40 protein-coding genes and 1 pseudogene (1 of these 41 only partly in view) are annotated in these 48906 nt (G+C 62.0%); 25 read left to right on the top strand and 16 right to left on the bottom strand.

The annotated features are described in order from the left end of the window. On the top strand, positions 1-411 hold a 411-nt coding region (locus tag ACYVNQ_RS17560; protein WP_460903828.1), incomplete at its 5' end, for a DoxX family protein. Between the two features lie 49 nt (positions 412-460). On the opposite strand, the gene ACYVNQ_RS17555 is transcribed toward ACYVNQ_RS17560, so the two are convergent. Further along, complete coding sequence (locus ACYVNQ_RS17555; protein WP_460903827.1) at positions 461-1369, bottom strand: LysR substrate-binding domain-containing protein; 909 nt, start codon at positions 1367-1369, stop codon at positions 461-463. A gap of 271 nt (positions 1370-1640) precedes the next feature. Here ACYVNQ_RS17555 and ACYVNQ_RS17550 point away from each other — a divergent pair, with 271 nt between their 5' ends. The 10 genes from ACYVNQ_RS17550 to ACYVNQ_RS17505 all read left to right on the top strand — a co-directional run bounded on the left by ACYVNQ_RS17550 (position 1641) and on the right by ACYVNQ_RS17505 (position 11490). Then, positions 1641-2030 (top strand): tautomerase family protein, encoded by a 390-nt coding sequence (locus ACYVNQ_RS17550; RefSeq protein WP_460903826.1) that lies wholly within the window; start codon positions 1641-1643, stop codon positions 2028-2030. Positions 2031-2177: 147 nt separating this feature from the next. Beyond that, the gene (locus ACYVNQ_RS17545; RefSeq protein WP_460903825.1) at positions 2178-2597 is read left to right on the top strand and encodes a tautomerase family protein; all 420 of its coding nucleotides are present in this window, start codon (positions 2178-2180) and stop codon (positions 2595-2597) included. A gap of 2 nt (positions 2598-2599) precedes the next feature. Further along, complete coding sequence (locus ACYVNQ_RS17540) at positions 2600-3184, top strand: DUF4865 family protein (RefSeq protein ID WP_460903824.1); 585 nt, start codon at positions 2600-2602, stop codon at positions 3182-3184. 559 nt (positions 3185-3743) lie between these two features. Then, complete coding sequence (locus ACYVNQ_RS17535) at positions 3744-6104, top strand: sigma 54-interacting transcriptional regulator (RefSeq protein ID WP_460903823.1); 2361 nt, start codon at positions 3744-3746, stop codon at positions 6102-6104. Between the two features lie 4 nt (positions 6105-6108). After that, the gene (locus ACYVNQ_RS17530; RefSeq protein ID WP_460903822.1) at positions 6109-7341 is read left to right on the top strand and encodes an S-methyl thiohydantoin desulfurase domain-containing protein; all 1233 of its coding nucleotides are present in this window, start codon (positions 6109-6111) and stop codon (positions 7339-7341) included. Beyond that, positions 7338-8075, top strand: a complete 738-nt coding sequence (locus ACYVNQ_RS17525) for an aspartate/glutamate racemase family protein (protein ID WP_460903821.1) — start codon at positions 7338-7340, stop codon at positions 8073-8075. The genes ACYVNQ_RS17530 and ACYVNQ_RS17525 overlap by 4 nt, the downstream gene beginning before the upstream one ends. Positions 8076-8324: 249 nt before the next feature. Further along, positions 8325-8513, top strand: coding sequence for a DUF1843 domain-containing protein (locus ACYVNQ_RS17520; protein WP_460903820.1), 189 nt, complete (start codon positions 8325-8327; stop codon positions 8511-8513). A 50-nt stretch (positions 8514-8563) separates the two neighbouring features. After that, positions 8564-9190 (top strand): DUF1842 domain-containing protein, encoded by a 627-nt coding sequence (locus tag ACYVNQ_RS17515; protein ID WP_460903819.1) that lies wholly within the window; start codon positions 8564-8566, stop codon positions 9188-9190. 46 nt (positions 9191-9236) lie between these two features. After that, positions 9237-9824, top strand: a complete 588-nt coding sequence (locus ACYVNQ_RS17510) for a DUF1842 domain-containing protein (RefSeq protein ID WP_460903817.1) — start codon at positions 9237-9239, stop codon at positions 9822-9824. Positions 9825-9987: 163 nt separating this feature from the next. Next, positions 9988-11490, top strand: a complete 1503-nt coding sequence (locus tag ACYVNQ_RS17505; protein WP_460903816.1) for a GDL motif peptide-associated radical SAM/SPASM maturase — start codon at positions 9988-9990, stop codon at positions 11488-11490. Between the two features lie 121 nt (positions 11491-11611). Here the strand turns inward: ACYVNQ_RS17505 and ACYVNQ_RS17500 are convergent, their stop codons facing one another. From ACYVNQ_RS17500 to ACYVNQ_RS17490, 3 genes are all read right to left on the bottom strand, one after another. Then, positions 11612-12817 (bottom strand): radical SAM protein, encoded by a 1206-nt coding sequence (locus tag ACYVNQ_RS17500; protein WP_460903815.1) that lies wholly within the window; start codon positions 12815-12817, stop codon positions 11612-11614. Positions 12818-13050: 233 nt separating this feature from the next. Continuing rightward, positions 13051-14361, bottom strand: coding sequence for an MFS transporter (locus ACYVNQ_RS17495; protein ID WP_460903814.1), 1311 nt, complete (start codon positions 14359-14361; stop codon positions 13051-13053). 56 nt (positions 14362-14417) lie between these two features. Beyond that, a complete protein-coding gene (locus tag ACYVNQ_RS17490; RefSeq protein WP_460903813.1) occupies positions 14418-15368 on the bottom strand; it encodes a LysR family transcriptional regulator in 951 nt (316 codons plus the stop codon). A 349-nt stretch (positions 15369-15717) separates the two neighbouring features. On the opposite strand from ACYVNQ_RS17490, the gene ACYVNQ_RS17485 reads away from it, so the two are divergent. Together ACYVNQ_RS17485 and ACYVNQ_RS17480 are read left to right on the top strand one after the other, a co-directional pair. Continuing rightward, positions 15718-17154, top strand: coding sequence for an NAD-dependent succinate-semialdehyde dehydrogenase (locus ACYVNQ_RS17485; RefSeq protein ID WP_460903812.1), 1437 nt, complete (start codon positions 15718-15720; stop codon positions 17152-17154). A 31-nt stretch (positions 17155-17185) separates the two neighbouring features. Continuing rightward, complete coding sequence (locus ACYVNQ_RS17480) at positions 17186-18178, top strand: NAD(P)H-quinone oxidoreductase (RefSeq protein ID WP_460904948.1); 993 nt, start codon at positions 17186-17188, stop codon at positions 18176-18178. 60 nt (positions 18179-18238) lie between these two features. Here ACYVNQ_RS17480 and ACYVNQ_RS17475 read toward each other — a convergent pair whose 3' ends face one another. Together ACYVNQ_RS17475 and ilvB are read right to left on the bottom strand one after the other, a co-directional pair. Then, complete coding sequence (locus ACYVNQ_RS17475) at positions 18239-18553, bottom strand: ArsR/SmtB family transcription factor (protein WP_460903810.1); 315 nt, start codon at positions 18551-18553, stop codon at positions 18239-18241. A gap of 21 nt (positions 18554-18574) precedes the next feature. Continuing rightward, entirely contained in the window at positions 18575-20377 is a 1803-nt protein-coding gene (gene ilvB, locus ACYVNQ_RS17470) for a biosynthetic-type acetolactate synthase large subunit (RefSeq protein WP_460903809.1), read from the bottom strand. A 526-nt stretch (positions 20378-20903) separates the two neighbouring features. Between ilvB and ACYVNQ_RS17465 the strand changes: the two genes are divergently transcribed. Both ACYVNQ_RS17465 and mug read left to right on the top strand, forming a co-directional pair. Then, positions 20904-21932 carry a GlxA family transcriptional regulator gene (locus tag ACYVNQ_RS17465; protein WP_460903808.1) on the top strand — a complete coding sequence of 343 codons (1029 nt, stop codon included), beginning with the start codon at positions 20904-20906 and terminating at the stop codon, positions 21930-21932. 30 nt (positions 21933-21962) lie between these two features. Further along, a pseudogene (gene mug, locus ACYVNQ_RS17460) lies at positions 21963-22516 on the top strand (G/U mismatch-specific DNA glycosylase). A gap of 8 nt (positions 22517-22524) precedes the next feature. Here the strand turns inward: mug and ACYVNQ_RS17455 are convergent. After that, the gene (locus tag ACYVNQ_RS17455; protein ID WP_460904947.1) at positions 22525-23472 is read right to left on the bottom strand and encodes a LysR family transcriptional regulator; all 948 of its coding nucleotides are present in this window, start codon (positions 23470-23472) and stop codon (positions 22525-22527) included. A gap of 410 nt (positions 23473-23882) precedes the next feature. Here ACYVNQ_RS17455 and ACYVNQ_RS17450 point away from each other — a divergent pair, with 410 nt between their 5' ends. The 5 genes from ACYVNQ_RS17450 to ACYVNQ_RS17430 all read left to right on the top strand — a co-directional run bounded on the left by ACYVNQ_RS17450 (position 23883) and on the right by ACYVNQ_RS17430 (position 29513). Further along, a complete protein-coding gene (locus tag ACYVNQ_RS17450) occupies positions 23883-24557 on the top strand; it encodes an antibiotic biosynthesis monooxygenase family protein (protein WP_460903807.1) in 675 nt (224 codons plus the stop codon). A 295-nt stretch (positions 24558-24852) separates the two neighbouring features. Beyond that, positions 24853-26487 carry an MFS transporter gene (locus ACYVNQ_RS17445; protein WP_460903806.1) on the top strand — a complete coding sequence of 545 codons (1635 nt, stop codon included), beginning with the start codon at positions 24853-24855 and terminating at the stop codon, positions 26485-26487. A 9-nt stretch (positions 26488-26496) separates the two neighbouring features. Then, a complete protein-coding gene (locus ACYVNQ_RS17440; RefSeq protein WP_460903805.1) occupies positions 26497-27576 on the top strand; it encodes an HlyD family secretion protein in 1080 nt (359 codons plus the stop codon). After that, a complete protein-coding gene (locus tag ACYVNQ_RS17435) occupies positions 27573-29114 on the top strand; it encodes an efflux transporter outer membrane subunit (protein ID WP_460903803.1) in 1542 nt (513 codons plus the stop codon). Before ACYVNQ_RS17440 ends, ACYVNQ_RS17435 begins: the two co-directional genes overlap by 4 nt. A 111-nt stretch (positions 29115-29225) precedes the next feature. Further along, positions 29226-29513: a DUF4148 domain-containing protein gene (locus ACYVNQ_RS17430; protein WP_460903802.1), complete on the top strand. Its 288-nt coding sequence runs from the start codon at positions 29226-29228 to the stop codon at positions 29511-29513. 49 nt (positions 29514-29562) lie between these two features. On the opposite strand, the gene ACYVNQ_RS17425 is transcribed toward ACYVNQ_RS17430, so the two are convergent. The 3 genes from ACYVNQ_RS17425 to ACYVNQ_RS17415 are packed head-to-tail and all read right to left on the bottom strand — an operon-like array spanning position 29563 to position 33777. Further along, positions 29563-31017: an efflux transporter outer membrane subunit gene (locus ACYVNQ_RS17425; RefSeq protein WP_460903801.1), complete on the bottom strand. Its 1455-nt coding sequence runs from the start codon at positions 31015-31017 to the stop codon at positions 29563-29565. Positions 31018-31034: 17 nt separating this feature from the next. After that, complete coding sequence (locus tag ACYVNQ_RS17420) at positions 31035-32657, bottom strand: MDR family MFS transporter (protein WP_460903800.1); 1623 nt, start codon at positions 32655-32657, stop codon at positions 31035-31037. Further along, complete coding sequence (locus ACYVNQ_RS17415) at positions 32635-33777, bottom strand: HlyD family secretion protein (protein WP_460903799.1); 1143 nt, start codon at positions 33775-33777, stop codon at positions 32635-32637. Before ACYVNQ_RS17415 ends, ACYVNQ_RS17420 begins: the two co-directional genes overlap by 23 nt. A 95-nt stretch (positions 33778-33872) precedes the next feature. Between ACYVNQ_RS17415 and ACYVNQ_RS17410 the strand changes: the two genes are divergently transcribed. The 3 genes from ACYVNQ_RS17410 (at position 33873) to ACYVNQ_RS17400 (ending at position 37845) form a co-directional block, all read left to right on the top strand. After that, positions 33873-34628 carry a CerR family C-terminal domain-containing protein gene (locus ACYVNQ_RS17410; protein WP_460903798.1) on the top strand — a complete coding sequence of 252 codons (756 nt, stop codon included), beginning with the start codon at positions 33873-33875 and terminating at the stop codon, positions 34626-34628. 247 nt (positions 34629-34875) lie between these two features. Continuing rightward, positions 34876-36873 carry a BTAD domain-containing putative transcriptional regulator gene (locus ACYVNQ_RS17405; protein ID WP_460903797.1) on the top strand — a complete coding sequence of 666 codons (1998 nt, stop codon included), beginning with the start codon at positions 34876-34878 and terminating at the stop codon, positions 36871-36873. Between the two features lie 84 nt (positions 36874-36957). Continuing rightward, positions 36958-37845: a haloalkane dehalogenase gene (locus tag ACYVNQ_RS17400; RefSeq protein WP_460903796.1), complete on the top strand. Its 888-nt coding sequence runs from the start codon at positions 36958-36960 to the stop codon at positions 37843-37845. Positions 37846-38028: 183 nt separating this feature from the next. On the opposite strand, the gene ACYVNQ_RS17395 is transcribed toward ACYVNQ_RS17400, so the two are convergent. From ACYVNQ_RS17395 to ACYVNQ_RS17380, 4 genes are all read right to left on the bottom strand, one after another. After that, complete coding sequence (locus ACYVNQ_RS17395; RefSeq protein WP_460903795.1) at positions 38029-39072, bottom strand: T6SS immunity protein Tli4 family protein; 1044 nt, start codon at positions 39070-39072, stop codon at positions 38029-38031. After that, positions 39066-41000 (bottom strand): esterase/lipase family protein, encoded by a 1935-nt coding sequence (locus ACYVNQ_RS17390; protein WP_460903794.1) that lies wholly within the window; start codon positions 40998-41000, stop codon positions 39066-39068. Before ACYVNQ_RS17390 ends, ACYVNQ_RS17395 begins: the two co-directional genes overlap by 7 nt. A 24-nt stretch (positions 41001-41024) precedes the next feature. Then, positions 41025-43811: a type VI secretion system Vgr family protein gene (locus tag ACYVNQ_RS17385; protein ID WP_460903793.1), complete on the bottom strand. Its 2787-nt coding sequence runs from the start codon at positions 43809-43811 to the stop codon at positions 41025-41027. Between the two features lie 314 nt (positions 43812-44125). Next, positions 44126-45742, bottom strand: coding sequence for a patatin-like phospholipase family protein (locus ACYVNQ_RS17380; protein ID WP_460903792.1), 1617 nt, complete (start codon positions 45740-45742; stop codon positions 44126-44128). A 315-nt stretch (positions 45743-46057) separates the two neighbouring features. Between ACYVNQ_RS17380 and ACYVNQ_RS17375 the strand changes: the two genes are divergently transcribed. Together ACYVNQ_RS17375 and ACYVNQ_RS17370 are read left to right on the top strand one after the other, a co-directional pair. Then, complete coding sequence (locus ACYVNQ_RS17375; RefSeq protein WP_460904946.1) at positions 46058-46195, top strand: hypothetical protein; 138 nt, start codon at positions 46058-46060, stop codon at positions 46193-46195. Between the two features lie 669 nt (positions 46196-46864). Then, a complete protein-coding gene (locus ACYVNQ_RS17370; RefSeq protein WP_460903791.1) occupies positions 46865-47542 on the top strand; it encodes a hypothetical protein in 678 nt (225 codons plus the stop codon). 55 nt (positions 47543-47597) lie between these two features. Here the strand turns inward: ACYVNQ_RS17370 and cynS are convergent, their stop codons facing one another. Together cynS and ACYVNQ_RS17360 are read right to left on the bottom strand one after the other, a co-directional pair. After that, positions 47598-48047, bottom strand: coding sequence for a cyanase (gene cynS / locus ACYVNQ_RS17365; protein ID WP_460903790.1), 450 nt, complete (start codon positions 48045-48047; stop codon positions 47598-47600). A gap of 223 nt (positions 48048-48270) precedes the next feature. Further along, positions 48271-48906, bottom strand: partial view of a M1 family metallopeptidase gene (locus ACYVNQ_RS17360; RefSeq protein ID WP_460903789.1) — the 3' portion only. 1557 nt of this gene lie beyond the right edge of the window; 636 of the gene's 2193 nt are visible here — the last part of the coding sequence; the start codon falls outside the window, past its right edge; the stop codon is at positions 48271-48273.

Here is a 48906-nt window from a genome sequence, read left to right as displayed (position 1 = left end):
TGGCTGACGCAACTGGTGTTACGGCTGGCGCTGGCCGTACCGTTCTACAGGTCGGGCATCCTGAAGTGGCACGGGTTTTTGCAGCTGAACGACACGGCGATCGACCTGTTCACGGACGAGTTCAAGCTGCATCTTCCGGGCGGCCCGTATTCGTTCCCCGAGCCGGCGGTCGTGGCGTTCCTGTCTGCGTGCGGCGAGGTGGGGTTTCCGGTGCTGCTGGTGCTGGGTTTCGGCACGCGCTTCGCAGCCGCAGGCCTGCTCCTGATGACATGCGTGATCGAACTCACCGTGCCGGACGGCTGGCCGATTCACATCACGTGGGCGGCCATGGCGCTGGGTATCGCGGCTTATGGCCCGGGCGCGATCTCGATCGATCATCTGCTGGCGCGCAGCACGTTAAAGCGCGCGTAACCTCACCTGGCCCGGGAGTGCGCGGCCCTGCGCAAATGCCTGCGGCCAGCTATAGGTGAGCGTTTTCGGGAGACGACGCGATCGCCTCGCGCACCGTCTCCAGCACGATGTCCGTCAAGCGCTTGACGGCCGGCCGCGACTCGGCTTCCGCGCGATGCAGCGCAAGCGGCATCGGCGGCAGTGCGGGCAAGCCGGTCGTAAGCGGGTTGAGTGCGGCGAGCGCGCGCGGCATCGAGATGGTGGTGCGCACGGTTACGCCGAGCCCCGCTTCTGCAGCGGCCCACAAGCCCGACAGGCTCGGGCTCGTGAACACCAGCCGCCATGGAATGCCGGCCTCATCGAGCGCCGCAATGCCCGCCGAGCGAAACGAGCAGGGCGGCTCGAATGCCACCAGCGGCAGCGGTTCGCCGCCGGGTTTGCGGACATCGACCCCATCCTGCCGACCGATCCACGCGATCGGAAGCTCCGCGATGCGCTCGCCATATGGCGCCGCGCTGCCATCGCCCCACACCAGCGCGACATCCAGTTCACCCTTGAGCGTTTTGTCGATCAGCGGCGCACTGCGATCTACCTGCACCTCGACGCGCACTTTCGGGTGCGCGCGTGCAAAGCGGCCAAGCACGGCGGGCAGAAAGGTATCGGCGAAATCCTGCGGCAAACCGAGCCGCACCCATCCTTCGAGGTCCGCGCCGCGAATCGTTTCTACCGCTTCGTCGTTCAGTTCGAGCAGACGCTTCGCGTAACTGAGCAGCGCCTCGCCGGCCGTGGTCAGCGCGAGGCCGCGGCCGGCTTTCTGCACGAGCGGCGTGCCGATCTGATCTTCCAGCTTGCGCAATTGGGTGCTGACGGCCGACTGCGAACGGCCTAGCCGGTCCGCCGCGCGCGCGAAGCTGCCGAGCTCGAAACCCATGACGAACGTGCGCAGCACGTCCATGTCGAGATTGGTACGGACCGCCATAATTCGAATATTCCGATGCAAGGGTTGGAAAATTCGCGATATTCAGAAATGCCATTGTCACCTATCTTTTGCAAAGGCAAACCTTTCTATTGATGGAGTGCCTATGACGACACGGCCCACAGTCACGACACAGCGCAGCGGGCCAACGTCGGTTGTCTGGACGCTGTCGATGCATATGCACTCGATTATGATGTGCTGAACGGCGCGCTCACGTCGGCCATCAACGGCGCCTGAGTGCCCGTACCTATTCACCTTTGAAGGAAACGCAGCCATGCCATTCGTTCGCATCGATATTTCCCAAGCCGCTCCTGCCGACACCGTGCACGCCGTGAGCGACGTCGTTTACGACGCGATGATCAGCGTCGCCAACGTGCCGAAGGACGACAGGTATCAGGTCGTCACGCGGCATTCAGCCGAAGAACTCGTCTACCCCGCGGACGGCTATCTCGGCATTACGTACACACCGGGCATCGTGTTCATTCAGGTCACGTGGAACAAGGGGCGAACGATCGAGGTAAAGAAAGCGTTCTACCAGGCGGTGGCCGAGGGCATTCACGCCAAAACGGGGATTCGCAAGCAGGACGTGTTCATCAATCTGGTTGAAGTGGACAAGGAAAACTGGTCGTTCGGCAACGGCGAGATGCAATACGGGCCGAAGTGATGCACGACCGTTGAAGCGCGCAGCGGCGTGCTACGCCGCGCCGTATCGTTGCGCCCGCATCATTCATGCTGATGTTGCGAAGCCGCTGTGCCGCCATGTTCGGGCGGCATGGCAGCAATCACGCTGCTGCCGACCGGAGAGCCCGCCATGCCTTTCGTCAATGTGAAGATTGCAGGACCGACGCTCGCGCCTGAACAGTTCAGCCGTTTGCAGCGTGGCATGACGGACATCATGGCCGACACGCTTGGCAAAGATCCGGCCATCACGTCGGTGCTGATCGAGCAGGTCGCCGTGCGCGGCTGGTCGATTGCCGGCGCCGAGGTGCACGTGTTCGCTCACGTCAACGCGCGTATTACCGGTGGCATCAACACCGCCGGTGAAAAAGCCCGCTTTATCGCCGAGACCGACACGCTGCTCAAGCGGATGCTCGGCGGCGGTTTGCCGGTCGCGACTTACGTGATCGTCGACGAAGTGGCAGCCGATGCATGGGGATATGACGGCGTCACCCTGCAACAGCGCGCTGCCGGTGCATCGCACGTCGCCCACCACGCGATCAAGGAGCCGTGATTATGTTCATCAAGCAATATCGAATCGCGCTGCCCGCCGACTACGACATGGCGGTGATCCGCGAGCGCGTCGCAACCAGGGGTCCGTCGTTCGACAGCTTTCCCGGCCTTGGCCTCAAATGCTTTCTGATTCGCGAGAAGGGCAAACACGGTGCCCACGGCAATCAGTACGCGCCCGTCTATCTATGGCCGCAAGTCGACGCGATGTGGGGATTTCTCGCCGGGCCCGCATTCGCCGGCATCAAGGACGCGTTCGGCGTGCCGCCGGTCGAGACGTGGGCCGGCTTCGCCTATGCGCGCTCGGCCCGGTTGATCGATCCGTCGTCGATTGCCAGCGTCACGCGTGCGGAGCGCCTGCTCGATCCGCACGTCGATCTGGTCAGTTACCGCCAGCAGGAAAGCGACGCGGCGGCCGCCGCGGTCGAGCGCACACCCGGTCTGCTGGCGCGCGCGGTAGGCGTCGATCCGCGCAGCTGGCGCATCGTGACGTTCGACTATTGGGCACAAGCACAAGTCGAGCTGCCGGCGGAATTGCACAGTTACGAGGTGCTGCACGTATCGTCGCCTGCGTTCGCCGACCTGCGCTGAACGCAGGGCAAGCAGCACCGCGCTGCGTTCTCAACCCAGCCGCATTCTTGACAGAGCTGACAGCTAACACACCTTCGAACGCGAGCTTCAACCCCCCTCGAACAGCGTCTTTCGTCACAAAGGTGAGGTTTTTCGGGAGGTGAGAATCCATACCTCGCGCGCATCACCCATCACTGCGCGAGCGTCCCGTTATCGCGTTTTCAGATCGCCCGATACGATTAAAGATTCGCGTCCGCCACGCCGTTAAACAGATGATTTGCGGACGCGCCCGGCGCCATCGACAACGACGCACCAAAAGCAGGCAGCACGCGTAACGCATGACTCTGTCGCGTCATGCGTTGCGCGTAATTCGAGCCATTGAGCGGCCGGCCCGTCCACACGAAGCGAGCAACGCAATGAGCCTCAATGCTCGGTGCATCCATGCTCGCGGCATACGTTGCGGTTCGCCTCAGCATTGATTCGAACTTCGCGTCCCGCCGCACGTTTGCCGCATCCCGCTTGCATCGAAAGCGCTGCGCGCACGCGCCATTACGCTGAAACTGACTGGATGGGAAAGAGCATGCCGGACTCCGGTGCAATCAGCCGAGCAACGACTGCGCTACGCGACCGGCCGTCCGCGAGCCCGGACCTATCCGCGCGTGGCTCGGCCGAACGCGAGAAGGCCGCCTTTATCGGCATTTCACCCGCGTTTCGCCAACTGGTCCGAACCATCGACCGCGTCGCGCCGACCGAACATGCGTTGCTGATCTTCGGCGCTACCGGCTCGGGCAAAGAACTGGTGGCGCGGCGTCTCCATGAGCGCGGCCTGAACCGCGATCAACCTTTCGTCGATCTGAACTGCGGCGCGATTCCCGAAGACCTCGTCGAAGCCGAGCTGTTCGGTCACGTAAGGGGAGCTTTTACGGGAGCGGTCGAAAATCGCCGTGGCCTGTTGCAGCAAGCCGGCAAGGGCACGCTGTTTCTCGACGAAATCGGCGAACTGCCGCTTGGCCTGCAGCCGAAGCTATTGCGTGCGCTGGAGACGCGCACGTATCGTCCGGTCGGTTCGTCGGTGAGCCTGCAGTTCGAAGGCCGCATTATCGCGGCCACCCACCGCAATCTGCGCGAGGCTGTGCGCGAAGGGCGCTTTCGCGAGGATCTGTTCTACCGGCTGGCGGTATTTATCCTGCATGTGCCCAACCTCGAGCAGCGTGGCGAAGACATTCCCGCTCTACTCGCGCATTTCGCCGCACAGCAGACGCGCAATATCGAGTTCACACCGGCCGCGATCAAGCGTCTTTCCGAACAGTCGTGGCCGGGCAATATCCGCCAGCTGCGCAATCTCGTCAGCCAGTTGTGCGTGCTGACCGAGCACGAACGCGTCGACGCCGATATGCTCGAGCCGTTTCTTGCGGTCGAGTCGAGCGATGCCGGCTCGCTGACGAAGCTGGCCGATCAACTGCTCGACCTGGCCGGCGACGACAAGCTGGCCGCCGCCGAAAACCTGCTGATCGATCGCGCGCTGGAACGAACCGCCTACAACAAGAGTGCCGCGGCCACGCTGCTCGGCGTGGGCCGCAAGGTGGTCGAACGCCGGCTCAAGGCGCGCGAGGAGCGCCACCGCGAAGCGCGCCAATGCCTCGAACGTGCCGATGCGTCGATCGGCGCTGCGCAGTTTCAGGAGGCCGTGCCGTTGCTGCGGCGCTGCCTCGATCTGTTGCAGCGAGGCAGCCCGGAAGAAGATAGCCGCCGTTTGCAGTTCGCTGCATACCGGTCGCTGGCGGTTGCGCTGCGCACGATTCACGGCTGGCTCCATGCCGAAGCGATGGCCTGCTATACGGCGGCTTTGACGGTGGGCGCGGGCGTGTGCGATGGCATTGAGCTTGCCACCGTGCAGTTCGGCCTGTGGACCACGCAACTGGTCACGCTGCACCTGACCCAGGCGCGCGCGACTGCGCAGGACCTGCTGCAGCGCGTGCACGGCATCAGCAGCCAGGCGGCGCTCGACGAAGCGCACGTCGCGCTCGCCAACACGCTGTTCTGGCTCGGCGACAGCGAAGAGGCGCTGGCGACGCTGGCGCGCGGCGGGCTGCGTCACATCGGCAGCGCCGACCGGCGCATCGGCGTGCAGGGGCTCGACCTCGCAGGTCTCGCGCTGACTTTCGAAGGTCTCGCGGCATTTCAGATCGGCGCAGTCGACGAAGCGCGCCGCGCGATGGATACGCTGATCACGCGCACCGAAGAAGGCCACTCACATCTGCTCGGCTATGCGATCGACCTGCAGGGGGCCGTGTGGCTCGCGATGCTGTTCAACGACATCGAGCGCCTCGGCGTACTGGCGAGCGAACTCGATTCGGTCTCGGCAGTGGGCGGCTTTGCGTTCTACCGCGGTGTGGGCCAGGTGTTTCGCGCGTGCTATCTGAGCGCCGCCGGTCTGCTCGACGAAGCGGAACAGCTGCTGATCGACGGCTACGAGAACTACATGGTCAAGCAAGGCGGCGCGCTGTTCTTCTCGTTCAAGACCTGGCAACACTGCGAAATCCTGCTGCGTTCGGACCGTGCGCGCGAATGCGAGGCGCTCGTCTCGGCCTCGCTCGACGAATTGATCCAGCGCCAGGAGCGCGTTTATCTGAGCGAACTGCTGATCGTCAAGGCGCGCGCGCAATGGGCGCTCGGCGACATCAACGCCGCCGAACAGGGCCTGCGCAGCGCGATCTCGACGGCACTCGCGCTCGGCTCGGTGCCGGCGCGCCTGTCGGCGGCCACTTATCTCGCCGATCTGCTGCGGCAGAGCGGCCGCAAAGCGCCGGCGGTCGAAGCGCTGGAACGGGCACTACGGATGCCCGCGGCGATCAACCTGAGTCCGGCGGCGCAGCGCGCGACCGGAATGCTGGCCGAGCTGCGGGCAGACGATTTCCTCAACCCGCAGCAAAAAGGATGAGCGCATGGCCTATGAACTGAAGCAGCAGGATCTCGCGGCGCTACTGATCGGCGGCGCATTTTTCGGCAGCGGCGGCGGCGGTACGATCGAATCCGCCCGTCACCTTGCCAGTCATTTTCAGAAGGGAGACTACTACCCGGCCGATACGGTGCGGGTGGTCAGCGTCGACGAGGCGGCCGCCGCGCAGGAAGGCGAGGCGGTGATGGTCGCATATCTCGGCGCGCCGGAAGCGATCAACACCGCGCAGTATCCGCTTGGGCCGGTCACGGCCGCGCAGAAGATTCAGGCGCGGCTCGTTGAGCAAGGGCGCAAGCTTGCGTATGTCGCGCCGCCGGAGAGCGGTGCGCTGGGTTTCGTCGTCGCATGTCTGGTGGCCGCGAAGCTCGGCATTGCGGTGCTCGATGCGGACGGCGCAGGCCGCGCCGTGCCGTCGCTGCCGATGCTCACGTATGCCGCGCAGAAAATCGATCCGCGCCCGGCGTTTCTGGTCAGCCAGAGCGGCTTGTGCGTCGAGCTCGACGTTACGCCGCGCGCGGGTAGCCACGGCGATGCGGGGCATCAACGCGACGTGTCGGCGATCGTCGAGCAGATGATGCGGCCGGTCGTCAGCGACCCGGACTTCGAGCAGTACGGCGGTCTCGCGATGTGGGTGATGCAGCCATCGCAACTGCAGCGCGCGCTGCCGGTGCGCGGTACCTTGACGCGCGCGCTGGAGCTCGGGCGTGCGGTCAATAGCGGCGACATCGCCAGTGCTGCACAGATGAGCCGCTATCTCGCGGATCGCTGCGGCATCACGGCGCACACGCTCGTCGCGCAGGGCGAGTTCAAGTCGGCTTCGGTCAATACGGCGGGTGGCTTCGACGTCGGGCAGATCGTGATTCACGCGGGCTCGGCCGATTTCACCGTGCTCTACCAGAACGAATCGCTGATGGTGTGGGATAGCCGCCGGCCCGCGCCGGTGCTGCTCGCGCCGGATAGCGTCGCGTATTTCGTCGAAGGCAGCGGCGAATCCGTGTTCACCAACGGCGACCTGGTGACGCAGAAGGGTACGCTGAACCCCGCCGTGACCGGCCGCAAAGTGACGCTGCTCGCATGGGAAGCGGAGCCCGCGTTGCGCGTCCCCGGCGGCCTGATCGTCACCAGCTTCCTCGAGGCGCTGGCGTCGCCGCTCGGTTATCTCGGGCCGTACGTGCCGGTCGGCGCACTGCAAAAGCTGACCGAAGGAGGTGTGGCGTGAGCGAATCGATTCGTATCTGTGTGCTGGTGCCGGTGGCGACCAGCCAGTTCAACGAAAGAATCATGCAGGCGGTGGCGCCGGTCGTGCCGCCGGATGTGAAGGTCGAAGTCCGCAACATCACCGAAGGCACGCCGAGTATCGAGAACCGCACGAACTGGCTGCAGAACGGCATGCCGGTGGTCCGGCTTGCGCAGGCGATCGAGAAAGACGGCTTCGACGGCATCTGGCTGACCGACTTCGACATGTGCGGCGTCGAGGCCGCACGCGAGGCGATCGATATTCCGATCATCGGCGGCTTTCCGACTTCGGCGTTCGCCGCGCTGATGCTGAGCCAGCGCTTTTCGATCATCACGATCCTGCCGAGCACGCTAGCGATGCAGCGCGCTCATCCGCAGACTTACGGCATCGAAGACGACTTCGTGTCGATTCGCTCGATCGACTGCCCGGTCGCGGACCTGTCCAAGGTCGACCTGGTGGTCAAAAAGACCTTCGAGCAGGCGATGCTGGCCATCAGGCAGGACGGCGCGCAATCGATCCTGCTCGGCTGTACGGGCTTCGTCGACGTCGCGCATCGGGTCAGCGTATTGCTCGAGGACGCACTCGGCACCTATGTGCCGGTGATCGACCCGAATCATGCGGGCTTCAGCTTCCTTGTTTCGCTGGTGCGCATGAAGCTGCGCCCAAGCCGTCTGACGTACAGCAAGCTTTCCGCCAGCAGCGCGGCATCCTCGTAGCCGCGTTTGCGCTTCCCGCGCCCGGCGAGTGGTTGTGCCGCGGCGTGGGAGGCGGTTTCTTTGCATCGAATGGACGGATTCGTCCATTTCCCGCCGAAATCATGGACGAATCCGTCCATTCCGATCTGCTCCATTTCGTGCGTTACCGCACACACGGGCCTTACAGTCTATGGCACGTGCCTTGCTCCTGACGGGCCTGCCGCAATAACGCACACCGCACCGCGGCCCATTCTTCGAGCGAGAACGAGCATGAGCAACCAGACTCAGCACGTGATGCCGCCTTACGGCGTGGCGATCCATCAAGCCATTGCAGTAGGCGATCTGACGCAGATGAAAGCTTTGCTGGCCCAAGCCCAAACGCTGCTGGCACAACAAGGTGAACTTGCCGCGGCGATCAGCCTGGTCAAACAGGAAATCGCAAAGCTCGAACGCACATGACGCAAGATCGGGCTCAACCCACGAGCCCATCCCGAATCCAGGAGATTCAGATGTCAGAAAATCTACGCACGGGGCTGTTTCCGGTCGGCTATGTCATCGGCAGCGGTATGCCGGGTGCGCCGACGCTTCATCTGGCGCTGCTTGTCGACACGCCCGCAAGCAGCGTGGTTGGCACGGCTTCGATCACGCAGGCGATCAACCCGCCGCTCGACTTCCACGTCGACGCGTGGGGCCGTTTCAGCTACATGGCGCTGATGCCGCCGTCGAAGACGCGCATCCTCGTCACGCTCGAAGGCAATCAAGGCGGCCCGAAGTCGAATTCGCCGGTGAGTTTCAAACTGTATCTGGTGCTGAACAGCGACTGGCAGACCGGCACCGCATCCTATAGCTACTTCAGCAACGGCACGTGGCACGACGTCGCCAGCGTACCGGTCAAGACCGAACGCGAATTCGCGCCGCTCGAAGCGGGCCCGGTGATCGTGAACCCGCGGCAGCCGGAGAGCGGCCCGATGCCGATGTACGCGGTGTCGATCCAGCAGGCGACGGCTTCGGGCGACCTCGCGCACATGAAGACGCTGGCCGCTGCGGCGAAGCATCAACTGGATAGCCAGACCGAGATCGCCGCCGCCCTTGCGACGCTGAAGGCGGAAATCGCGCGTGTCGAAGCCGGGCGCTAAGCCCCTCGCAAGCGTACCGCTACCCCTTGCTACAGGAGTTACCGCCATGACAGTCGGACTGTTTCCCGTCAATTTCCGCGTCGCCACGCCGGCAATCGGTGCGCCGGTGCTGACGTTGACGCTGCTCGTCAACACGCCGGGCAAACGCGTGAGCGGTGTTGCCCGCATCACGCAGACCACCTACCCGCCGCTGCAGTTTCAGGCGGATGTATGGGGCACCTTCAGCCCGGTGATCGTCGAATCCGCATCGGAAGCCGACATCGTGCTGAGCCTGGCCGGCAGCCCGTCGGGCCCGACCAGCGGCCTCGCCGAGACGTTCCAGTTTCACGGCATCGTGAAGAGCGACTGGAAGTCGGGCGCGGCCAGCTACCGCTACTTCGAGGGCGGTAACTGGCATGAAGTCGAGCACGCGATCATCACGCCCGAGGGCCTGCTGCAGCCGCTCAAGCCGCCGTACCAGCCGTACACGCCGCTGTATGGCGTGGGCATTCAACAAGCTGCCGCATCGGGTGATCTGAGCCGGATGAAAGCGCTGGCCCGCGAAGCCGAACAGCAACTGGCCAGCAGCGATCAGCTGAAGAGCGCGCTGGCTGGCCTGAATGCGGAGATCGCGCGCCTCGAAGGCACGCGATAGGTCAACCGCAAAGCGAAGGAAAGCGCCGCGCGCGGCTCTTGGGCATGCGCGCGGCGGGGGAGTGGAGAGGGGCCGTGCAGGAGTAAAAAGCAGCCGCAAAGGCGCATCGCAGCACAAACGGCAGCACACAGCAGTACACAAGCAGCAGCCCATAAGGACGATCATGTCAGAGACCAGTCCGCGCCCCGCCCGTTTTCTGAACGAGCAGGATTACCAGCGTTATGTCCCGGTTCACGTGGTATGGGAGATCACGCTGGCATGCGATCTGAAGTGCCTGCATTGCGGATCGCGCGCCGGCCGCCGGCGCACCAACGAGCTCTCGACGCAAGAGTGCCTGCAAGTGATCGACTCGCTTGCAAGACTCGGTACGCGCGAAGTCTCGCTGATCGGCGGCGAAGCGTATTTGCGCAAGGACTGGACCGAACTGATCAAGGCGATCCGCGCGCATGACATGTATTGCGCGGTGCAGACGGGCGGGCGCAATCTCACGCCCGCCCGGCTTGCACGAGCGGTAGAGGCCGGGCTGAACGGCATTGGCGTGTCGCTCGACGGGCTCGCGCCGCTGCACGACAAGGTACGCAACGTGAAGGGCTCGTTCGAGCGCGCAGTGGATACGCTGCGGCGCGCGCGCGAAGCCGGGCTTGCGACCAGTGTGAACACGCAGATCGGCGCCGCGACGATGCCGGACTTGCCGGCGCTGATGGACACCATCATCGAACTCGGCGCGACGCACTGGCAGATCCAGTTGACCGTCGCGATGGGCAATGCAGTGGATCACGACGAACTGCTGCTGCAGCCGTATCAGTTGAAGGAGCTGATGCCGTTGCTCGCGCAACTGTACCAGCGCGGCGCGAGCCGCGGCTTGCTGATGAACGTCGGCAACAACATCGGCTATTACGGTCCGTACGAGCATCTGTGGCGCGGCTTCGGCGACGAGCGCGTGCACTGGACCGGCTGCGCGGCCGGCCAGACTGTGATCGCGCTCGAAGCGGACGGCACGGTCAAAGGGTGCCCATCGCTTGCCACCGTGGGGTTCGCCGGCGGCAACGTGCGCGATCTGTCGCTGGAAGACATCTGGCACACCAGCGAGGGCATGCATTTCGGGCGGCTGCGCTCGGTGGACGATCTATGGGGCTTCTGCCGCAGCTGCTACTACGCGGACGTGTGCCGCGGCGGCTGCACATGGACCTCGCATTCGCTGCTCGGCAAGCCGGGCAATAACCCGTATTGCCACTATCGGGTGCTGGAACTGGAGAAACAGGGGCTGCGCGAGCGCATCGCGAAGATCGAGGATGCAGGTCCTGCGTCGTTCGCGGTGGGCCGCTTCGATCTGGTCACCGAGCGGATTGCGGACGGCACGCCGGTGTCGAGCATCGAGCGCTCTGGGCAGACCATCGAGCTGGTATGGAAGAACAAAGGCAAGCGCGTGCCCGATGAAGGCAGGGTGCCGCCGCGGCTCGAGCTATGCCGCAGCTGCGATGGTTATGTGCATGCCCACGAGCACACTTGCCCGCATTGCGGCGCAGACATTGCGGCGGCAGCGCAGGCGCATGAGCTTGAGGTGCAGCGCCGCCGGACCGTTATCGAGGAAATCGAGCGCTTGCTGCATTGGCCGAGCGCCGCAAGCGAAGCGGCGCCGCAGCCGGTGCATGGCGATACCGCTTGATAGGCATCGCTGCGGCAGAGGCATCGCTGCGGCAAAGGCATCGCTGCACGGGCGCCGCTTCACAGCGGCGCCGCGATACACCTAAAGGTGAGCGTTTTCGGGATGAGTGGCCGAGTCTCGACTAGTGCGAACTCGCCTCGCTCGCATCCGTGACCTGAGCGATCGGAATGACCGTCTTCGCAGTGGGTCCAGCGGCCGATTGCGCGCGTGCGATCGCGCCGCGCTCGCCGAGCTTCTGCATGAAGCCGTCGATCGTCTGCGTCTCGATGCCTTGCCTGCGATAAGCCTTCGGCTGGTGAAAGACGCTGCGGTAGTAATCGCACTGATCGCACACCGACTGAAACTTCCCTTCCATCTGTTCGCGGACAATGCGCCGGTACTCGGGATTGTCCGGGCTCAGAATATCGGCCAGCGAGTTTTTCGCGATATCGCCGATGCGCAGCACCGCGTTGACGTCGCGGCACGCACACGCGTTGACGAGACCGGTTGCCGTGACCTGCGGCGAATCGAAGATGCGCGAACACGGACCCGAGCGGTGCTTGCTGTCGCCGGAGATGATCTTCACGTCGAGGCCCTTCACGTCCTCTTCGGTGATCATGCCGCCCCAGTTGTTGAACACGCCATGCGACGAATTGATGAACGCGCCTTTCCTTGCGAACTGCTTGAGGAGCTGCATCAGTTCACCGGTTGCCTCGGCCGGGACCGACGCGGTCGAACGGAAGCCGAAAGAGAGCTCGAACGGACGCTTCTCTTCGGCGAGCAGAATGCGCAGATTCGCAAGCAGCCGCTGATACACCTTCGAGGTGGATTTGGTGATTGCGATAAAGCTTTCTTCGTCGTGCCCGTAGATGCTCACCGTGAGATGCGTGAGTTTCTTGAAAGTCAGCAACTGGCGCACCTGATCTTCAGACGGTACGCTCAGATTAGTGAAAAAGTGATAACGGTCGACGTCGGCGTGATTGTCGAGATAATCGAGCTTGTCGTATAGCCGCTTATCCATGAACACGTCGCCGGTGCAAGGCGTCAACTCGAAATCCCGATAGCCGAGCGCGATGGCCTGGTTGACGCTGGTTGCGAACATGTCGTTGGACATGCTGACTTTCGGAATCTCTTTTTTCTCGTATGCGCAGAAGCGGCACTTCAGATTGCACGCGCCCGTTACTTCGATGGCCATGATGCCGGGCCGCGCGTCGACGAACTCGCGCCCGAGCAAACGGTTGACCGTGATCTCGAGCCCGGTGACGACCTTACGTACACGCTGTTCGAGATATTTGAGATTAGAACGGGACCGCGAATAGCCGTTCTTTTCGATATCAAATTGGCTCATATATGGCTTTTGCCGCCCTCGTTTGTCAGGACGCGGCGTGGCCCGGTTGAGCCACGCGCGTTGCCGGCCCGGTGCCACTTGTGAGATGTGGGGTATGTGGCACGTCGAGCCGCGACGGATCAAAAAACGATGTCGGCCATTATGACATTGAAAGGCGCGAATTCATGCGACCGAAAGTCGTGCAATACGGACAGGTTGACGCCTGCGCGATTTTCACCATAGGCACCCGATGGCTAGGTGATACGCCGTGGCTTGCGCTGTTCCGGCGCCGCGCCGGTGCCATCGGGCTGCGATGCCGCGCACACTCCCCGCAAGCGGTCCGCATGCACAAGCCACAGCGCCAGCGAGCCGATGGAAACCGCGCCCAGCACGACGAACGCGCTCGCGTAACCAACATGCTGCGCGAGCACGCCGCCTAGCACCGGACTCAATGCGGCTCCGACGCCCTGCGCGGTCGCCACTGCGCCTTGGCCCGCATTGACACGGCCCGTGCCCTGGAGCAGATGCACCACGAGGGCAGGCACCGCGACGCTTTGCAGGCCCGCGCCGATGCCATCCAGAATCTGCACCGGCCAGACGCCGGCGCTGTCCATCAGTGTGGCTGCCACTGCGCCACGCACCGGCAGCGCAAGCCACGAAGCCAGCAGGACCCACCAGTAGCCATGCGTGCGGATCAGACGTGGTGCGAGCCATGCGGCTCCCACCATGACCAGTTGCGCGATGACGATGGTCTGTGCGGTGAAGGCGCTGGGATTGCCGTGATGCGCCGTGACCACACCCATACCGTATAGCGGCAGCATGGCGGCATTGCCGAGGTGGAACAACGCGAGCGATGCGCCCAGTATCAGTAGCGGGCGGCTCTCGAGCAACGTGCGTAGCCCGCCCGGATGGGGCGATCCGTGTGGCCCGTGTGCGGTGCTGCTGGTTGGGTCCGGATGCGCGCTTTCTTTCCGGTGCGCGACGTCGTCGTGCTCGAGACCGCGTGCGCTGGCGTAATCGATCGCCCGTGCGGGAATCAGCAGCACACATGCAATCGCGAGCAACGCGAACAGCGCGGCCAGCACGAAGATCGCAGCGAATCCGAAGCGCCAGCCGAGCCAACCGGCGAGTGCTGCGCCAACCAGGTTGCCTGCATGGTTCGCCATCTGGTTACGCCCGAATTGCCGATCGAAGCCGCGCGCACGGACCATGCCGAGCGTCACGCCGGCCACTGCAGGAACGAGCACGGCACCGGTGATGGCAGCGACGACCTGCGCGGCGGCCACTGCGGCATAACTGCCTGCGGGCAGCAACGCCAGCGACGCGAGCGTGGTGACGACGGTCGCCGCGACGATCAGCGCGCGCTTGGCGCGAGCCGAATCCACCAGCGCGCCGGCGAACGGCGTCGCTGCCATCGCAGCGAGTCCGCCGAGCGTCATCACCGAGCCGATCGCGTCAGCGCCCCAGCCACGCGCTAGCAGAAACACGCCGATAAACGGACCGATGCCGGCCTGCACGTCGGCCATGAAGAAGTTGAGCGCTTCGAGCGCGCGGGCCGGTTTCATTTGTCTCCTGCTTTGGCCGTTGGCCGGTTCATGCAAGCAGGCCGTGTAGCCGATACCTAGCGCTGCGTTGCGTCCGTGATCCCGATTCCCAGTTCCTTCGCATAGCGATCCAGTTCACCGCCGACGTCGAGCTTCAGCGCATCGACAAAGCGCTTCACCTTCGCGTCGACGAATTGCCTGGACGAATAAACCGCGTACACGTTGCGTTGCCACGTGTGATATTGCGGCAGCACGCGCACCAGCGTTCCGTTGCGAAAGTCGTCGATTGCCGAGAACGCTGCCAGCAAGCCAATGCCAGCGCCGTCGCGCAACGCGACCGCCATCGCTTCGAGGTCGTTGACCGCGAAGTGTGGCCCCGCCGGCCGATACGCGACCTCGCCGGATGGACTGAGCAACTGCCACTCGTCCGGTGCGTAGTCGACGGTACTGAGCAAGATGCATGCATGGTCGGCGAGATCTTCGGGCCGCCGGGGTGCCGGGTGCTGCGCGAGATACTCGGGCGATGCCGCCAGCACGCAATGACTGACGCCGATTTTCTGGCTGACGTACGCCGAATCCGGAAGCGCGCGAGCAATCACGATCGCCACGTCGAGCTGCTCTTCCAGAAGGTTCGGCATGCGCTGCGACAGCAGCAGCTCGACGGATACCTCCGGATACGCGCGCCGATAGGCGAGGATCGCGCGCATCACCAGCGCTCGCCCAAGGCCGGGCACCGCGTGCACGCGCAACGTGCCGCGCGGCTCGAGCAATGCGTCGCGCGCCTCGTCTTCGGCGTTCGCGAGGTCGGCAAGGATCGCCACACTGCGCTCGTAGAAGCGGCGGCCCGCATCGGTAATCGCGAGCCGCCGCGTCGAGCGTTGCAGGAGCCGCGTGTTGAGCCCTTCTTCGAGGACCGACACGGCGCGCGACACGTTGCCGACCGTCGTGTCGAGATGATTCGCGACAGCTGTGAAGCTGCCCATCTCGACGACTTTGGCGAACACCGACATGTTGTAGAGCTTGTCCATCCGGCGCTCCTCAGTGAGCTTTCATTCGTCTTTCGGTGTGTGCGGAAGGCCGTCTGGACGCCATCCATACACACAGCAAGCATGATAAGCACGTCGCGGCCTGCGCGCGGCGCGCCGCACGGCTGTTCGATGCAGAGTGCGGCGATTTTCCCTCTGGCGACAAGATTCATTCCTTCCCGCACCCCTAAAACGGCACGCGCTGCGCACCTAGACTTCGTTGCGCAGTCACCCTTCGAGCCGCGCTTCTGCTGCAGCCGAACAGACAAGCAGACGCTTCGCGGGCCTGGACGAGGCCTCGACCTAGCTTTGCATTCCCGATCAAAGCATCTTCAGGAACAGGACATTCATCATGAACACGACTTACGACCCGCTTTTCCTCTTTATCGATGGCGAATGGATCGCTGCCAACGAACGCGAAACCGCCGCGGTGATCAATCCGGCCACACGGCGCGAACTCGGCCGCGTGCCGCTCGCCACCGTCGCCGACCTCGATCGGGCACTTGCCGTCGCGCAGCGCGCCTTCGAAGCCTGGCGCAATACGGTACCCGTCGAACGCTCCCGCATCCTGACGCGCGCCGCCGGCTTGATGCGCGAACGGGCACCACATATCGCCACGCTGATGACGCTCGAAGAAGGCAAACCGCTTGCGGAAAGCCGCGACGAAGTACTGCGCGCTGCCGATTACTTCGAATGGTTCGCGCAAGAGGCGCGCCGCATCGACGGCCGCGTGGTGCCAGCGAATCGTCCGGGCGTGCAACAGCTGGTGAAAAAGCAGGCGATCGGTCCGGTCGCCGCGTTCACGCCATGGAATTTCCCGGCCATCACGCCGGCGCGCAAGCTGTCGGCGGCGCTGGCGGCGGGCTGCAGCGTGATCATCAAGCCGGGCGAGGAAAGCCCCGCCACGGCGCTCGCACTGGCGCGCGCGCTCGACGATGCGGGTCTGCCCAAGGGCGTGCTGCAAGTGGTGTTCGGTGTGCCCGACGAGGTATCGAAGCAGCTGATCGCATCGCCGGTGATTCGCAAGGTCACGTTCACCGGCTCAGCGCCGATCGGCCGCCTGCTTTCGGCGCGGGCTGCGGAAGGTGTCAAGCCGATCACGCTCGAACTTGGCGGCCATGGCCCTGTGCTGGTATTCGACGATGCCGACGTCGAAAGGGCCGCTGTCGAAGGCGCCGCGAATCGCTTTCGCGGTACCGGACAGATCTGCATTTCATCGACACGCTTCCTGATTCAGCGCGACGTATATGACGTGTTCGTCGAGCACTTCGTGCGCGCGACGCAGGCGCTGAAAGCAGGCGACGGCATGGATCCTGCCACACAGGTCGGTCCGCTCGCCAATGCGCGGCAGCTCGCGAAGATGGAGGAACTGGTGGCCGACGCCGTTGCGCGCGGCGCGAAAGTGCTGGCAGGCGGCAAGCGGATCGAAGGCGACGGCTTCTTTTTCGAGCCGACCGTACTCGCCGACGTACCGATGGATGCGCGCGTGATGCATGAAGAGCCGTTTGGCCCGATTGCGGTGTTGATGCGCTTTGACGCGCTCGCCGATGGTCTGGCTGAAGCGAACCGACTGCCGTACGGCCTGTCAGCCTACGCGTTCACGCAAAGCGCGCGCACCGCGCTCGACGTAGCCGACGGGCTCGAGGCCGGCATGATCGGCATCAACCAATACCGGATCGTGGCGACGGAACTGCCGTTCGGCGGCATGAAGGAAAGCGGCCATGGCGCCGAAGGCGGCGCTGAAGGCATCGAGTACTACCTGACGCAGAAATTCATCAGCCAGGCATAAGCGGAGCACATCCATGAAGACCAACCCAACGATGAAAGCCATCACGTTCGACGAATTCGGTGCGGCCGACGTGCTTCAGCTTGCAGATGTGCCGGTGCCCGACGTGCGTCCCGACGACCTGCTGGTGCGGGTACACGCTGCCGGCGTGAATCGTGCCGACCTGACGCAGCGGCGCGGCGGCTACGGCCGTCCGGACTTCGGCGATTCAACCCTGATGGGCCTCGAAATAGCGGGCGAAGTGATTGCAACCGGGCACGCGGCGCAAGGCTTCAAGGCAGGCGACCGGGTGATGGGCGTGGTGGGCGGCGGTGCGTATGCGGAACTCGCGCGCATTGACTGGCGGATGGCCATGCCGATTCCCGCTGCGCTCGATTACGTTCACGCCGCTGCGATTCCCGAGGTGTTCGTCACGGCTCATGAGGCGTTGCTGTACCTAGGCGGCTTGCAGCGCGGCGACTCGGTGCTGATTCACGCGGCGGCGGGCGGCGTGGGATCGGCGGCGGTCCAGCTCGCGTATGCATCGGGCGCGCAGGTCTTCGCAACCGCCGACGCCGGCAAGCGAGAACGCGTGATCCAGCTAGGCGCGGAGGTGGTGATCGACTATCGCAGCGACGATTTCGCTGAAGTCATTGCAAAGGCGACCAACGGCCGCGGTGTCGACGTTGTGATCGACTTCGTCGGCGCGCCTTACTTCGCGCGCAATGTGGCGTCACTGGCGAACGGCGGCCGCCTGATCCAGGTCGGCATTCTTGGCGCAGGCGGCCAGGTATCGGTGGAACTCGAGCAGATTCTTTATCGCCATCTGCAGATCAAGGGCACCGTGATGAAGTCGCGCTCGCAGGTGGATAAGCACGCAATGGTGCGGCGGTTCCGCGATCATTGGCTCGAGCGCTTCGAAGGCGGAGCGGGCATCGAGCCGGTGGTCGACAGCACGTTCCCGCTGGCACGCGCTGCCGATGCGCATCGGCGCATGGAGGCGTCCGCAAATGTGGGGAAGATCATCCTGACGATGAGCGGAGCATAGCGCCGCGCGCAGTCGGGACTGAATCTGCGCGCCGGCCGGTGACTTCAGCGATCCGCTGGGTCACGAGCCGGACGACGAAAGGCTGTCGGTCAGATACGCGACAAATCGCCGAATCGTCTCTTCATTGCGAGAGATAAACGACCATTGTCCGACGCGATGAGCCTTTAAAAGCCCGGCGTCGGTCAACGCAGACAGATGGGCCGAAACAGTGGATTGCGACAGACCCGTGCGCGCCTGAATCATGCCGATCGGTACACCGCCCGAACAGACGATCTCGTTGCCTGGAAAATGGGCGGCCGGGTCTTTCAGCCACTTCAGAATATCTCGCCGGACCTGACTGGCCAGAACCCTGTGGATCTTGTCTGCGTCGATCATGTTGCATCACCCTGGGCGCGGTCAGAACATGTCCGCAGACGGTTGGCGTTCCGCGCCCGCGGCAGGCGCTGCCTGCTGCTGACGTGACGGTATGAACGGCCCGGTGATCATGTCTGCGTAGCTGCGGCCGGGCCCCACCATCGGAAACACGTCGGCTTGCTGATCGACCATCACTTCGAGGAAGGCCGGGCCGTCGAATGCCACGAAAGCGCGCAGCTTTTCCTCGAGTTCGTCTGGCACCGTTACGCTGTGCGCAAATTCAAAGCCGTCGGCCTGTGCGGCCATCACAAAGTTCTTGCGATGGAGCGCCTTGTCGCTCACGCACAGTCGGCCTTCGTAAAAGAGACGCTGCCATTGACGGATCATTCCGTCGCCGAGATTGTTGAGCAGCAGCACTTTGACAGGAACCCCATAAGTGCTTGCGGTTTCCAGTTCGCCGACGTTCATCCGGATACTGCCGTCGCCGTCGATGTCGATCACCAGCGCGTCCGGTCGCGCCAGTTGTGCACCAATCGCCGCCGGCAGGCCGAAGCCCATCGTGCCCATACTGCCCGACGTCAGCAGGCTGCGCGGTTCGGCAAACTGAAAATACTGCGCGGCCCACATCTGATGCTGGCCGACACCGGTGCAGATGATGGCTCGCCCGCCGGTAATTTCGCTTAACTTCTCGACCACGAACTGCGGCTGAATTGCAGGGCTATGGCGGTCGTAGTTCATGCCGTACGTGCGCTTGAGTTCTGCGATCCGCTCGAGCCAGTCCGCGGGCGATTCCACCGGAGGGCTTTGCTCCATCAGCGACAGCAACGTGTCTTTCGCATCGCCCACATGCGTCCAGTGCGCGCGCTTGACCTTGTTGATCTCCGCTTCGTCGATGTCGATATGCGCGACGCTGCTCGCGCGGGGCGCAAATGCGTCGGGACGCCCGCCCGCGACGCGATCGTCGAAGCGCGCGCCCACTGCGATCAGGAAATCGCAATCCTCGACCGCATAGTTTGCGCAGGCGGCACCATGCATGCCGAGCATACCGAGACACAGCGGATGTTGCGTGGGTATCGCGCCGACGCCCATCAACGTGGTCACGATGGGAATCTTGTAGCGCTCGGCGAACTGGCGCAGTTCGGCCGTGGCGCCGCCTGCGATCACACCACCGCCGACATACAGCAGAGGTCGTTTGCTCTGCTGCAGCATGCGGAAGAACTCCGTCCGCTTGTCCTTACCCAGCCGCGCGCCTCTTGCCACCATCCGCAGCCGGTCGGTGTAGCCGCGAAACTGCAACGTGCCTTCGCCTTTGTAGGGGCCCGTCCAGTTCTGGATGTCCTTGGGCACGTCGACGACCACCGGGCCAGGACGGCCCGTGCGAGCGATCTCGAATGCGGTGCGCAGCGTTTCTTCCAGCTTCGTCGGGTCGGTGACCAGAAACACCTGCTTCGCACACGCCGACATGATGTTGAACACCGGCGCTTCCTGAAACGCATCCGAGCCGATCGCGCCACGCGGCACCTGTCCGCAGATGAGCACGACCGGGATCGAATCGCCATTGCAATCGGCGATCGGCGTGACCGCGTTGGTCGCGCCCGGGCCCGACGTCACCATGAACACGCCGACTTTGCCGCTGGCACGCGCATAGCCCGCCGCCATAAAGCCGGCCGCCTGTTCATTGGCCGGCACGACCAGCCTGATCTGGCGTTCGGGGTGCTGCTCGTGTGTCTGGTTGAAACGGAATACAGCGTCGTAGGTCGGCAAGATCGCGCCGCCGCTGTAGCCGAACAGCGTATCGACGCCCTGTTCGCTGAGCACGCGCAAAATAATATCGGCGCCTGACATCGATTCGCCGGCAGGCGGTGCTGGCTGAGGGGCGGGTGCTGCAACTGGATGGATTGAGGGCATGGTGGGCTCGGGTGGACACGGGCGCTGACACTGTCAGCGGCAGGATCTAACGACGATTCCCTTCCAACTCGAGAACAACGTATGTTCAACACCAGGTTCCGGACATCGCTGTGGCGGGTTCTCCGCCTGGGGCTCAGTCCATCCCACACCTTTGTGACGTGCTTCTGGAGGAATTGCGAGGGTGACAGCAACGATTCTGCCCATGATCGATCCCGCGCAGTTTCCAATGAAGGTGTTTCGCGCGCCAAAATAGGCCGCATCCCGGCCATGGGCCGGTTTGCACCGCCACAGCAGCGCGCCGATCTGTTACACGCACGCACGAGTCAATTACCAGATACGGCATTCATCCCGCGTGGCCGTTCCAGTAAGCTGGGTCATCGCTCGCCACCACTGGATCGCACACCGTACTCAGGCGTCAAGCCGGTCCTCACGCGAGAATATTCATACTTGGTAAAGGTCACGCATGAAAGTCGCCATTGTCGTATTCGATGGTGTGCAGGCACTCGACGTTGCAGGCCCCATGGACGTATTTGCGGAAGCCAACGTGTCGCTTCCGGCACAGCATCAATATCAGGTCGTGCTCGTCGGGGCCCGGGCGGGCGCCGTGTCGTGCTCGAACGGCATGCAGCTTTCGGTACCGTTCAGCTATGAGGACTTCGACGCGCAAAGCGACCTGCTGCTGGTGGCAGGCGGCCCGGGCTTGCCCGATGCGCGCCCGACAGGCGAGTTTCTGCAATGGCTGCGCAGCCAGGCGCGCGGCGCGGGGCGCTATGGTTCGGTGTGCAACGGCGCGTTTGTGTTGGGACACGCGGGGTTGCTCGACGGCAAGCAGGCGACCACGCACTGGGCGAACGCCGAGCGCCTCGCGGACGAGTTTCCGCGGGCCCATGTGCAACCCGACCGGATTTTCACGCGCGACGGGCGCCTGTTTACGTCCGCCGGCGTGACGGCGGGCATCGATCTGTGTCTGTCGCTCGTCAGCGAAGACTGGGGGCACGAACTGGCGGTGCGGGTCGCCAAGCGTCTGGTGGTTTATATCCAGCGCGAAGGCGGACAGTCGCAGTACAGCCCCTACGTCGGTATTCGCAAGGATGACGATACGATCATCGGCAAGGTGCATCGTTACGTGATCGATCACATTGCCGATGCGCTGTCGATCGAACAGCTTGCGAAGGCAAGCGCGGTGAGCCGGCGCACCTTTTCGCGGTTGTTCGCGAAGCATGCGAAGGTGACGCCGTCCGCGTTCGTCGAACAGGTACGCGTCGATGCAGCGAGGAAACTGCTGGAGGAGACCGATGCGCCGCTGAAGACGGTGGCGTTCAATTGCGGCTTTCATAGCGCTACGCATATGCGGACTACTTTTTCCCGGCGGCTTAACATTACGCCGAAGGCGTATCGCGAGCGGTTCCGCGGTGTGCCAGGCGAAACGCATCGGGTTCTTGACGATGTCAGCGACGAAATCGAGCTGGCTGAGCTGGAAGCCGTCGCGTAGCGTTCACCTTGATGGGAATTGTGTGTCCGCATGACTTCTTCCGTGCTATCTGCGGGCCTTCCCGATGAAGGCCTTCCCGACATCCTCGAAGCAGGTTTGTCGGTGGTGTTTTGCGGCATCAATCCGGGGGTTCGTGCTGCTTCTACGGGGCGCCATTTTGAGGGCCGCGGCAACCGCTTCTGGCGCGTCGTTCATCTGGCGGCTTTACGCCCATACAGCTCGGCCCTGAGACCGACCGCACGATGTTGCAGTACGGCTACGGGCTGACCACCGCGGTCTCGCGTCCGACCGCTCGGGCAGACCAGTTGTCGCGCGACGAGATCAGTGCGGCAGCGTCGGAATTCGAGCGGAAGATTCGGCACTATGCGCCGCACACCATCGCGTTTCTCGGCAAGATGGCGCTTGCGGCGATGTCCGGCACGCGTGAAATCGAGTGGGGCCCGCAGCAAAAGCGGTTCGGCGACGCTCGGGCCTGGGTGTTGCCGAACCCCAGTGGCCTGAACCGGTCTTTCAGCCTCGACGCGCTGGTGCTTGCCTACCGCGAGCTTCACGTCGCGGTAGCGCAGACGTCCTGCTCGAAGTAGTGCTTCATTCAGCGCCCTGACGCCTCGGCCTCGGCCGCCATGCTGTTGCTGTGCGCGTAGTTGAGGTGCTCGTTCCCGCGCAAAGACTCGATGACGAATTCGATAAAGGTTCGAATCTTGCCGCTCGTGGCGCGCCGCTCCATGTGCAGCAGATTTACCGGTGTCGACTCGGGTTCGAATGCGCGCAGGATGGGCCGCAGCGCGCCATCCAGCACTTCGGGGGCAGCCTGGTAGGACAGCAGCTGCGTAATCCCGACACAGTCGACAGCGGCCATCACCGCCGCAGGCGCCAGATCGACGATCATCCGCGGCTGAATCCGCACCGGCAGTCTCGAGCCGTTTTCATAAAACGACCATTCGAACGGATGACTGACGCCGGTGAACGATATGCAGCGATGCTTGACCAGTTCCTTCGGATGAACCGGCTCCCCGTGCTCTGCGAGATAGTCAGGCGACGCGTAAGTACGGCGCCGCACCGAGCCCAACGGCACCGCGAATATCGACGAGTCACCCAGGTGACCTATACGGATTGCAATGTCCACGCCCTCGTCGAGAAGCCGCGTGGTTCGATCGATATAGATCGCGTTGATGTTGATGTCCGGATACCGCTTGGCGTACGCGTTGACGAGCGGCGCGATAAATCGCTGGCCGAACAACACAGGTGCCGTGACGGTCAGGCTGCCGACGGGATTATTCTGCTCGACTGCAATGTTCGCTTCCGCATCCGTGATGGTGTCTAGCACCTTGCGGCAGGTATCGAGATAGGCGACACCTACGCCGGTGGGCCGGATCGAACGGGTTGTGCGCGTCATCAGTTGCGCGCCCAGACGAGCCTCGAGCGAAGCCAGTGCACGCGAGACGGCGGGCGCCGACATGCCGAGCTTCTCAGACGCGCCCGTGACGCTGCCTCGATCAACGATGGCTATAAAAACCTCCATCTCGCGCAATCTGTCCATCGTGATTCTCTGCCTGAATTGTGTTCGCAAAGGAAAGGCCGCGAACCTGCCAATCACATCCGCGGCGCAGCGCGACGCGGGCGTTAACGGATTGTAAGTATCGAGCCGCCGATTGAAAGTGTCGGTGGCTTCGATTGGCCCAAAAGTCGACACATGTGGCCCGCTTTCGGCCATCGCCGATTCTTTCCGGGAATTCACCACGCGCGCTTTCCCGATGATGCCTCTCCACTTTGTTACCTCGACGGAAAAAGACTAATTCCGGATTCAGTGCGGAGTCGGATGCGCTAATGCTGGCTGGCAAGATATTCGCACTGCTTGGCCAGATAGTTAGCCTGACAAAGCTTAGGGAAAATCGCTCGCTCTCGGATAATAAATTCACCTTATCCGTGATCAAGCAAAAGGAGTCACCCATGTTTGCCGCAATGCTGGAAGTCAATCCGATCCTCGAGCAATTCAATGCCTATCTCGGCATGGCGAAGATGCTGCGGCCGGAACTCGAGACGATCGACGGCTTTATCGACAACACGCGTTATGCGAGCCTGACTCGCCCCAACTGGCTGCTGTCGCTGTCGAGCTGGCGCGACGAGAAAGCGCTGATTCGTTGGCGCGTCACGACCAACCACTACAAGATCCAGCAGGCCGCGCGCGATCGCGTATTTGCCGACTATCGCCTGCGCATCGGGCAGGTGGTGACGGATACGCATGTGCCGGAAGGCTACACGCTGGCCGAGCAACGCCTCGACGTCACCGAGACAGGCGACGGCAAGGCAGTGATGCTGCTCGAAGGGCAACGCGCGGCTGAGTGGGTCAAGGAGGCTGGCGCGGAAGCGGTTGCGGATTCACTTGGGCTCGACCGTCAGGCACCGGGCCTCGTCAAGTGGGACGCGTTCGATGCACTGCTCGCGCCTGGCGACGTGATCGTGGTGGTGACGTGGGTCGATCAGGCGGCAGCTGACGCGTTTGCAAGCAAGGCCGCGGCGCAGGACGGCGCACGTCAGCGCAGCGTGCGCATTATCCGCGAGTACGGCATGTTCGATCGCCGCGAGGCGCCGCAGTATTTCGCCGAGGCGCAGCCAAAGGCGTAACGCGAAGCGACGCACGGCAACGCGCCACAAGCGCACAGCATGCTGTGCGTGCCTCGCGGCCCAAACGGAAAAGCATTGCTTCCAGATAACGCATTGTTATAGCGGCAATACCAACGCTGGCCGGATTTTCAAATCGAATGGCCAATACATCGCGTAATGGTGCGTTGTAGAAGATCGGGCGCCTTCCTAGAATTCAATCAGTTTTCATATAGCGCCCGCAGTCGTTATTCGTCATGCGAAACGAGCGATACAAGAAAGCGAAAATCGATTGGCTTAACTTTTCTGGCGCACCTCTATGATCCCCGCACACCCTTCGACAAGCGTCACGGAGCAGCCGCCAGCGAGTGGATCTTCGCTGCCGGACCCCGTAGCGGAAGGGGCGGCCGCGGCGCGCGGGGCGCCCACGCCACCAGCGTCACCCGCGTTCTCGCTGCGCCTCGCAACGGGGCTGATCGGCATGCTGTGCGCGTCGCTGCTCGCGATCTTGAACGAGCAGGTCACCGCGCTGGCGCTGGCCGACATTCGCGGCGCGCTGTCGATCGGCCAGGACGATGGAACGTGGCTGACTGCATTATTCGAAGCTGCCAATGTGACGACGATGGTCTTTGCGCCATGGTTCGGTATCACCTTCACGCTGAAACGATTCACGATCGGCGCGGTGCTGGCCACGATGATCTTCGGGGTTCTGTGTCCGTTTGCGCCGAACCTGCACAGCCTCTATCTGTTGCGCGTGCTGCAGGGCATTGCCGGCGGCTGTCTGCCGCCGATGCTGATCATCGTGGCGCTGCGCTATCTGCCGCCGAAGATCAAGTTATACGGGCTCGCCGGCTATGCACTTACTGCAACCTTCGGCCCGGCAGTGGGCACACCCCTCGCCGCGTTATGGACCGAGTATGTCAATTGGCGCATGGCGTTCTGGCAAATCGTGCCGATGGGCGTGTTGACCTGTATCGCGATTCAATGGGGGCTGCCGCAGGATGCACCGAAGCTCGAACGGTTCCGTTCGTTCAACTGGGTTGGGTTCGTCACCGGATGCCCGGCCTTCGTGATGCTCGTCACTGGCCTGTTGCAGGGCGATCGGCTCGACTGGCTGAATTCCGGCTTTATCCGCGTGATGTTTTTCGGCGGCGTGCCGTTGCTCGTCGCGTTCCTCGTCAACGAGTGGTTTCATCCTGTGCCGTTTTTCAAGCTGCAACTGCTGGCCCGCAGAAACTTCGCGCATGGGCTCAGCACGCTGGTGGGTGCAGTGATGCTGCTGGTCGGCGTGGCCGCTATTCCTGGCCAGTACCTCGGCAGGATCCATGCATACCGGCCGCTGCAAACCGCACCGCTGTCATTGCTGGTGGCCATCCCTTTGCTGGTTGCGCTGCCTCTTACCGCGGCATTGCTGAACACGCGGCGCGCCGACCACCGCTGGGTGATGGCCATCGGACTCTCGCTGATGATCATCACCTGCGTGATGGGCAGCTACATGACCTCCGATTGGGTTCGCGAAAACTTCTACCTGCTGCAATCGCTGCAGATCGTCGCGCAGCCGATGGTGATTCTGGGGATCCTGACGGGCGTCACCACCGGCTTGCCGCCTACCGAAGGGCCGTTTGCGTCGGCGATGTTCAACACGGTCAAGACCTTTTCCGCCGCTGCCGCGACCGGTCTGCTCGACGGCCTGGGGACGGCTCGCGAACGGCTTCATTCGAACATGCTGGTCGACCAGCTCGGCAATCACGCACTGGTCGGCGATCAGGCCGTCGATGCGACGCACGGGCTCGGACAACTCGCGCACCGCATTCACGAACAGGCCGTGGTGCTGACGTCGGCAGATCTTTACCTTGTGATGGCGTGTATCGCGCTTGGCTTCCTTCTTCTGATTCCGGTTCTACCCGTGCGTATCTATCCGCCCTGGAGCACTACGCCGCCTTCTACCCGCTAAGCGACGAATATGTCATCTGCCACTCGATTCCCCAAAAAAATCGTTGTTCTGGTCTTGTGCGTGGTTGCACTCGGCATCATTGCATGGGCCCTTGCCGGGTTCCTTGGTGACTCGAACACGCAATCCACTAACGATGCCTATGTGACGGCAGATTTCACCCTCGTGGCACCGCGTGTAGCCGGGCAGATCTCGGACGTGCTGGTGCAGGACAACCAGCAGGTGAAGGCCGGCCAGCTGATGGTGCGCATCGACGATCGCGATTTCCGTGCGGCGCTGATGAGCGCGCAGGCCGATGTGGTGGCGGCCAAGGCGTCGGTGGCGAACTATGACGCGGAGATCGCGCGGCAGCCGTCGCTGGTCGATCAGGCGCGCGCCACGCTGAAATCCGACGATGCATCGATCGAATTCGCGCGTGCCAACGCGTCGCGCTATCGCAATCTGTCGGATGCCGGCGCGGGCACCACGCAGGAGCAGCAGCATGCGACCAGTACGCTGGCGGAACAACTCGCGCAGCAGGCTCACGACCGTGCCGCGCTGCTCACCACCGAGCAGAATCTCGACGTGCTGCGCACGCAGCGCGACAAGGCGGCCGGTGCCGTAGGCCACGCGGAGGCGGTGCTCGAACAGGCGCAGCTCAATCTTTCGTACACGGAGATTCATGCGCCGATCGACGGCAAGGTCGGCAGGCGCTCGGTGCGGGTAGGCGCATTCGTCACGCCTGGCGCGTCGTTGCTCGCCATCGTGCCGCTGTCCGACGCTTATATCGTCGCCAACTTCCAGGAAAACCAGCTCACCCATATGCGCCCAGGCGATAGCGTGCGCATCAAGGTCGATACGTTTCCGGGCGTGTTGATTCAAGGGAAGATCGACAGTCTTGCGCCTGCGACGGGCGTCAGTTTCGCGCCTATCGCGCCGGACAACGCCACCGGCAACTTCACGAAGGTGGTCCAGCGCGTGCCGGTCAAGATCACGATCGATCAGGGGCAGCCGGCTGCGGCTGCATTGAGCGTGGGGCTCTCGGTGGAAGCCGAGGTGACGATTGCGAGGCATGGCGGCAATGCGCCGATCGCCGGAACGGACAACAAATGAACGCGCGCAGATTCTCCTTTCGCACGCCGGCGGCGGCGGTGCTGCTGTGCCTGGCGCTCGCGGGTTGCATGGTCGGGCCAAATTTCGAACCGCCGGTTGCATCGACACCCGATGTGTTCGACCGCACCCAATCCGCGCAGGCATCGAGCAAGGCCGTCGCGGCGGAGTTCAATCCGGACTGGTGGACCTTGTTCAACGATGCCACGCTGAATTCGCTGCAACAGCAGCTGACCGATGCGAACCTCGACGTGGCGGCGGCGTCTGCGCGGCTGCGGCAAAGCAGGGCGCAGCAGCGCATTGCCGGCGCGGCGGAGTACCCGACGCTGGACGCCGCTGCATCGTATGACCGCGAGCGCGGCAGTCCGAACGGCATCCTGTCGTTGCTCGGCGTGTCGCCGACGGGCAGCCAGCCGCAATCCGCTTCGGGCGCTGCGCCGCTCGGTGTGGCGCCGTTGCCCGGGTCGAGCGGTTCGCCTGCTTATAACCTTTACCAGTTCGGCTTCGACGCATCGTGGGAAGTCGATATCTGGGGGCGCGCCCGACGCGGCGTCGAGGCCGCCACGGCTTTGAGCCAGGCATCTTACGAAGATCGCAACTCGGTGCTGCTGTCGGCCCGCGCGGAACTGGCGCGAGACTACATCGAGTTGCGCGACACGCAAGCTTTGCTCGATATCGCGCACCAGAATCTGAAGATCGCCAAAGATGCCACGAAGCTCACGGAGATTCGCGTGCGCGAAGGCGTCACCACGAATCTGGATGTGGCCAATGCGGCGGCCCAGCAGGAGACGATCGAAAGCCTGATTCCGACGCTCGAAGCGCATTCGACGACGCTGATCAATGCGATCGGCGTGTTGCTGGCCAAAGAGCCGGGTGCGCTGCGGCAGACGCTTGTCGAGCCGCACGATGTGCCTGCGTTGCCGGGGCAGGTGCCGATCGGCTTTCCATCGGAACTGGCGCGGCGCCGGCCCGACATCCGGCAAGCCGAAGCGCAATTGCATGCGGCGACCGCAGCGATCGGCATGGCGAAGGCCGACTTTTATCCGCGCATCTCGCTGAACGGCAGTGCGGGGTTCCAGAGCCTGCAGTTGTCGAATCTGGCTGACTGGGCGTCCGGACAGTTCGTGGTGGGTCCATCGATCACGCTGCCGATCTTCGAAGGCGGCCGTCTGAAAGGCACGCTGCATCTGCGCGAGGCACAGCAACAGGAAGCAGCGATTGTCTATAAGCGCACGGTGCTCGAGGCATGGCGCGAGGTGGACGATGCACTGGTTGTCTACGACGCCGAACAGCGCAGACGGGATCGCCTCAAGAAGGTGGTGAGCTTGAACCTGACCGCGCTGTCGATTGCGCAGCAAAGGTATAAGGCGGGCGCGGTCGATTTTCTCGAAGTGCTCAACGTGCAGAAGCAACTGCTTCAGGCGCAAAGCGATCTTGAGCGCAGCGAAGCGGATTCCGCTGTGAACCTCGTCACGCTGTGCAAGGCACTCGGTGGCGGATGGGAGTCGGCTTATGCAAGGCAGGACATGCCGCCTCGTTAGCCCCGCTCGTAGCGATTCCCGCGAAATCAATCTTAGGGCGACCCGATCCGCGGGTTACGCCTGTTGTTGTGCATCTTGTTCTTGTTGAACAATCGAACCAGGAAATATGAAATGAAGCGATTGGTGATTTCGGTGGTTGTTATGGCCGGTGCGCTCGCGCCGTGGACCGCGTTCGGCGAATCAGCCACGCATGGCAAAACGCGCGCACAAGTACAGGCGGAATTGATCCAGGCCCGCGACGCGGGAACCTTCGATGAACCCGATTCGACCTATCCCGCCGGGCAAATGCGCGCAGCCGCTGCGCAGGCGGTGGGCGGTGCAAGTAGCGGCGGCTCGGAAAGTGGACTCAGTCCTGCAGCTGCGCCGCAAGGGCGGGATAGCATCTTCTTCGGGCAATGACGATAGCGCTCGCGGCGCAGGCGTCTCGACCAGGCTGCCAGCCAGCCTGTTACGCCTGCCAGCCGAGCCCGAGACTCTTCTGCAACGCGATAAAGTCTTTAAGCAGCTCGGCTTGCCCCGCAACCACGTTTTGTTGCGACGTAAATTCCTGACGTTGCGTATCGAGCAGATCGATCAGCGTGGCGACACCTGCTGAATAGCGCTGCCGCATCAGCGTGGCCGAGTGCGTGGCGGACGCTTCCACCTTCTGCAAGGTCACCACATGATCGCGCTGATGTCCGTAGCGCGATAGCGATGAGTTCGCATCCTGCAGCGCTTCGAGCACGGTCTTCGTGTATTGCGCTTCTGCTTCGTCGCGCGACGCTTCGGCGGCGTGCACGGCACCGAGGGTGCGACCGAAGTCGAACGCATTCCATTGCAGATATGGCGCGCCGATCCAGCTGAAATTGCTCTTGCGGATCAGGTGGCCCGGATCGCTTGCACTAAAGCCGAGATCGCCGAGCAGCGTCACCTTCGGGAAGAAGTCGGCGACGTGCTCGCCGATCTGCGCGTTGCTCGATGCGAGCCGGCGTTCCGCTGCGCGGATGTCGGGGCGTTGCTGCAGCAATGCCGACGGATCGCCGATCGCGACCGTCTGCGGCAGCGCCGGTAGCGGTCGCGTGTCGGCGAGCTGTGTGTCCAGCGCACCGGGCTCGCGGCCGGTCAGCACCGCGAGGCGATCGAGCGAATCGGTCACCTGCGCGTCGAGAGGATTGAGCGTTGCGCGCGTGTTTTCGACCTGCGTGGTCAGGCGTTCGACGTCGATGTCCGCTGCTGTGCCGCGCTGACGGCGTTCCTCCGTGAGCGTCAGGATTTTCTGTTCGGTTTGCGCCTGACGTTGCGCCAGCTCGAGGCGCGTCTGCTCGTCGCGCAATTCGACGTAGGTTCGCGCGACTTCCGCTGCGAGCGATACCTGCGTATCGGACAGATCCGCATCGACGGCTTGCGCATTGGCCGATGCGGCTTCGATCGCGCGTCGCGTGCCGCCGAACAGATCGATTTCCCATGAGGCGTCGAAGCCTACCGTGTAGAACTGCAACGGGCCTCGGCCGGATGAACCCGATCCTGATGAACCCGATGAACCGAACGAGCCCAGATCGGGCTCGCGCGTGCGCAGCGCGGCGGCATTGCCCGACAGCTTCGGCAAAGCGTTTGCATGTTGCTGATCCAGCTGCGCGCGCGATTCTCGCAGCCGCGCTTGCGCGATATGCACGTCAGGACTATGTGCGAGGGCGGCGGCGATCAGGTCGTTCAGCTGCGGGTCGTTCAACGCCAGCCACCATTGATTCGGCGCGGCCGTTGCAGTCATGCCGACGTTCGGCGTGCGCACGAAGGTCGCGTTGTGGTCGGCATTCTGCGCAACGGTTGGTGCACCGTGATAATCCGGGCCGACTGTGCAGCCCGACAACACGGACAGCAACGCGACGGCAGCCAGTGCGAAACAGGTCGAACGATGAAACGTCATGGCGAGATCAAAAGAGATTAGTGTCCGGCGGAAGGCGGCGGTGCATTTCGGCGCGGCGTTTTCAGCAGCAGCGCCAGCGGAATGCACGCGATCAGCGCGATACCGAGCAGATAGAAGGTTTCCGAATAGGTCATCACGATCGCCTGCTGCCCGATCTGTGCGCCGAGTTGCGCGAAGGCGCGCATCTGCGAGTACGCCATGTCACCCGTATGCGCGAACCAGTTCGCGGCGTTCGCCGCAATGTGTTGCTGGCCGGTCAGCGAATTGGCGCTGACAGACTCGCGGATCATCGCGGTATGAAAGGTCGTGCGCCGATCGATCACCGTACCGATCACCGCAAGCCCGATCGACCCACCGAGATTGCGCGCCATGTTGTACAGGCCCGCTGCGTCGCCGGAATCTTCGCGCGATACCGCCGCCATCGACGCCTGATTCAACGGCATCATCGCCAGCATCTGCGCGGTGCCGCGGATCAGTTGCGACCAGACGAAATCGTGCCCGACGCTTTGCGCGGTCAGGTGAATATCGAGAATGCAGCTGATCGCGTATAGCAGCAGCCCGGTGATCACCAGCACGCGGAAGTCGACCCGGGCCAGCAGCCGCGGCAACACCGGCATGATCAGGAACGACGGCAGCCCGGACAGCAGCATGATCGCGCCGGCCTGCTCGGCGTTGTAGCCGGCCACTACGCCGAGAAACTGCGGCAGCAGATACGACACGCCATAAATCGCCGCGCCGACTGCGGATACGATGACGATCACGCTCGCGTAGTTGGGGTTGCGCATCAGGCTCAGGCGCAGGATCGGTTTCTTCGCGACCCATTGCGACGCGGCGATCAGCACCATGCCGAACATCGACACGCAGGTGAGCGACACGATCAGCGACGATTCGAACCAGCGTTCGCGCTGACCTTCTTCGAGCACCACGGTGAGCGAACTGAGGCCGATCGCGAGACCGACGATGCCGAGCCAGTCCGCCTTCAGGAACGCTTCCCAGTGTGGCCGGTCCGACGGCAGCCCGACGATCAGCAAGGTCATCAACGCCGCGCAGATCGGCAGATTCATGAAGAAACACCAGCTCCAGCTGATGTTCTCCGCCAGCCAGCCGCCGACCACTGGCCCCAGCAGCGGACCGAGCAACACGATCAGGCCGAACATCGTCATGCCGACCGGCAACTGCGATAACGGCAGACGCGTGCGGATGATGGTCTGCGCGGTCGGGATCAGCGCGCCGCCGGTGAAACCCTGGCCGATGCGGCCGGCGATCATCATGGGCAGCGTGTGCGACCAGCCGCACATCATCGAAAACGCAATGAACAGCGCCGAGTTGGTCAGCAGGAAATTGCGCAGACCGAACACACGCGTGAGCCACGCGGCGAGCGGAATCATCACGATTTCCGACATCAGGTAGCCTGTCGAGATCCATGTGCCCTCGGTGCCGGTGGCGCCGATTTCGCCCTGGATCTGTGGCAGCGCGGAGTTGGTGATCGAGATGTCGAGCGTGGCCATCAACGCGCCGAGTGCGCCCGCGGCGACGGCGATCCAGTCGCTCGCGCTGGCACGCGGCTCCGCGTGCGGCGCGGCCGGCGCCGCAGCGCCCGGAGCCGGTGCGGTCGGATCAGCCACGATGGTTCTCGGCATCGATACGCGCGTCACGGTCGCGCGCGGAACGCGTGTCGACGTCGACGGTGACCGACAGCCCCGGCATCAGCACGCTGCGCGTTTCAGGACCGGTGTCGATGCGAATCCGCACGGGCACACGCTGCACGATCTTCGTGAAGTTGCCGGTGGCGTTTTCCGGCGGCAGCAGCGCGAACTGCGAACCGGTGCCCGGCGAGAAACTGTCGATCACACCGTGCAGCGCATGGCCGGGCAATGCATCGATGTGCATTTCCACCGGTTGGCCGAGGCGCATGCTGCCCACCTGCGTTTCCTTGAAGTTGGCCACCAGATAGGTGCTTTGCACCGGCACCACGGTCAGCATGCGGGTGCCGGGTTGCACGTACTGGCCGACGCGCACCGTGCGATCGCCGACCTTGCCGCCGAGCGCGCTGCGCACCACGGTGTTGTCGAGATCGAGCTGCGATTGTTGTGCGCTTGCCTGAGCCGCTTCGAGCTGGGCGCGTGCTTGCCCGAGTTGCGCAGTGGCCGATGCGATCTGCGAGCGGGCGGCTTCGACGGCGGCTGCGTTGGCCGCGAGCGTTGCGTCGGCCTGATCGCGGCTGCTGGTGAGCTCGGCGAGCCGTTCGCTGGTTTCCGCGCCGGTTGCGATGAGCGGTGCGTAACGCCGAACTTCATCGCTGGCATGCCGCGCGCTCACGCGCGACACTTGCTGCTGCGCTTGTGCCTGCGCGATATTGGACTGCTGCTGCTTGATGTCGGCTTGCGCGCGCTCGATGTCCGCCTTGCGTGCATCGACCGTGGCTAGCGCCTGATTGAGCGCGACCTGATACGGACGAGCGTCGAGTTGCACCAGTTGATCGCCGGGTTTGACGATCTGGTTGTCCGCCACGAAAACCTGCGTGATATAACCGGCGATTTTTGGCGCGACCGTCACGCTATCGGCCTGCAGATAAGCATCGTCGGTACTTTCGATGAAGCGGCCCACGGTCCACCAGCGGGCCAGCCAGATCCCCGCTGCGATTAGCGCGACAATGCCGAAAGCGATCAGCAAGGTTCGCCGGGAAAGGCGCCGCGCGCCAGGCTGGCGCGAGCCTTCGGTAGGTACCGGGCGGGAAGGAGAGCCTGCGGTTGATGACATCGTATCGGTCCAATTATTTCCACTTGGCACAATTATTCCAGTCGATAAAATTGTGTCAAGTGATATATTTCTTGCGGTGCCATGGAGAGGAATGCATGAACCCCGTTAAAAGACTGCGCCGTTCGCCGGAGGGCGGCTATGCGCGCGGCGACGAGACGCGTCACCGGATCATCGAAGCGGCGGTCGAATTATTTGGCGAACACGGTTTCGAGGGCGCGTCGACACGCGACATCGCGACTCGCGCGGGCGTCAATGCGCCGGCGCTGCAGTACTACTTCGAGAACAAGGAAGGCGTGTATCGGGCCTGCGTCGAGGCGCTGGCCGATGAAGCGTGGAAGACGTTCGGGCCGGCTATCGAGCATGCGCAGCGGGTGCTGGAGGAGAAGGCCGAGGTGGCCGCGTTGATCGATGCATTCCTGCTCATTCAGGAAGCGATCGCCGACGGCGTGTTCGCTAAAGCGAGCAAGCCTGGCCGGCGGCTTTTCTTCGCGCGCGAACAGGCGGGTTATGAGCCCGAAAGCGCTTCGCAGATTCTGGCTTGCCGGATCCGTCAGCCGCTTAACGACGTGAGTGCCGCACTGGTGGCGCGTATTTCAGGGCGGCCCGCGGATGATGAAATCACAGCGATCCGCACGTTTAGCCTGCACGGGCAGCTGGTTATTTTCCACGTTGCGCACCGCTCGACGCTGTCGATGCTTGGGTGGAAGAGTATCGATGCGGAGAAGGCTGAACTGCTCAAGTCGACGGTGCGCGAGCAGACACGCACGTTGCTCGAGCATTGGAGCCGCGAACGGGATCAGGCGCGAAAGCCATCCAGCCAGGCGTCGGGCAAAGGAAAAACGCGCGCCTAGCAGCGAGCGGCTCGTTGCTGTTCAAAGCACTTGTTACAGCGTTTCTTCACACGTTCCCACCGCGCAGACTCGTAGTTGCTCTCACGCGCGAAGCCCGACCCCTCGGGCTTCGCGCGGGTTCGCCCAGGTCATGATGTCAATTCCGGTAGAGTAAGGTTCATTTCTACCGCCTTACGTGTAACTGCGTACGCTGTTTTCCCGAATTAAGTCATCTACCCATTGCCGAAGTGTGTCCGGTGCGGCCGCCGTGCGGATCGTCAAGACGCCGGTCAAGGCAATCATCGGCAATGCGCAAAAAGCGGTGCATACAGCAGGAGTGGTTATCGGGTCGTCTATGGATTGTCACGCTGGCTTGAGTGTTGGAGTTCTAGGGCAACTGATGGTCATGCAACGCGGGGAGCGCTGCGCGTTGCCGGCGTCGCGCAAGACGCGCGGTCTGCTTGCCTATCTGGCATTGGCACAGCGGCCCTGCCGGCGAGACGAGCTCTGCGACCTGTTGTGGGACGGCGCAAGCGATCCGCGAGGCGAACTGCGCTGGAGCCTTGCCAAGATCAAGCTTGCAATCGGCGCCTGGCTGGACGTTTCGCAGGATGGCGTGGCGCTTGTTTCCAAAAGCCTTTGCGTCGACGGCGTTTCATTTCGCGCGCTCGCGCGCGAGCCGCTTAGCCAGCAGAATATCGCCAAGGCTTTAGCGTTATGGCGAGGCACGCCGCTAGCAGATGTCGAGGTCGGCGGACAGCAGAGCTTTCAGGCATGGCTTGCCGCTGAGAGAGAGACGCTCGCGGGGCTACGCACGAACCTGCTAAAGGCAGCTGTCGATCTTGCCTGGACCCATCCCGAAGATGCGTTGTGCGCCGCGCGCCGACTCGTAGCGGCCGAGCCATGGAACGAGTGGGGGCATGCGCGCGTGGTGCAACTGCTTGAGCGATGCGGTCGCGTCTGCGAGGCGACTGATTACGCAGCCGCGACGCGTCGGCGGCTGGCTTGCGAGCTTGGCGTGGCCGACGCGCTGCTTCTGATGCCGCCACCTCCGCCTCCGCTTGCCGAGCGCGTGGAGTGTGGTCAACCGGCGCTTACGCTTGCGCTTGCGCGCAGCGAACATCGGCCTACCGTCAAGCTCGAACCGCTAAAGCTCGTCCCGCGAGGTGACGATGCGGCCGCATTGGGGCTGCGCGTGGCCGCCAATCTCAATACCGCGCTGTGGCGCTCGGGCGCCTGCATCGTGCTTGATGGCGAAACCACCGGCTTGCCCGCCATGAACGGCATGGCGGAGGCCGGATTCGCATTGCGCGGCGCAGTGGCGCGGGGAACAGATTCCGCACAGGTGTCACTGCGTTGTATCGACGTGCGTTGTGGCGCTGTGGTGTGGTCAGGGCAAGTCGAATTGGAAGAGGCGTGCGCATCCGCCGTGCAGGAATGGGTTGAACAGGCCGTCGAGGCAATTACAGTCGCGGTCCGGTCGGCCGGAACCGAAGCGGACCGCGCCGATAGCCTCGACGTGCGCATCGCGACAGCGAAGAGGTTTGCAGCTGCGCTTGAGCCGGCCGCCAACCGACGCGCACTTACCTTGCTGAACGACATCCTGGCCGAAGATGCGGATGCCCCCTGCGCGCTCGCGTTAGCGGCCTGGTGCCACGCGCAACGCGTCGTCTATAACTGGTCGGACGACCTCGGCCGGGACAAGGCAGAAGCCCGATATTTTGCGGCATCGGCTACCCGGGCCGGCATGAACAACCCTGCTTGCCTCACTGCGATCGCCACGGCGCGGACCCTGGTGGGAGATAGAAACGAAGCCGAAGTGCTGCTCGAGCGGTCGCTCCAGTTAGATGGACGATTGCCCGAAGCGCGCGTGCGGAGCGGCTGGCTGGCGAATTACGCTGAACAGCCCCGCGAGGCCGCGCGCCACTTCCGTGCGGCTATCAGGCTGGCACCTATCGACCCGTCCCTGTTCAATGCGCTGGCAGGACTCGGCGTCGCGCATTTCATCGAAGGCAACCATGTGCAGGCGATACGACGCATGGAGCAGGCGCTGGCGCTCAATCCAAAGGCCGTGTGGATTTATCGGAACCTGGTACCGGCTTATGCGGCTGCCGGAGAGCGGCAAAAAGCGGAAAGCGGTGTGTGCGCGCTGCTCGAAAACTATCCCCGCTTGAGCGTTGGCGATGTGACCGATGCGATGGTGTTCTCGGCGCCTGTGATGGCGAAGATTGCGAGCGGCCTGCGCGGAGCAGGTCTTTCTGGATAGCAGCGCGACTTCCACGGCCACTCCAACGCTTTTTCCCACGCCGGCTTCTTAGTCTTCCTGTCTGGTCATAACAGGAGGTGAGAAATGATTTCCGCAGCGTTTCCTTTCCGGAAACAGAAAAAGCAGGTGCTGGGCCGCCAGATGGCTTATGTGGAAGTGGGCCAAGGCGATCCGATCGTTTTCCTGCACGGCAACCCGACCTCTTCGTACCTGTGGCGCAATGTGATCCCGCATGTTCAGTCGCTCGGACGATGCATTGCGCCCGACCTGATCGGGATGGGCGACTCGGAGAAGCTGCCTGACAGCGGTCCTGACGCGTACCGTTTCGTCGAGCATCGCCGCTACCTCGATGCGTTGCTCGAAGCGCTCGACGTACGCGAGCGTGTGACGCTCGTCGTACACGACTGGGGCTCAGCGCTCGGGTTGGATTGGGCGAATCGTCACCGCGATGCCGTGAAGGCCATCGCTCATATGGAGGCGATTGTCGGCCCGCAGGACTGGGACCACTGGGACAACATCAACATGCGCCCAGCTCTGCAGGGATTGCGCTCCGAGGCCGGCGAAGCCATGGTGCTGCAGGACAACTTTTTTATCGAGAAGATTCTGCCCGGCGCTATCTTGCGCCCGCTGTCGGTTGAAGAAATGAACGAATACCGGCGACCGTTCGCGCAGCCCGGCGAGGGACGGCGGCCGACGCTGAGCTGGCCGCGGCAGATCCCGGTTGATGGCACGCCGGCGGACGTGGTCGAGATCACAGCGAGCTACTCGCGCTGGTTGGCGACGAGCCAGATACCCAAACTGTTTATCAAGGCGGAGCCCGGCGCGCTTGTCTCGGGCGGCGTGAATCTGGCGACGGCGCGCTCCTGGCCGGCGCAAAAAGAGGTGACGGTGAAGGGGCTGCACTTTATCCAGGAGGATTCGCCGGAGGAAATCGGACAGGCGATTGCGGAGTGGATGCGGGCGAGGGGGTGAGGTTAGGCGGGCGCTGTGGTCTTGAGGGGGAAGCATTCGCCTGAGTAGCAGCGCTCGCGCCGGTAGGGGAGACTAGCCACTGGCAGATTTAGTGTGGTCCATTGCGGGTAAGGCACGCACATTTAAGGTTTCAACGTGTGAGCTGCACGGCTGCTTTGCAGCGCGTGCAGCCGCCTCCACCGGTTACACCGCTCCCGGCCGCAACCGTAGGCTATTCAGCAACGTATCCCACACTTGTAGTGCTGCCGCCTCATCAACTGGCGAGGTCGCCAGATCAGGCGTCAGATTGGGATTGAAACTGGTTGTGCCAAGCAGCAGCTGGATGGACGTATGCGGCTTAGCAAGCGTGCTTGGATCGCCCGGCGCAAGCAGATAGAACTGGTACGAGGTGATGGCACCTTCTTTGAGTTCGAACAGCACCTCCTCAGCATTCATTCCGGCAATTGTGCGCTTGCCCTCGCGCAGAATGCGATAGTGGCCCGGCAGCCGGTTCAGTTGGGCGCGCAGATCAGGGAGCGTTCCGGTCAGCGTCTCATGTCGATCTGAGGCCCTAGAATCACGCATTTGTATCACTAGCAGCGCTGGTCGACCTGGCATAAGCATAAATGACTGGCTGACCTCCTCGGTGTAAGTCGATGAGCCCGTCACGATGCCACCATCAAAGCAAAAGCCAGATTCACTCGGCACCGTCCAGTTATCGCGTTGCCTGATACGCTGAGCTATATCACCATAAATAATCTCTGCCCGACCAACGGCCGCCGAACCAATTCCCCCAACCATATGGAACAGTGTGTTGTTATCGTAAATATAACCATCCGATTCAAACGGCAACGAAACTCCACTGATTTCCGCATCAAGATAAACGAATACCGTTGAGCTTTTTGTCGGTGAGAATGCTTTTTCCAACCATGATCGGCTCAATTCCTTATTATTGCTTCCGGCATCCACGCGCTTCTTCGTGCGCAGTTCCCTGTCTCGAGCATCGACTCTCGCTTGGTAGGTTGCATGCGATACGTTGTGTTGGGTCTCAAGCTTCTCTCCTGCGAACTCGTAACGTTGATTCGATATCTCGCTAGAGGCTGGCCGGTCAAACACGAAACGACCGACGCACCACGAGCGCGGCTTGAACAGCAAGGAATTGGTCATGATCGGCTCTTCAGAGAATGCAATAGTGCAGGCACTCGCACTTGCAACGAGTAACAGAATTTTCCGGATAAGCTTCAGCATGAAAGCTCTCGTGCGTCTTGAGCGATCTGTACGATGCTGTAGAGTAACGCCCAACGTGTCCAAGGATGATCGTAGCTCTCTTGGTGGCCGTAGCCACCCTGCGCGAATGCCATTCGCACACCCGTGGCCGTATCGCCCTTCACCTTCGGATCGAGCCCTCGCGCCTGTGCTTGCGCGGACCACACGGGAACCGTGCCATCGCCCGCAACAATGCCGTAGCTGTTTTCGCGTCTTGACGGGTCAGGATCGCTGACACCAAAAGGCAATATGGCGACCTTTTTGACCTCAAACTCGACAGTCTGCTTGTACGATTCCAGGTGCACCCTCACGTTGCCGGATTCGGAATCAGAGAGCGCAGTCGCCGAGCGCAGTTCTGCTTCAGTCACACTTGACGGTAAGACGCCCCTCCAGATCACCTTGCCCCACGTCAATAACTTCTCGAGTTTTTGCCCTTTTTCAAGAAGCGGCTTATGCCGGTCAACGACATCGATCGTCGCAGATGTCCTAGGCTGTTCTTTGAGTGCGCCATTCCCGTATGAAGCGTAAGTCACTCGATGATATAGGTTCTGTATATCGCTTTGTTTGACAGCGACACTCTTCATCGTCTGATGAAAATTCTGCAGCATAGTCTTGCGCATTGGATTTATATCAAGTTTCTCTTTTACAAGTCCGGCCGGATCTAAAAGCTTTTCGTTCGGCACCAGCCCATACCACGCAGAATTAGTGTAAATCTCCTCAAGCGCCTTACCAGGCTTCTTCGGCAACTCAATCACCGGCTCTCCATTCAACTGCGCAAACACCCACCAAGGCTTCCCATCGTTGTAATCCGGCATCGGCAGCAACTCGAGTGGCCCTGGCGCATTCGCCGCCACCGCAACAAACTCCGGCGCCTTGCGCCCAACCAGCGCGCCGTTCACAAAACCATTAAACCCACCCTCACTCCCACCTCCAGTGCGAAACCGCTTCGCCGTCACCGGCGCACCCGTCGCCGGCTGCACGTTGTGAAACACCCCGTGCATCAAATCCGCCGCGCCATGCATTGCAATCGCCATCCGCGCCACCAGCCCGCCCATCGAATGCGTGACGATGATCGCCTTGCCGCTATCGTTCTCAGCGCAGATCTCCTTGATCCCCATCAGCCGCGTCGTCTTCTTCGACTTGGGATCGTAAAAGTCCGAACCATCAATCACCTGCCGCGCAGAGTCGGCATTCGACTGCAGCCAGTTGTAGCCGATCGCGTACACCCGGTACTGATACCTGGCAAAGTGCTTGAACGCCGGTGAATCTAGCGTAAGCGTGTCGCCCTTGCCCATCCCGCCGTACTCAGCCGGCGCGGTGCCCAACACCGGTTTAAGCGCCCACCTCTCCCCCTGAGGATCCGGGTTCACCCAAGCACCGTGCGGCTTACCCAGAAACATCGGCTGATTAAGCTCCTCTTCAAGCCACGCAAGCACCGGGTGATAGCTCGTGCGATGCACCGATCCCCATCCGCGTCGGCGCGCTTCCTCTTCATCCACCCCAAGCACATGCTTGCCGACGTTAATCGGCCCCAGCGGCGTCACCACAGCCCGCGTCGGGTCAAAGCTCTTCTGTCGCGATTCCGCGCTCTGAAACCACATCCGGATCAAATCCGCCAATGCCAGCACAGATTGCAGCGCGCCGTCCGTGTTCGGCGCGAAGAACAATTCGCCGCCCGTGTCCTTGTCTGCCAGCAACGAGCCCATCACACCAGGCAGGAAAATCACTGGAATGATTGGCCTGACATCGCACAGGAATTCCTTGACGCGTGTATCGCTTGCGGGCGTCAACGTCGCATAGGCATATGAGTGGCCGTCCTTGTCGGTGCGCCCTATTATTCGCACGACTTCCTGCTGGATATCGTCGTCGAATGGCGAGTCGCCCGGATTGGCTTTCTGGGTATCGGTCATGTCAAGTCTTGCAGTCAAAAAGATCTACGCTGAAGTCCCGCCTGATTTCGAGCCACGCTTCAAGGCAAGCAGCTTGACCGTCTCGATATCCTCACTTTTCTGCTCCGGCATGTGCCCGATATCGCTTGTCATCCCGGTCAAATGCGTACCTTCAGCTCGCCCTACCGCGTATTGATGGCTTTTCATCAATTCCCCCGTGACCCGATCGCGAATCACATATGGATCGTTGAAGTTGGCCTTTTGCTGCGCGTTCATGTGCTCGGCGACCGACCCCGGGCCCTTCTTACTTAATGACGCCGCCTTGACCGTTCGCGCGCCGCGCGTGCCATCTTCGATTCCATCGGGCGTGATGCGGATATATGAGCCGCCGCACTTGAGCATCAGCTCTTGACTAGCCTCAATGACGACGCGCCCCTGGTTGCTGGTCAGCGTCATGTTGCGATCGGCGTACAGCCGCATGTCGTCGCTTTGCGCCGCCAGTTCCACTTTCCCCTTCGCAGCAAGCAGCTTCATTCCAGCCTTGTGCACGAACATGCTGAGCTTTTCGGCGGCGGCCACGACAAACGATTTACCGGTCGCGACATATGAGCTTTCGCCACTCACCAGGCTGATCTGCTGGTCCGCCGTAACCTGCACAGACTGCTGCGTAGACAACCCGATACCCGCGGGGCTCGCCATGACGATCAACGGCGCACCGAAAGCGTTGGTCTCGCCCATGCCCCCACCGCCAGTTCGCCCTCCCAGCCTTGGGGCTGACACCTCCCGACGCGTGCCGCTCGTCACCGCTTTCAACACCGCCTCGCTCGCCTGCAACGATTCCGCCTGCGCGAGCGCGCTCGCATTCGACAATGCGCCGACCAGCGTCCCCGCGCGATCCAGCTGCTCATGCAGTTCGTCGATATCGAGCTGCGCGCCGTCGTGCGCCTTGGCATGCGTGCTGACATACAACCCGCCATTGGCGCGCATCGCACCATAGTCGTCGGTATGCAACAGGAAGCCGTTACCGAGATAAGCCCCGCGCGAGTTACCGGCGTGACGGATCAGGTAGCCCTGATGAAAAGCGCTATAGCTTTTCCCCGTGAAACTCGTCAGCCGCGTACCACCCTGATTGGCAGCATCGTCGTGAACGAGCTCATTGAATGCACCGGTCTCACCGAAGCCGCGCGACCGAAAACCCGACAGCATGACGTCTGTGTGCCAGGGCGGCGGCGTCGCCCCGTTGATCCGTCCCAGCACGAACGGGCGATCGCAGTCTCCGCCCCAATGATCGATCGCCACCTGTTCGCCGGCGCGTGGCACATGCACGGCGCCGTAACCGCTTCCGGTGTCGGCCTGCAGCGACAACAACAACGGCGACGAACAGTACGCATCGTCCGGTGTCTGTCGATCCCAGGCGAAACGCACGTAGACCCGGTTGAGCTCGTCGGACCATGCCTCCTCGCCTCGCGGCGCGACCACCTTCGCATGCTCGATATGCATCGCAGGCTTGCCGTGCTCAAACGGGCTGCAGTATTCAACCGTCGTCTTTTGAGCCTCCAGTTGAACCACAAAGTAGCCAACCTCGCCATCCACCGCATGCGGACGCGATTGAAATGCCGTGCCATGCGCTGCCTTGACGTCGGCAACCGCGCGCTGGAGACTGTGCGGTAGCTCGGCGGCGGGCTGCCCGATCGGCACATTGTTTTCGATGGTCCAGCGCAACTCGACCGCGACAAACTCGCGCTGTCGGGTGTCGTGTTCGTCATGCCGTGGATGATGGTCGAGCACGAAGCGCGAGCCTGCGTCGATCCAACGCAAGCCGCCTGTACCCATATAGCGGCTTGCTTGCGCATCCCAGGCCTGCGTGCGCAAGTGCGCACGGTCATTGCCCGCTTGCCAGTCGGGATACCCGTACGACAGCGACTCGAACACCTCCATCGGCACTGTGGGAATGTAGGCCCTCTCGTCGGAACGCGAATCTCGAACCGCGTAGCTTGTGGACTGCAGTGTGCTCGTGGTCTTGAAATTGACCCACGGGTACCTGTAATCGAATGAACATGCCGTGTATGCCGTGCTCTGGAGTGTCTGCACCGCCGCCCATTGCGTGAGGTCCGCTGTGTCGTCGCCGCCCTTGCCTCGCCTGTAGCTAACCCGTTTGGGCTCCGGTAGAAAAAAGAGGCGATCGACAATGACCAGCGTCGTCTTGCGCGAACCGTCGGTCTTGTCTTCGGCCGGCTGCCAGTAGTAGTACCAACCCTCATCCTCGAGCAATCGATGCACGAAATTCAGGTCGGACTCGGCCTGACGGCAGTATGAGCGTGCGTGCGGCTTGGACAGAATCCGTACGCGTACACAGCCTTGCAACTGCGGATATCGATCGAGTACCTCATACAGGATATCGCTCGCGTTTGTGTCCAGCCAGTAGCGGTCATTGCGGGTGTGACCGAGGAAATACAGCGCCGATGAAAATTCGATCTGGTAAGCAGTGAGATCCCCGTCCGTTCCCAGCATGCTCATGCGGTGAACGAAGCCATCAATCTCCCGATAGGCGGACAGCCCGGACCCCGAGCCTGTTTGCTGAATCCGCAGGCTTACCGGTTGATGCATCAGCGACAGCAGCGGGATGTCCACACGGATTGAAACCACGTCGACAGTCCAGCGATAGTCGCGACCGATCTTGGCCCAACCCTGCGCACGCAGCGGCACGAGTACATCCGCGCCGAGCGGGGTAGTCAATTGCAGCAAACGCTCCTTCTGCAAAAGGCCCCGGTGAAATGCATCGTAGAGGTCGCGCCGCGACACCTCTGCGCGTGCCTTGGGTGTGGTTGCCATCGATCTTCCCGCCGGGTAGTGCCGAGCTTCTCTGGACGAATGCCTTCCGCATCAAGCCGCGTTGACTGAATACACGCAGATATGGGCTGCGCTAGAGTCAACGGGAAACGATCTTAGCAAGGCGAATTAATTTGAAACCCCAAATTTCTTATCTTTTTATTAAGTTGGGAATTTTCGCTCTTAAAGATCAGATTTAAATTTAAGAAAATTACAGAAAAATGGCCACCAAAATCAGCGTCCACAGGACGCGGAATCAACGTCGCAAGTGCGGCCCGTCAATTCCGCGAGATACCGCTCGTTATTTACTCGCGCAGTTATAGCGCATTCGCGTTGACCAGTTCCGGACACATCTGCTTGATGCGCTGCTCGATGATGCCATTCGCAACGTGCGTTTCAGTACCGGAAGTCGTTTCATCCCAGGACGTGCGGCGGCGCCGTTCAGGCGGCGTGTCGAAAAAGTCCTGAATGTCGGCCGCGTGTTGATGCACGCTCCAGCACGCGGCAACGCGTACCAGTTGCGCTGAGCATCCATCCAGGTGATAACTCGTCGGAATGTCGCGAGCCGCGGCGTGCACGCTTTTCGCGTCGTCGAAATGCGCGTGGCAGTCGGGCGTATCGATCTTCAGCGATGAGATGTTCAGGTCGTCCGGCTTCATCTGCACGATGTCGAGCCGCGTGACGGCGTCGTTCGATCCCTTCGAGCGTGCGGTGAAAACAGTCAGTTCCCACAGACGCTCACGGTATAGCGACGCACGCACCTCTTGAATATCGGAAGGGCGTGTCGGGTCTGCGATGAAGGCGGTCAGCGGCGAGGAGTCTTTAGCAATGTCGGTGCCGCGTGCATTGAACGGCAAGCTCGCATCGAGCGAGACAACGAGGTCGCGATGCGTTTCGTTTTTGGTCAGATCGCGTAGAAACAGCTGCATCATCGATTCGAGCCCGCTGTTGTCGGCCACACCGCCGTCGATCAGATGCAGCAGCGTGTCGTCGCCTTTTACGTTGAAGGCGACCGGACCTACGGCCAGGGGAAATGCACCCGAAATGGCCACTGCACGCGCCAGTGGCAGCGATGCGCTCGGCACTGCGCGCAGCCGCGGGTTCCAGAAGCTATCGAAGCCTTCCGGCGTGAGCGCGTCGTTGCGATCACATTGGTTGAGCTTTGCGGCGTGCATCTGTTCGCCTTGGCCCGCTGGTGCGTAGACGGCGTCCATCAGGAATTGCGTGGTGTTCAGGCAGAACGCGTTGCTCGGGATCGTGGTCATCACGAAGCGGCGGCCGCTGTCGTAGTGGGTTGCGTTGAGGATCAGGTATGGGCTTGCGCCGGAGGCCTCGCGGCGATCGAGATCGGCGAAAGTCGCGTCATGCAGGAACGTCTTGTCGATTGCGTGGGCGAGGCGCTGGGCGTTTGAGCCGAACGTTGGGTACTTCAGGCCGAATAGCGCCGCTTCCCAGTTGAAGTTCATCTGTTGATGAAAATCGTCGAAGAAGCTTGCGTACTGCTCGGGCAATTGTTGGCCTGAAAGCATCGGTGTGTAATGGCCGATGCCGTTCATGCTGAAGTAGGACGCTGCAAAGCTGCCGCCGGAGACGCTGGAGATGTAGCTGACGGTATCGAGGAAGCTGATCGGTTGTTCTGCGGATGTTGCGGCGGGTTGCGGTTGGGTCGACGTTGGGGAGACCGGCACGCTGCCAAGCAACTCGAGCACGTACGACGCGAATAGCGCTGAGCGGTTGCCGCCGCCTGAAATCGCGACACCGACGAGGGAGTGCGCATCGCTCGTTGGTGGCTTGGGAGCGTTGCTTTGATATGTGCTGGGCTCGCCGGGCGTTAGCGAGTAGTTCGAGCATCCTGCGAGCAGGGTTGCGGCCAGAGCGACGAGCGATGCGCAGATGCGGCCGCGACGGTTGCGGACAAAGGCGTCTTCGTTCATTGTGTGCTTCTCCTTTCCTTTGCATTGCGCCGCATGGCTGTCAGCGTGTGTGACGGCGGAGCGGCTGCTTTATGCAAAACAACTGGAGAGGAGGGTTATTCCTGCGGGTGGGGCCCGACCATTTTGCTAACGGGTCTGTGCCTACATCGCAAAAGCCCGGCTTGCGCCGGGCCTTTCCGTAACACGATCAACTGAATACGCAGCCACCTGACGAAGACGATACGTCAGCAGCGAAGTGGGCACGCCCGTGCCGCAGTCTACAGGCGAAATACGAATTGAATATAAACGCTTGCTGGCGGCGGCGATGCACGTTCTATTAGGAATTCCACCGTTTCAATTGTCGAGGCCAAGGTAAACGGAAAGTCAGCGTTGTTCGCTGCGGGCAGTGGACGACGGCTGAGCCCAGCCCAACGCCAGGCCCTCGTCAAACTCGGTGTGCCAGAGAATCGCTGAATCGACTCTTCTTCATGACGCGCTCCACGTGGATGCGCCGTTATCCTGGATCAATCTGGCCTCAGATTCCCAAGGCAGGTCAGGAGCAGATTGAGAAAATCTCAGAGCGAGCGTGAAGCATCCGAATTATTCGACATATCCGACAGAATTTATCGGATACCAAATCGAACACCCATGCGATGCGCATCGATAGCTCCCCATTTTAGGAATTCGCTGATTTCTCCACCATGTATTTCCGCCGAGGATTTTTAGCTTGCGCGGGACAAATGCGCATACGCCCGGTCTGCATCGCGATCGGTCCTTTCCGGCATTCCATGGAGAATTCGAATTGAAGAACTGGCAGGCGTACGACGCGGGCATCGTAATGAGACGAGCGCTGTTGAGGCTGAGAGACAAATTCACTAGTAGAGGGAAGTCATCGAAGGTATCGATAGCTGCACAGTCGACGACATTCCACTCACGTTCATTGGCGCAGAGGTATGGCGCTACGGTTGCAAAACCGAAGGCGTCATTGGCGAACATGGGCCGCACCCAGGCCACCAGCAGCCGCCGCATTAATTGGTAAATCGGCGGGGCCGACCAAACATCATCAGGGATCTCCGGCAGGAGGCCCGGCTTATGTCGCGCAGATGCTGTCGCCGCATATGCGCGACCATGGAGGAATAAAGCGTGGAACTGCAAACCCGATATATCGCTCCCATGTCGCTATGGCTTGTCGTGCAAAAGCGTTACGGCCGCACCAGTATATTGATCGAGCCTGTCACGGTCGGTAGTGAACACGCCAAAGGTCCGGCTATCTTCCTGTCCCGCATCGTTGCGAACGTATACGCGACCTTGCGCAACAGATATGACCTAAAAGACAACGGCGGCTACTGGCAGGTCATGCCTTTAGAGGAATTTGACCTGCTGAAACATATCCGTGATTGCAACGGTAAGCTCTGGTGCATGATGACTCACGGTGTCGCAGTGGATGGCACGAGTTCAATCATCGTCGCGGAAGGTGCACCACGCATTCGCTATGTACCGCTGCATTTCCATCCGCCCACCGACACAGACGAGATGACTTTCCTGTTCAATGAATGGGTGTTCGACTTCATCCGTACCGAGTTGAACTCGATCGGCCTGTCGAACTATGAGGAGCAGCTAGAAGCACTCGACGAACTGGACGATGAAGCCTTTGCGGATACCATGATGGACGCCATCGAACAGATCAAAGTCTGCCTTACGCCAACAAGGCAAGAAAAAATCCTATGGAGCGTGTACAGCACAACCCATAGAACCTGGATAACGGGTGAAGAAACACCCTGTACGAATCCCGAAGCCGCTGTTGCGCACGCGGCACACTAGCAAACGCGCATCGTGAGCGAAGGGCCCCGTACTAACGGGGCCTCGGCGCAACAACTCAATACGTCTTATACGGCAGGAACTTCCCGGACAACACCACCTTAACCCGGTCCCCCTTAGGATCGCTTTCCCGCTGGATATCCATCGAAAAGTCGATAGCGCTCATGATGCCGTCGCCGAACTCTTCATGAATGAGTTCCTTGATGGTGGTGCCATACACACTCACCACCTCATACCAGCGATAGATCGCGGGATCAGTCGGAACCGCTGTCGGCAGCGAGCCCTTATAAGGCACGATCTGCAGCCAGGCCACGGCCTCATCCGGCAGATCGAACAGCTTGCCGACAATCTCCGCCTGCCTTTTGTCGAAGGTCATCTGTCCAAGACAAGCCGCGGTGGTCCACTCCTTCGACTGCCCCACTTCTTTAGCAATCTGCGCCCACTTGAGTCCTTTACGGACCTTTGCTGCAACGATCAATTCGGTAACTTGCGCACGGCCTGAAATCATGACTTGTCTCCGGAAAAGTAGGCACCGGCATGTGCCGGCCACTCGCCACATCTTATCGGGAAAAAAACAGACAGGTGCATGTTGTGCACGGCGTGCAAATCCGAAAGACGCCATAAAAACAAAGGCTTATTAAAGCTAAAGCGAACAACGGTGCCTTTAAAGCCACCGTCCCGGCCGCGCTACTACCGCGAACCGGGACGGTTCACCGCTACCTACATATCGCTTACTCCGTAGCGCTGCTGCTACGCTGCTTCAGCTTGCCCTGGAAGTGCAGCACCGGACGTTCCGGCTGCGCTTGCGGCGTCGCGAGCATCTGACGGCGTGCCGTTGCGCTCGGCGGCGTCAACGAACCAATCGTCGTCGCCCGTGAAGCATTGGCGAGGCCCGAAGCAACCAGCATCTTCGCTTCCATCTGCAGATTGGTCAGCAGTACCGGATCGCTGACGATCGTGCTGCTTTGCGCAAGCAGCTGGCTCCACGCGTTATCGCCATAGTTGATCACGTAGTAGTCCAGGCCGGTCGGATCTGCCACCACGCTCGTGCACCCATTCAACCGCACCTGCATCTGCGTATCCTTCAACGCAACCGTCTTGCGGCGGATCAATCCATCGCCATAAGCCAGCGTCAACGGCACCGCCCACTGGATGCCCGGATACGTGTTCTGGCTCGGATACGGCTGCTGCTTGAGCGTCACGATCGTCTGGTTCGTCGTCAGATCGCATTGCGTGTCGAGTGAAACAAGCGGCACGCCGGTTTGACGCACGTAGCTGTCGCCAATCGCTTCCATCGGCTCGCCGCTCGCCTTCGAAAGCTCTTTCCACAACCGCTGCGGCGTCACGTTACCGAACGAGTAGTCGGC

Source organism: Paraburkholderia jirisanensis (assembly GCF_054782355.1).
The sequence above is the reverse complement of the archived record's forward strand: the minus strand, read 5'-3'. Positions and strand labels throughout refer to the sequence as shown.

Coding starts and splice junctions, on each gene's coding strand:
- ACYVNQ_RS17530 (WP_460903822.1), top strand. CDS start 6,109: ATGGCCTATGAACTGAAGCAGCAGGATCTCGCGGCGCTACTGATCGGC.
- ACYVNQ_RS17500 (WP_460903815.1), bottom strand. CDS start 12,817: ATGAGCCAATTTGATATCGAAAAGAACGGCTATTCGCGGTCCCGTTCT.
- ACYVNQ_RS17420 (WP_460903800.1), bottom strand. CDS start 32,657: ATGCCGAGAACCATCGTGGCTGATCCGACCGCACCGGCTCCGGGCGCT.
- ACYVNQ_RS17555 (WP_460903827.1), bottom strand. CDS start 1,369: ATGGCGGTCCGTACCAATCTCGACATGGACGTGCTGCGCACGTTCGTC.
- ACYVNQ_RS17540 (WP_460903824.1), top strand. CDS start 2,600: ATGTTCATCAAGCAATATCGAATCGCGCTGCCCGCCGACTACGACATG.
- ACYVNQ_RS17425 (WP_460903801.1), bottom strand. CDS start 31,017: ATGACGTTTCATCGTTCGACCTGTTTCGCACTGGCTGCCGTCGCGTTG.
- ACYVNQ_RS17505 (WP_460903816.1), top strand. CDS start 9,988: ATGTCAGAGACCAGTCCGCGCCCCGCCCGTTTTCTGAACGAGCAGGAT.
- ACYVNQ_RS17430 (WP_460903802.1), top strand. CDS start 29,226: ATGAAGCGATTGGTGATTTCGGTGGTTGTTATGGCCGGTGCGCTCGCG.
- ACYVNQ_RS17510 (WP_460903817.1), top strand. CDS start 9,237: ATGACAGTCGGACTGTTTCCCGTCAATTTCCGCGTCGCCACGCCGGCA.
- ACYVNQ_RS17465 (WP_460903808.1), top strand. CDS start 20,904: ATGAAAGTCGCCATTGTCGTATTCGATGGTGTGCAGGCACTCGACGTT.
- ACYVNQ_RS17410 (WP_460903798.1), top strand. CDS start 33,873: ATGAACCCCGTTAAAAGACTGCGCCGTTCGCCGGAGGGCGGCTATGCG.
- ACYVNQ_RS17475 (WP_460903810.1), bottom strand. CDS start 18,553: ATGATCGACGCAGACAAGATCCACAGGGTTCTGGCCAGTCAGGTCCGG.
- ACYVNQ_RS17550 (WP_460903826.1), top strand. CDS start 1,641: ATGCCATTCGTTCGCATCGATATTTCCCAAGCCGCTCCTGCCGACACC.
- ACYVNQ_RS17415 (WP_460903799.1), bottom strand. CDS start 33,777: ATGTCATCAACCGCAGGCTCTCCTTCCCGCCCGGTACCTACCGAAGGC.
- ACYVNQ_RS17395 (WP_460903795.1), bottom strand. CDS start 39,072: ATGCTGAAGCTTATCCGGAAAATTCTGTTACTCGTTGCAAGTGCGAGT.
- cynS (WP_460903790.1), bottom strand. CDS start 48,047: ATGATTTCAGGCCGTGCGCAAGTTACCGAATTGATCGTTGCAGCAAAG.
- ACYVNQ_RS17445 (WP_460903806.1), top strand. CDS start 24,853: ATGATCCCCGCACACCCTTCGACAAGCGTCACGGAGCAGCCGCCAGCG.
- ilvB (WP_460903809.1), bottom strand. CDS start 20,377: ATGTCAGGCGCCGATATTATTTTGCGCGTGCTCAGCGAACAGGGCGTC.
- ACYVNQ_RS17440 (WP_460903805.1), top strand. CDS start 26,497: ATGTCATCTGCCACTCGATTCCCCAAAAAAATCGTTGTTCTGGTCTTG.
- ACYVNQ_RS17400 (WP_460903796.1), top strand. CDS start 36,958: ATGATTTCCGCAGCGTTTCCTTTCCGGAAACAGAAAAAGCAGGTGCTG.
- ACYVNQ_RS17390 (WP_460903794.1), bottom strand. CDS start 41,000: ATGACCGATACCCAGAAAGCCAATCCGGGCGACTCGCCATTCGACGAC.
- ACYVNQ_RS17380 (WP_460903792.1), bottom strand. CDS start 45,742: ATGAACGAAGACGCCTTTGTCCGCAACCGTCGCGGCCGCATCTGCGCA.
- ACYVNQ_RS17455 (WP_460904947.1), bottom strand. CDS start 23,472: ATGGACAGATTGCGCGAGATGGAGGTTTTTATAGCCATCGTTGATCGA.
- ACYVNQ_RS17385 (WP_460903793.1), bottom strand. CDS start 43,811: ATGGCAACCACACCCAAGGCACGCGCAGAGGTGTCGCGGCGCGACCTC.
- ACYVNQ_RS17490 (WP_460903813.1), bottom strand. CDS start 15,368: ATGGACAAGCTCTACAACATGTCGGTGTTCGCCAAAGTCGTCGAGATG.
- ACYVNQ_RS17450 (WP_460903807.1), top strand. CDS start 23,883: ATGTTTGCCGCAATGCTGGAAGTCAATCCGATCCTCGAGCAATTCAAT.
- ACYVNQ_RS17545 (WP_460903825.1), top strand. CDS start 2,178: ATGCCTTTCGTCAATGTGAAGATTGCAGGACCGACGCTCGCGCCTGAA.
- ACYVNQ_RS17480 (WP_460904948.1), top strand. CDS start 17,186: ATGAAAGCCATCACGTTCGACGAATTCGGTGCGGCCGACGTGCTTCAG.
- ACYVNQ_RS17485 (WP_460903812.1), top strand. CDS start 15,718: ATGAACACGACTTACGACCCGCTTTTCCTCTTTATCGATGGCGAATGG.
- ACYVNQ_RS17435 (WP_460903803.1), top strand. CDS start 27,573: ATGAACGCGCGCAGATTCTCCTTTCGCACGCCGGCGGCGGCGGTGCTG.
- ACYVNQ_RS17515 (WP_460903819.1), top strand. CDS start 8,564: ATGTCAGAAAATCTACGCACGGGGCTGTTTCCGGTCGGCTATGTCATC.
- ACYVNQ_RS17495 (WP_460903814.1), bottom strand. CDS start 14,361: ATGAAACCGGCCCGCGCGCTCGAAGCGCTCAACTTCTTCATGGCCGAC.
- ACYVNQ_RS17520 (WP_460903820.1), top strand. CDS start 8,325: ATGAGCAACCAGACTCAGCACGTGATGCCGCCTTACGGCGTGGCGATC.
- ACYVNQ_RS17535 (WP_460903823.1), top strand. CDS start 3,744: ATGCCGGACTCCGGTGCAATCAGCCGAGCAACGACTGCGCTACGCGAC.